Annotated in this window: 48 protein-coding genes; 28 read left to right on the plus strand and 20 right to left on the minus strand. The window is 65.0% G+C overall.

What is annotated here, in order from left to right; translation table 11 throughout:
- The first annotated feature begins 295 nt into the window (after window positions 1-295).
- The 4 genes from OXC99_07430 to OXC99_07445 all read left to right on the plus strand — a co-directional run bounded on the left by OXC99_07430 (window position 296) and on the right by OXC99_07445 (window position 4,437).
- The gene (locus OXC99_07430; protein ID MCY4624815.1) at window positions 296-796 is read left to right on the plus strand and encodes a GNAT family N-acetyltransferase; all 501 of its coding nucleotides are present in this window, start codon (window positions 296-298) and stop codon (window positions 794-796) included.
- A 2-nt stretch (window positions 797-798) separates the two neighbouring features.
- Entirely contained in the window at window positions 799-1,140 is a 342-nt protein-coding gene (locus OXC99_07435) for a hypothetical protein (protein ID MCY4624816.1), read from the plus strand.
- 1,023 nt (window positions 1,141-2,163) lie between these two features.
- The gene (locus tag OXC99_07440) at window positions 2,164-3,081 is read left to right on the plus strand and encodes a hypothetical protein (protein ID MCY4624817.1); all 918 of its coding nucleotides are present in this window, start codon (window positions 2,164-2,166) and stop codon (window positions 3,079-3,081) included.
- Between the two features lie 81 nt (window positions 3,082-3,162).
- On the plus strand, window positions 3,163-4,437 hold the full coding sequence (locus OXC99_07445; protein MCY4624818.1) for a CAP domain-containing protein: 1,275 nt from the start codon (window positions 3,163-3,165) through the stop codon (window positions 4,435-4,437).
- Window positions 4,438-4,446: 9 nt separating this feature from the next.
- Here the strand turns inward: OXC99_07445 and OXC99_07450 are convergent, their stop codons facing one another.
- The 5 genes from OXC99_07450 to OXC99_07470 all read right to left on the minus strand — a co-directional run bounded on the left by OXC99_07450 (window position 4,447) and on the right by OXC99_07470 (window position 8,547).
- Entirely contained in the window at window positions 4,447-5,742 is a 1,296-nt protein-coding gene (locus OXC99_07450; GenBank protein MCY4624819.1) for an MFS transporter, read from the minus strand.
- 342 nt (window positions 5,743-6,084) lie between these two features.
- Window positions 6,085-6,702 carry a GTP cyclohydrolase I FolE gene (folE, locus tag OXC99_07455; GenBank protein MCY4624820.1) on the minus strand — a complete coding sequence of 206 codons (618 nt, stop codon included), beginning with the start codon at window positions 6,700-6,702 and terminating at the stop codon, window positions 6,085-6,087.
- A gap of 7 nt (window positions 6,703-6,709) precedes the next feature.
- Window positions 6,710-7,342 (minus strand): 7-cyano-7-deazaguanine synthase, encoded by a 633-nt coding sequence (locus OXC99_07460; GenBank protein MCY4624821.1) that lies wholly within the window; start codon window positions 7,340-7,342, stop codon window positions 6,710-6,712.
- A gap of 21 nt (window positions 7,343-7,363) precedes the next feature.
- On the minus strand, window positions 7,364-7,774 hold the full coding sequence (locus tag OXC99_07465) for a 6-carboxytetrahydropterin synthase (GenBank protein MCY4624822.1): 411 nt from the start codon (window positions 7,772-7,774) through the stop codon (window positions 7,364-7,366).
- 8 nt (window positions 7,775-7,782) lie between these two features.
- Window positions 7,783-8,547, minus strand: coding sequence for an SDR family oxidoreductase (locus tag OXC99_07470; protein ID MCY4624823.1), 765 nt, complete (start codon window positions 8,545-8,547; stop codon window positions 7,783-7,785).
- 146 nt (window positions 8,548-8,693) lie between these two features.
- On the opposite strand from OXC99_07470, the gene OXC99_07475 reads away from it, so the two are divergent.
- The 6 genes from OXC99_07475 to OXC99_07500 all read left to right on the plus strand — a co-directional run bounded on the left by OXC99_07475 (window position 8,694) and on the right by OXC99_07500 (window position 14,681).
- On the plus strand, window positions 8,694-9,458 hold the full coding sequence (locus OXC99_07475) for a class I SAM-dependent methyltransferase (protein ID MCY4624824.1): 765 nt from the start codon (window positions 8,694-8,696) through the stop codon (window positions 9,456-9,458).
- 113 nt (window positions 9,459-9,571) lie between these two features.
- Window positions 9,572-11,398: an ABC transporter ATP-binding protein gene (locus OXC99_07480; protein MCY4624825.1), complete on the plus strand. Its 1,827-nt coding sequence runs from the start codon at window positions 9,572-9,574 to the stop codon at window positions 11,396-11,398.
- Entirely contained in the window at window positions 11,395-13,269 is a 1,875-nt protein-coding gene (locus OXC99_07485; protein MCY4624826.1) for an ABC transporter ATP-binding protein, read from the plus strand. The genes OXC99_07480 and OXC99_07485 overlap by 4 nt, the downstream gene beginning before the upstream one ends.
- Window positions 13,270-13,367: 98 nt before the next feature.
- On the plus strand, window positions 13,368-13,751 hold the full coding sequence (locus OXC99_07490) for a hypothetical protein (GenBank protein MCY4624827.1): 384 nt from the start codon (window positions 13,368-13,370) through the stop codon (window positions 13,749-13,751).
- 112 nt (window positions 13,752-13,863) lie between these two features.
- Window positions 13,864-14,295 (plus strand): type II 3-dehydroquinate dehydratase, encoded by a 432-nt coding sequence (locus OXC99_07495; protein MCY4624828.1) that lies wholly within the window; start codon window positions 13,864-13,866, stop codon window positions 14,293-14,295.
- Between the two features lie 47 nt (window positions 14,296-14,342).
- Complete coding sequence (locus OXC99_07500; GenBank protein ID MCY4624829.1) at window positions 14,343-14,681, plus strand: hypothetical protein; 339 nt, start codon at window positions 14,343-14,345, stop codon at window positions 14,679-14,681.
- Window positions 14,682-14,763: 82 nt separating this feature from the next.
- On the opposite strand, the gene OXC99_07505 is transcribed toward OXC99_07500, so the two are convergent.
- Window positions 14,764-15,612: a class I SAM-dependent methyltransferase gene (locus OXC99_07505; GenBank protein ID MCY4624830.1), complete on the minus strand. Its 849-nt coding sequence runs from the start codon at window positions 15,610-15,612 to the stop codon at window positions 14,764-14,766.
- Window positions 15,613-15,825: 213 nt separating this feature from the next.
- On the opposite strand from OXC99_07505, the gene OXC99_07510 reads away from it, so the two are divergent.
- Complete coding sequence (locus OXC99_07510; protein ID MCY4624831.1) at window positions 15,826-17,055, plus strand: MFS transporter; 1,230 nt, start codon at window positions 15,826-15,828, stop codon at window positions 17,053-17,055.
- A gap of 17 nt (window positions 17,056-17,072) precedes the next feature.
- Here the strand turns inward: OXC99_07510 and OXC99_07515 are convergent, their stop codons facing one another.
- The gene (locus OXC99_07515) at window positions 17,073-17,843 is read right to left on the minus strand and encodes an MFS transporter (GenBank protein ID MCY4624832.1); all 771 of its coding nucleotides are present in this window, start codon (window positions 17,841-17,843) and stop codon (window positions 17,073-17,075) included.
- Window positions 17,844-18,649: 806 nt separating this feature from the next.
- Here OXC99_07515 and OXC99_07520 point away from each other — a divergent pair.
- The 3 genes from OXC99_07520 to OXC99_07530 all read left to right on the plus strand — a co-directional run bounded on the left by OXC99_07520 (window position 18,650) and on the right by OXC99_07530 (window position 26,225).
- A complete protein-coding gene (locus OXC99_07520; protein MCY4624833.1) occupies window positions 18,650-19,936 on the plus strand; it encodes an ATP-binding protein in 1,287 nt (428 codons plus the stop codon).
- A 228-nt stretch (window positions 19,937-20,164) separates the two neighbouring features.
- On the plus strand, window positions 20,165-24,778 hold the full coding sequence (gene gltB / locus OXC99_07525; GenBank protein MCY4624834.1) for a glutamate synthase large subunit: 4,614 nt from the start codon (window positions 20,165-20,167) through the stop codon (window positions 24,776-24,778).
- The gene (locus OXC99_07530) at window positions 24,771-26,225 is read left to right on the plus strand and encodes a glutamate synthase subunit beta (protein ID MCY4624835.1); all 1,455 of its coding nucleotides are present in this window, start codon (window positions 24,771-24,773) and stop codon (window positions 26,223-26,225) included. The genes gltB and OXC99_07530 overlap by 8 nt, the downstream gene beginning before the upstream one ends.
- A 79-nt stretch (window positions 26,226-26,304) precedes the next feature.
- On the opposite strand, the gene OXC99_07535 is transcribed toward OXC99_07530, so the two are convergent.
- Window positions 26,305-26,727, minus strand: coding sequence for a PIN domain-containing protein (locus tag OXC99_07535; GenBank protein MCY4624836.1), 423 nt, complete (start codon window positions 26,725-26,727; stop codon window positions 26,305-26,307).
- Between the two features lie 4 nt (window positions 26,728-26,731).
- Complete coding sequence (locus tag OXC99_07540) at window positions 26,732-27,010, minus strand: antitoxin family protein (GenBank protein ID MCY4624837.1); 279 nt, start codon at window positions 27,008-27,010, stop codon at window positions 26,732-26,734.
- A gap of 137 nt (window positions 27,011-27,147) precedes the next feature.
- On the opposite strand from OXC99_07540, the gene OXC99_07545 reads away from it, so the two are divergent.
- From OXC99_07545 to OXC99_07560, 4 genes are all read left to right on the plus strand, one after another.
- Complete coding sequence (locus tag OXC99_07545) at window positions 27,148-28,011, plus strand: alpha/beta hydrolase (GenBank protein MCY4624838.1); 864 nt, start codon at window positions 27,148-27,150, stop codon at window positions 28,009-28,011.
- Between the two features lie 70 nt (window positions 28,012-28,081).
- A complete protein-coding gene (locus OXC99_07550; GenBank protein MCY4624839.1) occupies window positions 28,082-28,513 on the plus strand; it encodes a hypothetical protein in 432 nt (143 codons plus the stop codon).
- A 350-nt stretch (window positions 28,514-28,863) separates the two neighbouring features.
- Window positions 28,864-30,645: an ABC transporter substrate-binding protein gene (locus OXC99_07555; GenBank protein ID MCY4624840.1), complete on the plus strand. Its 1,782-nt coding sequence runs from the start codon at window positions 28,864-28,866 to the stop codon at window positions 30,643-30,645.
- A 300-nt stretch (window positions 30,646-30,945) separates the two neighbouring features.
- The gene (locus OXC99_07560) at window positions 30,946-32,802 is read left to right on the plus strand and encodes an ABC transporter substrate-binding protein (GenBank protein MCY4624841.1); all 1,857 of its coding nucleotides are present in this window, start codon (window positions 30,946-30,948) and stop codon (window positions 32,800-32,802) included.
- Window positions 32,803-33,265: 463 nt separating this feature from the next.
- Here the strand turns inward: OXC99_07560 and OXC99_07565 are convergent, their stop codons facing one another.
- Both OXC99_07565 and OXC99_07570 read right to left on the minus strand, forming a co-directional pair.
- A complete protein-coding gene (locus OXC99_07565) occupies window positions 33,266-33,646 on the minus strand; it encodes a hypothetical protein (protein MCY4624842.1) in 381 nt (126 codons plus the stop codon).
- Window positions 33,647-33,717: 71 nt separating this feature from the next.
- A complete protein-coding gene (locus OXC99_07570; GenBank protein ID MCY4624843.1) occupies window positions 33,718-34,173 on the minus strand; it encodes a GNAT family N-acetyltransferase in 456 nt (151 codons plus the stop codon).
- A gap of 126 nt (window positions 34,174-34,299) precedes the next feature.
- Here OXC99_07570 and OXC99_07575 point away from each other — a divergent pair, with 126 nt between their 5' ends.
- On the plus strand, window positions 34,300-35,277 hold the full coding sequence (locus tag OXC99_07575) for an LLM class flavin-dependent oxidoreductase (GenBank protein MCY4624844.1): 978 nt from the start codon (window positions 34,300-34,302) through the stop codon (window positions 35,275-35,277).
- Window positions 35,278-35,284: 7 nt separating this feature from the next.
- Here the strand turns inward: OXC99_07575 and OXC99_07580 are convergent, their stop codons facing one another.
- The 4 genes from OXC99_07580 to OXC99_07595 all read right to left on the minus strand — a co-directional run bounded on the left by OXC99_07580 (window position 35,285) and on the right by OXC99_07595 (window position 40,509).
- Window positions 35,285-35,995, minus strand: coding sequence for an alanyl-tRNA editing protein (locus tag OXC99_07580; GenBank protein ID MCY4624845.1), 711 nt, complete (start codon window positions 35,993-35,995; stop codon window positions 35,285-35,287).
- Window positions 35,996-36,012: 17 nt separating this feature from the next.
- Entirely contained in the window at window positions 36,013-37,464 is a 1,452-nt protein-coding gene (locus OXC99_07585) for a mannose-1-phosphate guanylyltransferase/mannose-6-phosphate isomerase (GenBank protein ID MCY4624846.1), read from the minus strand.
- A 383-nt stretch (window positions 37,465-37,847) separates the two neighbouring features.
- Window positions 37,848-38,828: a YCF48-related protein gene (locus OXC99_07590; protein ID MCY4624847.1), complete on the minus strand. Its 981-nt coding sequence runs from the start codon at window positions 38,826-38,828 to the stop codon at window positions 37,848-37,850.
- Window positions 38,829-38,934: 106 nt separating this feature from the next.
- Window positions 38,935-40,509, minus strand: a complete 1,575-nt coding sequence (locus tag OXC99_07595) for an asparaginase domain-containing protein (protein MCY4624848.1) — start codon at window positions 40,507-40,509, stop codon at window positions 38,935-38,937.
- 112 nt (window positions 40,510-40,621) lie between these two features.
- Here OXC99_07595 and OXC99_07600 point away from each other — a divergent pair, with 112 nt between their 5' ends.
- On the plus strand, window positions 40,622-41,239 hold the full coding sequence (locus tag OXC99_07600) for a class I SAM-dependent methyltransferase (GenBank protein MCY4624849.1): 618 nt from the start codon (window positions 40,622-40,624) through the stop codon (window positions 41,237-41,239).
- On the opposite strand, the gene OXC99_07605 is transcribed toward OXC99_07600, so the two are convergent.
- On the minus strand, window positions 41,236-42,567 hold the full coding sequence (locus OXC99_07605) for an amidohydrolase (protein ID MCY4624850.1): 1,332 nt from the start codon (window positions 42,565-42,567) through the stop codon (window positions 41,236-41,238). The two genes, OXC99_07600 and OXC99_07605, sit on opposite strands and share 4 nt — an antisense overlap.
- Window positions 42,568-42,743: 176 nt before the next feature.
- Here OXC99_07605 and OXC99_07610 point away from each other — a divergent pair, with 176 nt between their 5' ends.
- From OXC99_07610 to OXC99_07640, 7 genes are all read left to right on the plus strand, one after another.
- On the plus strand, window positions 42,744-44,036 hold the full coding sequence (locus OXC99_07610) for a VOC family protein (GenBank protein MCY4624851.1): 1,293 nt from the start codon (window positions 42,744-42,746) through the stop codon (window positions 44,034-44,036).
- 103 nt (window positions 44,037-44,139) lie between these two features.
- Window positions 44,140-44,469 (plus strand): YciI family protein, encoded by a 330-nt coding sequence (locus tag OXC99_07615; protein MCY4624852.1) that lies wholly within the window; start codon window positions 44,140-44,142, stop codon window positions 44,467-44,469.
- A 37-nt stretch (window positions 44,470-44,506) separates the two neighbouring features.
- Entirely contained in the window at window positions 44,507-45,412 is a 906-nt protein-coding gene (locus OXC99_07620; GenBank protein ID MCY4624853.1) for an amidohydrolase family protein, read from the plus strand.
- A gap of 49 nt (window positions 45,413-45,461) precedes the next feature.
- Window positions 45,462-46,076 carry a glycerol-3-phosphate acyltransferase gene (locus OXC99_07625; GenBank protein MCY4624854.1) on the plus strand — a complete coding sequence of 205 codons (615 nt, stop codon included), beginning with the start codon at window positions 45,462-45,464 and terminating at the stop codon, window positions 46,074-46,076.
- Between the two features lie 105 nt (window positions 46,077-46,181).
- Entirely contained in the window at window positions 46,182-47,579 is a 1,398-nt protein-coding gene (locus OXC99_07630) for a Rieske 2Fe-2S domain-containing protein (GenBank protein ID MCY4624855.1), read from the plus strand.
- Window positions 47,580-47,697: 118 nt separating this feature from the next.
- On the plus strand, window positions 47,698-47,979 hold the full coding sequence (locus OXC99_07635; protein MCY4624856.1) for a type II toxin-antitoxin system HicB family antitoxin: 282 nt from the start codon (window positions 47,698-47,700) through the stop codon (window positions 47,977-47,979).
- Window positions 47,976-48,197 carry a type II toxin-antitoxin system HicA family toxin gene (locus OXC99_07640; protein ID MCY4624857.1) on the plus strand — a complete coding sequence of 74 codons (222 nt, stop codon included), beginning with the start codon at window positions 47,976-47,978 and terminating at the stop codon, window positions 48,195-48,197. Before OXC99_07635 ends, OXC99_07640 begins: the two co-directional genes overlap by 4 nt.
- 78 nt (window positions 48,198-48,275) lie before the next feature.
- On the opposite strand, the gene OXC99_07645 is transcribed toward OXC99_07640, so the two are convergent.
- The 4 genes from OXC99_07645 to OXC99_07660 all read right to left on the minus strand — a co-directional run bounded on the left by OXC99_07645 (window position 48,276) and on the right by OXC99_07660 (window position 52,297).
- Complete coding sequence (locus OXC99_07645) at window positions 48,276-49,556, minus strand: Rieske 2Fe-2S domain-containing protein (GenBank protein ID MCY4624858.1); 1,281 nt, start codon at window positions 49,554-49,556, stop codon at window positions 48,276-48,278.
- Between the two features lie 65 nt (window positions 49,557-49,621).
- Window positions 49,622-50,005, minus strand: a complete 384-nt coding sequence (locus OXC99_07650) for a hypothetical protein (protein ID MCY4624859.1) — start codon at window positions 50,003-50,005, stop codon at window positions 49,622-49,624.
- Window positions 50,006-50,069: 64 nt separating this feature from the next.
- A complete protein-coding gene (locus OXC99_07655; GenBank protein MCY4624860.1) occupies window positions 50,070-51,215 on the minus strand; it encodes a DEAD/DEAH box helicase in 1,146 nt (381 codons plus the stop codon).
- 485 nt (window positions 51,216-51,700) lie between these two features.
- Complete coding sequence (locus tag OXC99_07660) at window positions 51,701-52,297, minus strand: hypothetical protein (GenBank protein ID MCY4624861.1); 597 nt, start codon at window positions 52,295-52,297, stop codon at window positions 51,701-51,703.
- A gap of 1,057 nt (window positions 52,298-53,354) precedes the next feature.
- Between OXC99_07660 and OXC99_07665 the strand changes: the two genes are divergently transcribed.
- Entirely contained in the window at window positions 53,355-54,065 is a 711-nt protein-coding gene (locus OXC99_07665; protein ID MCY4624862.1) for an MmgE/PrpD family protein, read from the plus strand.
- Window positions 54,066-54,127: the final 62 nt, after the last annotated feature.

The raw sequence follows: 54,127 nt of genomic DNA on the forward strand, positions 1-54,127 counted from the left end.
CGGCCGGTGGGCGGTGGTGTGCGGCGGCGGCGCGCCGAAGGGCACCGCGGCGTTGCCGCCCGTCGAGGGCGTGACCGTCGAGTACCCGGAGCGCCCGGGGCGGAACGGCGCCGACGACCACATCGTGCGGCTGCTGGCAGGGCTGCCCCGGGGCTCGGACGCCCTGCTGTACACGTCGGACCGGAACCTGCGCGAGCGGGCGGCTGCCACGGGCGTCAGGGTCGAGGGCGCCCGCGCGCTGCTGTCGCGGCTGGAGGAGCTTCCGCTGCAAGGGAGCGATTCACAGGATGCGACGGTGGCCACGCAGCCCAGGCTCTCGGTCCGGCCCGCCACGCCCGGCGACGTGCCGCTGGTTCTCGCGTTCATCCGCGGCCTCGCGGAGTACGAGCGGCTGACGCACCTGGTCGAGGCGACGGAGGAAAGCGTGCGCGCAACGCTGTTCGGCGACGCGCCGAGCGCCGAGGCGCTGCTGGGATTCGTGGACGACACGCCCGCGGGGTTTGCCGTGTACTTCCACACGTACTCGACGTTCCTTGCGCGGCCGGGGCTCTACCTGGAGGACATCTACGTGTCGCCCGAGCATCGCCGGCAAGGGCTTGGATCGCTGCTGATGCGGCGCGTCGCGGCCATCGCCGTCGAGCGCGGCTGCGGCCGGTTCGAGTGGGCGGCGCTCGACTGGAACACGGATGCCCACCGCTTCTACGAGGGACTCGGCGCGGAAATGCTCTCGGAGTGGCGCCTCTTCCGCATGACGGGCGAGGCGCTGCGCAGGCTGGGCGAGAGAAGTGGAGATTAGTGATGGCACGGACCGGCTGGTACAGGGACCACCCGCCGCACTGCACCTGCTACTGGTGCAATGAAGGCCGACGGAAGGCAGGCGACCGCCGGCCGTTCTGGCGTCGATTCGCCCGCATACGCCGCCAACGCCCCACGACGCCGCTGCCGGACTGGGTGCTAGAGGGGCTGGGGGAGCCGACGGCCGAGGAGTCGGGCGGCATCGCGACGGAGGACCGGCCGGCGCGGGGGGCACGGCCGAGCCGCAGCAAGGGCGGCGTTGGGCGGGTTGTCGTGTGGGCCGTGGTCATCGCGGTGGCGGTTGTCGCGGGGTGGGTGGCGGCGATGGGGTTTGGGGCTGTGTAGGGACGTCACGGGAACGCCAGCTTATTATGGCAATTTGCGATGAATCGTTTTGATAATCGTGCCGGAAGTGACCTCGTATGGTGCCGCCAATGCGGACGGCAATATACGAGAACGCAATTCCGGTGCCACGGGCACAACGCCAACCAGGCCAAGTGCGGCGACCGTCAGTGTGATCGTCCGGCTGTGGGCTACCTTCTTGGCGCAGACCTGACTCTCTATGGCAGTGGAGGCTCTGCACTCCTCTGCGGCCCTCACTTGCTTGAGCAGAGACGCCGAGGATGGGAAGTCTATATCGTCGATGGCTCGCGATGCCGCCAGTGTGGAGGCACCGGGCAAGTTCAGACCCAGACAGAGGTCGTCGGTAGCGCCTCCGTTCAATGGCTGCGTTGCCCCCATTGCCAGGGCACGGGGTACGATCCCGACCCGCCTCGTCAGACGCCCCCAAGCCCTCCAACACGTCAAGCGCCCGCAAGTCCTCCACCGCGCCGCGCTCCTCCCAAGGTTGGCCCCAGCATTGAAGACGCTGTCAGGGACGCTGAACGGCTGCTCCGCCGGAGGCCGCCGGAACCCCCGCCCGCGCCGCCGGAACCTGTACCCGCCCCGCCCGCGCCACCGGAACCTGCGCCCGCGCCGCCTGCTCGTCCACCCGCGCTGCGGCCGGAGCCGCCGCGGCAGACGCCTCCGCCCCTTCCGCTGCCTACGCCCGCCAGAGAGGCTCCTCCCGGTGGCGGCTTTGACCGCGTGCTGCTGTGGGCGCTGCTGATCGCGCTTGCTGGGTTTGGCGGGTGGGTTGTCGCAGACGGCAGGTTTTTGGACGGCGGCGGAAGCGCGGAGACGCCCGTCGCGGCGATCGTGCCGCCTGTGCCGACGCCCACGCCGACGCCCGCGCCCACTCCTGTCGCAACGCCCCTGCCTGCGCCGACGCCGTCTCCCTCGGCTACGCCGATGCCTGCCCCGCTCGCCACTGCGCCACCAACGCCCGCGCCGACACCCACGGCGACGGCCCCTGCACCTCCGACGGTCGTGCCGACGATGGCCAGAGACGCCCGGCTGACGCATCTCCGTCAATTGTCTCTGGAACTCATCAATAGCGATCGCGCAAATGAGGGGCTGCAACTCGTCGTGTTGGGCGACAATCCGGCGGCGCAATTGCACGCTGACGAAATGCTCAAGCACAACTATGCCGGCCATTGGTGGGTCAATGGAAGCAAACCATATATGGTGTATTCCCGGACCGGAGGCACAAGCTACGCCTTGGAAAATGCAGTGGCTGAGGGCTACACGGACCAGAAATGGGCTGCAATGGGGTGTGGCGATTCTCAGGCAAATTGCCATACACCTGTGCCGGAAGCGGCAATCGAGGACCTGCATCGCGCCATGACTGACTCCGAAGAAGACTCGGGAGGGGTGCGTCGCGACAGAATCCTGGGGCCGGGTCATCGAACGGTCAACATCGGCATTGCATGGAATGACCGCCGCGTGGTCTTTGTGCAGCACTTTGAAGGAGGTTCGGCGGAGGCGCTCGGCCCCCCAATTCTCATAGACAAGCGCACCTTGATCTTTTCCATGGTGAAACGGGAACCGGGGGTCAAGGTTGCGGGCGTGGTCAGCGTTTTCTACGACCCTCCCCCGCAGTCGTTGTCGCCGTCCGCGATCAATGCGCTCGCGAGCTACTGCACGGGCGGGGGGCCGACTGTGGAGTGCGGAGCGCCGGCGATGCGGGTCCTCCGTAGGCTGGAAGCCGGCCACTTCTATACAGATCTGAGTCCCAATGAAATTGTTGCCACGGACTGGCAGGACTCGGATAACGCCTTCACGTTCTCGGCTGAGGTTGGACACCTCATGCAGAAGCCGGGGGTCTACACCATTGTAGTGTGGCGGGACAGGGGCGACGGGGAGCTTGAGGAGAAGCTGGTGGAGCTTTCAGTGTTTGTGGAGTAGGGCAACACTCCCCGCAAGTTCGGGAGGGAAGGGGCGTTGATGGTGGGCTTGGGCCGGCACAGGGACCGCCAAAGGGCGGACTTGCCGGACGAGATGTGGGATCCGATGCGTAGGCCCAGAGGGGTATTGAACCGTCAGCCGCAAAAGCGCGACGGCCCCGTTCGCATTCCGCTGCTGCTGCTCTGCATGGCGCTGGCTGCGGCAGTTGGCTGGGTGATAGGTGATGATGAACTGCAGGCTCGCATCGGAGACATGCCGGACAACATCGCGGACTGGTGGGAAGAGCAGAGCGCATCCTGGGCGGCAATGCCCACACCCACCCCGACTCCTGCAGGACCACCCCACCTTCGGCATCTAGAATATAAGCAGCAAATGCTGGGCCTGATCAATGCGGAGCGTGAACGTGCAGGTGTTGGTCTCGTCACCCTAGGTGATAACAACGCCGCCCAGTTACACGCAGAGTCTGGCTTGAAGCACTGCATCAGTTCCCATTGGGGCGTAGATGGCCTGAAGCCATACATGAGATACACCTTGGCAGGCGGGTATCAGTCCAATGGAGAGAATGGGAGAGGGCTGGACTACTGCATCTCTGCGAGTGATTGGGTGAGGAGCCTCGATAGCCTTGATGTTGAGGTTGAGGATGCCGTGCGGGGATGGATGGGCAGCCCAGGCCATCGCCGCAACATTCTTGATCCCACGCACCAGAAGGTGAACATCGGGCTGGCATGGGACCGGTACAACATCAACGCCGTCCAGCACTTTGAAGGCGACTATGTTGTCTATGATGCGTTGCCGGCCATAGCGGGCGGGACCCTCAGCCTCCAGGGAACGCTCAAAAACGGCGCGGTCATTCGTGGCGAGGACGACTTGGGCGTCCAAGTCTACTTTGACCCGCCGCCGCACCCGCTGACCGCAGGCCAGCTTTCAAGAACCTACTGCTACACCAACGGGCTGCAAGTCGCCTCATTGCGCCCGCCCTTGACTGGCGGGTGGTTCTACGATACGCACGAGTTCACTCAGGAGTACGGCCAGTGCCCAGACCCCTACGCTGTACCATTGGATGCATCCGCGCCCGGCTCGCCTGATGAAGCCAGCCTGCACTATGACGCCGCCAAGGCCGCAAGCGGGTCGCTCCCTCCGGTACTACATACCGTCCCCTGGATCACCGCGCAGACTTGGCGCCTGGGCGGTGATTCCTTCACTGTAACCGCTGACATTAACAGCATCCTCAACCAATACGGCCCCGGCGTTTACACCATCGTGGTCTGGGCGCGCCTCATGGGTGACGACAACGTAGTCTCAGAGTATTCCATCTTTCACGAGGTCACGCCGCCGGACACGTATTCCTGGCCGTAGTTGATCCCCCTACCCCCGCACCACCCGCCCCGGCGCGCGGCTCAGCCACACCAGCAGCGCCGTGATGAGCCAGAACACCAGCACCATGAGGAACGCCGCGTTGTAGTCGCCGCGCCAGGCGTGCAGTCGCTCCAGCGCGAGCGGCGCGATGCCCGCCGCGAGGTTCATCGGCATCCACATCATCCCTCGGATTGCGCCGATGTGCTGCCGGCCGAAGTAGATGGGTGTCAGGATGGCCTGCAGCTGGAAGAATGAGCCCATGGTCAATCCCTGCGCCACCGCCCACACCAGCAGCATCGCCTCGTTCTTGATGAGCAGGATGATCACGACGCCGACGGCAGACAGGAGCATCTGCACGGCAAAGACCGGTCGCACCTCGAACCTCGACGCGAGGTAGCCCCACACGAAGCGCGAGCTCACGGAGAAGACGCCGAACACGAAGACGCCGAAGGCCGCAGTCGCCGCGTCGAAGCCGATCTCGCGGAAGTAGGGCACCCAGTGCGACTGGTAGCCCGGGAAGCCGAACATGCCAACGAATGCCGCAATGGTCAGGAGCCAGAAGGCTTGCGTCCGCAATGCCTGCTTGGCCGTCAGGCCGGTGTCGTAGTTGGCCGGGCGCTCCGGGCCTCGAGTGGGCGGCGGGGCGGCGTCGCCGTCGGGCAGGAGGCCCATGTCCTCGGGCTGCGAACGGACCAGGAACGTGAGCGGCAGCATGACCACCAGGATGCTCAGGCCGCTCCACAGCCACGCGTCGCGCCAGCCGAGCCACGCGATGAGCGCCGTCAGCACGACAGGAAACGCCAGTACCCCCATGGGCGGGCCGACCTGGAACCACGTCATTGCGGCGGCGCGGCGGCGGACGAACCACTTGACCGCGATGGCCTCCAGGACGACGGGGCTCGCCAGCGCGGTGCCCGCCGCCCCGACGATGCCGTACCAGAGGACAAAGTGGAAGGGGGTCTCCGCCCACTTCACCATGATGAACGAGAGGGCCATGAGCACGGCGCCCACGGGCATGATGGCGCGCGGGGCCCATCGGTGTTCGGCGAGCGGGCCGAGCGTCGCGCCGGCGATGCCGCCCGCCATCATCCGCAGCGACAACGTGCCGAAGATGAGCGACGCGCTCCAGCCCAGCTCGTCCCGCATGGGTATGTAGAAGACGCCCGCGGCGAAAGATGCCCCGCCGACGGCGTAGAAGCCCTGCACGGCGGCCACGACCACCTGCCACCAGCCGAAGAAGAATCGCGGGGCGGTTGTGGTCGCGGGAGCGGTCATGGTCCTCCAGAGGAGTATCGGGTTGCCCAAAGCACGAGTGTAGCAGATATGCCCGCGATGGCCCTGACACGGGCCCGTTGCGCGAGAGCGGCATGCGCCGATACCGTGGTCTCACGCCGTCGTGCCGACCGCGGGTCGCAGAGGGGAGGGGGTGCAAATTCTTGGAACTATTCAAATCGTAGCTGGGAGTCCGATGGTCAGCTACGCATTGATTCGGAAACAATCCCGGTCGCAGCTAGGGATTGTTTCCGATTGTTTCCCGATCCAAGGTACAGATTGTTCCAAAACAATGCCGAAAAACCAGCTACGGGGTGACGATTGACCCGGCAAACAATGCGCTGGCCGTCGATGGCCGGAGCCGCGAGCGCCGCGCTAGTTGATGGGCTCGGTCATCCGCAGCCGCAGGTACTCCTGGAACTTGCTCTCCAGCCCGGGGTTGGACTGGAAGGCGCCCCGGCGCGCGGTGGTGATGGTGGTGCTGGAGCGCTGCTGCACCCCCCGCGAGATCATGCAGTAGTGGATGGCCTCCACCACGACGATCACCCCCAGCGGGTCGAGGCTGTCGTCGATGGCGCGGGCGATCTGCTGCGTCATGCGCTCCTGCACCTGCAGCCGCCGCGCAAAGACCTCGACCACGCGGGACAGCTTGGAGAGGCCGGTGATGACACGGCTCCGCCCGTTGGGGATGTAGGCCAGGTGCACCACCCCGCGAAAGGGCGCGATGTGGTGCTCGCAGGTGGACGTGAACTGGATGTTGTCCTGGATGATCATGTCGTCGGAGCCCTGCGGGAAGTCGTCCTCGTCGAGCTGGAAGATCACCTTCAGGTGGTCGTGGGCCAACTCCTCGGAGCCCTGCGTGTAGGTGAGGAGGGCGTCGGCCCAGCGCTCCGGCGTCCGGCGCAGCCCCTCGCGATCGGGGTCCTCGCCCAGGATCTCCAGCACCTGCCGGAGCAGCGGCATCAGGCATTCGATACGTTCCTGTCGGTCCATGCGGGTGTCATTCCTTTGCGTAGGCTGTCTTGTCCGGCACGCCGGCCTCGACGAAGGCCTCCCGGCGCTCGCGGCACTTGTTGCAGTCGCCGCAGTGCCGCCCCTCGGACGGCGCGATGCAGGTGAGGCTGAGCTCCAGCGGCAGGTGGCTGTGGGTGCGGATGAGCTGCGACTTGCTGCCGCCCCGGTACGGCGTCTCGACGATGACCCGGTGCCCAAGCCCCTGCGACAGCACCGAGGCGTAGCTCTCGAAGAATGAGGGCGTGGCGTCGGGGAAGGGGTTGCCGCCCAGCGTGCCGATGGCGATGCGCGAGACACCGTGGGTGCTGCACCAGACTGCGGCCAGTCCGAGCAGGAGGATGTTGCGTCCCGGCAGGAACACGGCCTCGTCCGGCGCCTGGTAGCCGGGGACGTCCTTGCCCGTCACGCTCCAGTGGCGGCCGTAGACGTTGCGAACGGGGATGCTGAGCGTCGTCACGGGGCGCACGTTCGGGTTGCCGAGGGCCTTGACGAAGGCGACCAGCGCCGCGTGTTCGGCGTCCTCCCATGCGAGGCCCTTGCGCACGTAGATGGGCGTGACGATGGCGTCCTCGGCCATGTCCGCAACGAGGATACAGCTATCGAGGCCGCCGCTGGCCAGGGCTGCTACGTCGTCCAGTGTCTAATCCTCCCGGTAGACTGCATAGCTCGACGGGGTCTCCCACAGGCGGACCTCCGTCAGGGGCAGGCCGTTCTCCCGCGCCTGCTCGAAGATGTGCCTGGCGATGTTCTCGGCCGTCGGGTTCACGTCGAGGAGGTACAGGGGCTCGCCCAGCTCCGACAGCGCGGGAATGACCGGGTCGTCGCGGCGGAGGAGCATCTTGTGGTCCAGGTGCTCGTCGACCCAGCCCTTGACGATGTCGCGGACCTCCGTGAAGTCGCGCACCATGCCGAGGCGGTCGAGGGTGCCGGACTCAAGGTCGACCTCGATCAGGCCGTTGTGGCCGTGGAGCTGCTTGCACTTGCCGTCGTACTCCAGCAGGCGGTGGCCGTAGCAGAAGTCGATGGTCTTGGTGATCCTGTGCCGCGCCATGGCGCCTCCTATGCCAGGGGACCCGGGCCCGCCAGGTGCCGCCCTGCGTCAACGCGGATGGTTTCGCCGGTGATGGTCTCGCTCTTGAGCAGCGTGATGAGCAGGTCCGCAATCTCGTCGGCCGACGACTCGCGGCGCAGGGGAGCCTGCGCAATGATGTCGTCGCGCCACTCCGCCTCGGTGATGTCCTCCGGGCGCATCGTCGGTCCGGGCGCCACGGCGTTGACGAGGATGCCGTGCGACGCCAGCTCAGTGGCAAAGGCCTTGGTCATGAACTGTACCGCGGACTTGGCCGTCAGGTAGGGGAGGCACTCACGGTAGGGCGTCTCGCCGGCGGCCCAGTCGCCGAAGAGGACGATGTGGCCGCGCGTGGGCCCGGCGTTGAGCGCCATGGCGCGGGCGGCGTGCACGGCCAGCAGATAGCTCCCCTTCGCCGTGCTCATCGCGTGGTCCCAGGCGACGGAGTCCAGCAAGGGCAGCGGCACGCGGGGGAAGTCGGAGGCCAGGTTGACAACGAAATTGAGGTTTCCAAGGGTGGCGACGGACTGTTCCACCATCGCCTGCACATCGGCCTCGTGGCTCAGGTCGCCCTGCACGGTGAAGGCCATCGATCCCGTTCCTGCCAGGGAATCACGCAGGGCCTCAGCCTCCGATGCGGAACTCCGGTAGCCGATGGCGAGGTTGATGCCTTCCTGCGCCATGCGGCGCGCGACCACGGCGCCGACGCGCCGCGCGCCCACGATGAGCGCGCCTTTGCCCTGCAGGGTTATCAACGGGCATGCTCCAAGGGGGGAGGAGAGAGTAGTGGTATGACGGCTGCATTGTAGCATAGGGGGGAACTTGGGGTATGCCCAACCCCGTTTTATGGAGTGCGGGGGCGACGGCGCGCCCCGTCGCTCCCGAGCAACATGGAGGCGCAATGGAACAGCTCCCCGTCCCGTCCTACATGGAGTTCTTTCGCGATGACTACCTTGGCGCGTACCGGGAGACGATCTCCCCGGAGAACGCCGTGGTGGAGTCGGCGTTTGTGCACCGCGTGCTGCAGCTGTCGCGCGACGCGGAGGTGCTCGACCTGTGCTGCGGGCATGGGCGGCACGCCGTCATCCTCGCGCTGACGGGACTGCGCGTGACGGGCCTCGACCTGAGCGACGCGTACCTGGAGCGCGCGGCGGCCATTGCGGCGGGGGCGGGCGTCGACCTGCCTCTGGTGCGCAACGACATGCGGAAAATCCCGTTCGAGGGCCGGTTTGACGCGGTCATCAACCTGTTCACGTCCTTCGGCTACCTGAACTCGGACGCTGAGGACATGAAGGTGCTCCACCAGGTGGCCAAGGCGCTCAAGCCGGGCGGCCAGTTCCTCATCGACCTCATCAACCGCGAGTGGGTGGTGTCCAACTATGTGCGCGACGAGCGCAAGGTGGCGCCCAACGGCACGGTCTACCAGGAGCGCAGGGAGATAGACCTGCTGCACAGCCGCATCAACAACAGCTTCCATGTGACCTCGCCCGACGGCGAGACGCACCACACGGACGGGCTCACCATTCGCCTGTACTCGCTGACGGAGCTGGTGCGGATGCTGGACACGGCGGGCCTGGTCTACCGCACCGTATACGGCGGCTACGAATTGGAACGTTACGGCGTCGAATCTCGTCGTATGATTGTGGTGGCTGACAAACCACAGTGACCGCGGCCGTTACAGCCGGGCGCCCAGGCTCCGCCGGCTGCGAAAAACGCGACTTCGCGGTGGTCTCCACGTTTGACACATAGTACAAACAGGTATTAAATTTACATATTGTCATGCCTACAATCATTCGCATCGTTGGCCTGGTTCTCAAGAAATACAAGCGCCGTCTCGCTATGGGCTACCTCTCTGTGTTCGGCGCAGCCGCGGTCGCCCTGGCGGTGCCGCGCATCCTTGGCCAAAGCGTCGACAGCGTTCTCAGGTCCGGTGACCGCGATGTTGAGGCGCTGTGGCTGCTGGCGTTTGCGCTGCTGCTCGCCGGTGCAGCGAGGGGCATCTTTGCCTTTGGGCAGACCTATTTCGCGGAGTCAACGTCGCAGAAGGTGGCGTACGACATCCGCAACAACTTCTACAACAAGCTACAGCACCTGAGCTTCGCCTTCCACGACAAGCAGAACACGGGAGATCTGATGTCGCGGGCCACGGCCGACGTCGAGGGCGTGCGCATGTTCGTGAACATGGGCGCCGTCCGGTTCGGTTTCGTCGTCGCCATGATGGTCGGCATCGCCATCGCAATGTTCCTGACGGACGTGACGCTGGCGCTGGTGAGCCTGGCCTTCGTGCCGCCTCTGGGCTGGCGCGCCATCGACACGAGCAGGGGCCTGCGCCGCAAGTGGATGCAGGTGCAACGGCTCACAGGCGACATGGTCACCACAATGCAGGAGAACCTCTCCGGCATGCGCGTGGTCAAGGCCTTCTCCGCAGAGAAATACGAGCAGGAGAAGTTCGAACGCCGCGCCGAACTTGTGCGTGAGGCTACGTACGAGGCTCAGCGCGTCTGGGCGAGGAACTTCAGCGTGATGAATTTCTTCTTCCTGGGCGCGCTGGCGGCAATCCTCTACGTCGGCGGCAACCAGGTCATCGACGGCCGGGTCGTCGACCCGTTCACCAACCAGGTGCAGTACAACGGCCTGACACCCGGCGAGCTGACGGCCTTCATCTTCTACATGGGACTGCTGACCATGCCTGTCCGCATGATGGGATGGATGGTCAACAGCTTCTCCCGCGCCATCTCCTCCGGCCAGCGGCTCTTCCAGATACTCGACTGGGAGTCGCCGGTGTCCGAGAGGACGGACGCGACGGAGTGGGGGCGCGTCAAGGGCGCTATCGAGTTCAAGAACGTGTCGCTGTCCTACGACGGCGATGCACACGCCCTGCAGGACATCAATGTCTCGATCTCCCCGGGCGAGGTAGTTGCGCTCGTGGGCCGGCCGGGAAGCGGCAAGACCACCTTTGCGCACCTGCTTCCCCGGTTCTACGACCCCACCTCGGGCGAAATCACCGTTGATGGGAGGGACATCCGGGATGCGACGCTGGAGTCGTTGCGGCGCAACATAGGCGTCGTGCAGCAGGACGTATTCATCCACACGGCGACCATCGCGGAGAACATCGCCTACGGCAAGGGCGACGCCTCCGACGAGGACATCCGCGAGGTGGCCTCCATCGCGCAGTTGCACGAGTTCATTTCCGGCCTGCCCGACCAGTATGAGACCATTGTGGGCGAGCGGGGCGGAGGCCTCTCCGGAGGGCAGAAGCAGCGGCTCTCCATCGCCCGCACTATTCTGATGAACCCGCCTGTGCTCGTCCTTGACGACTCCACATCCAGCGTCGACGCGCACACGGAACACCTGGTGCAGGAGGGGTTGGAAGAGGTCATGAGCGGCCGCACCACCATCGTGGTGACGAACCGCCTAAGCGCCATTCGCAACGCCGACTTCATCCTCGTCTTCCGCGACGGCGGCATCGTGCAGCGAGGCACGCATGAGGAGCTCCTCGCCAAGGGCGGCGAGTACCTCAGCTTGTACGAGTCGCAGCTCAAGCCCATGGAAGAGGCGGCGCTGCAAGAGGTCCAACTGGCAGGCGAATTGGAGGGCTCGGATTGACGACCCGCGTTAGCGGTTACGGGCACCTGGGGCGTTCGGCGCTTGACGACGTGCTCATGGGCAACCTGTATGACCACGGCGTGGTCATGCGCCTTGCCAAGTACGCGCTGCCCTACAAGTTCTGGGTAGCGACGTCCTTCATCGGCATGGCCGGCCACATCGTCACGATGGTGATGCAGCCCCTCATCATCGGCTGGGCCATCAACAACTTCGTCGATGGAGTCACCGGGGCGGACGCCGCCTGGGGCAACCTCGAGATTGCCGCTATCCTCTTCATCATCAACGTGCTGTTCAACATGTTGTTCAACTTCATGCAGTTGGTGTCCCTGGCCCGCGTGACGGTGAACGTGCTGCATGACCTGCGGACCTCGATGTTCGAGCACCTGCAGAACCAGGCCACATCGTTCTACGACCGCAACGAGGTCGGCCGCATCATGTCGCGCATCCAGAATGACGTCTTCCAGCTTCAGGAGTTCATGGACGTCGGCATCACCACCATCGGCGACATCATGATGCTGGTGTTCATCGCGGGCACAATGATCTACCTGGACCCGCTGCTGGGCATCGTGACGCTCTCGGTCATCCCGTTCCTCGGGGTCATTCTCATCTTCTGGCAGAAGAAGTCGCGGCCCACGTTCCTTGGCGTGCGAGTGGCCATCTCGGCGGTGAACGGGAACCTGCAGGAGAACGTCTCCGGCGTGCGGGTGACGCAGAGCACCAACCGGCAGGACAAGAACCTCACCAACTTCAACACCCTGAACCAGACGCACCTTAACCGGACCATTCGTGCGTCCTTCCTCTCCGCCTCGCTCATGCCGGTGGTGGAGACGCTGACGGTCGTGTCGATGGGCCTCGTGGTGGTGGTCGGCGGCATCCGGGTCTTCGACGGCGCGCTTGAGATCGGATTCCTCGTCGCCTTCCTCATCTACGTGCAGCGGTTCTTCGAACCCATCCGGACGCTGACCCTGCAGTACACGATGTTCCAGCGGGCCATGGCTTCCGGCGCACGCATCTTCGAGATGCTGGACATCTCGCCGGAGATGCAGGACAAGAAGGACGCCCATACGCTGCCGCCGATCAGGGGCGAGGTCGTCTTTGACGACGTTTGCTTTGGATACACGTCCGAGGAGCAGGTGCTCCACAACATCAACCTGACCATCGAGCCCGGGCAGAACGTGGCCCTCGTGGGGCTGACGGGCGCGGGCAAGACGAGTCTCGTGGCGCTGATGCACCGCTTCTACGACGTTACCGGCGGCTCCATCCGCGTCGACGGCTACGACGTGCGTGACGTCACACGGGAGAGCCTGGCCGGGCAGATGAGCATGGTGCTGCAGGAGCCGTACCTCTACTCGATGAACATCCGCGACAACATCCGCTACGCCCACACGGAGGCCACCCACGAGCAGGTGGAGGCCGCCGCCCGGGCTGTCGGCGCGCACGAGTTCATCATGGAGCTCGACCACGGCTACGACACGATGCTCCAGCAGCGCGGCAACAACCTGAGCATGGGCCAGCGGCAGCTCATCAGCTTCGCCAGGGCCGTCGTGGCTGACCCGCGCATCATCGTGCTGGACGAGGCGACCGCCAACATCGACTCGCGGACGGAGAAGATCATCCAGGAGAGCCTGAAGGCGGTGCTGCGCGGCCGCACGTCGGTTGTCATCGCGCACCGGCTGTCGACTATCACCAGCGCCGACGTCATCGTCGTGCTGGACCACGGGCGCATCATCGAGACCGGCAACCACCGGGAGCTGCTGGCCAAGGGCGGCCTGTACGCGGCCCTCTACGCGATGAACTTCGGCGAGCCGATCACGACGCACTCCAACGGCTCCGACGATGTCCTGTCCCTGCTAGGGCGTGTGGACATCTAGCGCTTGCCGCCTCGCCGACGGATAATCGGGTCACCCGCAGGGGCAGCGACGGCAGGGCGGCTTCCCGCCTCCGGGAAGCCGCGGGCAAAGGAGGCGTCATGAGCACTGAACAGTACACCGATCCGCGTCCGCCCGTCTGGATTGGGCACGTCAGGATGAACACCAACGCCCTCGCGGAGTCCATCGCCGCCATGCTGGACATCGGCATGCGTCCCATCGTGCAAGGCGATGCCATGGCCGTGCTGGAAATGCGGGGCGGCACGCACATCGTGCTTCGGCAGGACGAAGCCGCCGGGCCCGCGGACGCCGAGTTTGACCTGATGGTGGAGGACGTCGACGCCACCCACGCCGAGTACAGCGCCAAGGGGTTGAATGTGTCGGAGATCCGCCGCGGCCGCATCCACGACTCCTTCACGCTGACCGAGCCCGGCGGCAACCGCATCACGGTCAACTCCACGCACGTTTCGGACCAGCCGGTCTAAAGCGAAGGGGTTGTCCGTATCGCTCTTCGACATGCAAGGCATGTCTGCCAGGGCCCCTTCCCCAATGGAGGGGGGCTTTGTATGCTCAGAGTAAATCATAGAGGGGGAAGGTATGGCCAAGCTTCTGGTTATCCACGGCGCCGGCATGAACATGAGGGGCAAGGTGGACGTCGAGACGTTCGGGCCCATGACGCTGCCGGAGTACGACGAGAAGATTGCGGAATTCGGGAGAGAGCTCGAGGTGGAGGTGCGGTGCTACCACTCGAACATCGAGGGCGAGGTGGCCAACGCCATCTACGAGGCCCACGGCGACGGCACCAACGCCATCCTCATCAACCCCGCGGGTTGGACGCGTGACGCCAACATCCTCGTTTCGGCCATGCGGCAGGTGCGCCTGCCCGCCGTCGAAGTGCACATGACGAACCCGACGGCGCGGGGCGGCAACTCCGTCGTGCTGCCGGTGTGCAAGAGCTCGGTCTACGGCTTCGGCATCTACGGGTACTACATGGCGATGAAGGGCGTGCTGGAGACGTACGGCTTGTAGACCTGCTCAGGCAGTCCGGCGCCCTCACTTTGCAGCAAGGACGGGCCATGTACATCAAGTTCAGCGATACTCAGACCGACACGCAGGGCGAGCGGCCCCTGGTCCTCAAGCGCATCATCAACCAGAGCGTCACGCCGAGCATCAGCCTGACGTGGGTCTCGCTCTACGGTCGCCACGAGAAGGTGGTCAACGACATCAGCGACCGCGTCTACTACATCATCGACGGCGAGGCGGACTTCGACGTTGGAGGCGAGCTCGGCAGCGTGACCGGCGGCGACGTCGTCTACATCCCCAAGGGTGTCCCCTACGTTTTCACGGGACACATGACGTACGTCGTCATGAACAGCCCCGGCTACGTGCCGGACTCGGACCGAGTGGTGGACTAGGGGGCGGGGAAGGGAGTTATACCGAAGTTAGCGAGTTTATCGGATATTACTAAACTTGGCATAAACGACGCGGCGATCAGTCTCATACCCGCTTCACCAGCTCCCAGACGACGACGATGGGCAGGCCTCTGACTGCGGCGTCAAGGAGGCCTGGCACGTGTCGGCCTATGTCAGCGAACGCGGTTAACTCCTCGTCACTCCACAACGGTTCCACACATTGGACGACGTCGAGCCCAGCGGTCTGGAATGCGGCAAGGTAGTCGGAGTGAAGGTGGATGTAGTTGCGCGTGAATCCGCTGGTGTCGTCTTCCATGTCCACGGCCTGCGAACCCAGCATTACCATGAACGGGTGAACATCCGAGAGGACTACACGGCCGCCGGGCCGCACTACTCGTGCTAGTTCCGCAAGAGGCTGTCCCAAGTGGGTGAAATGGGTCAGCGCCAGCGTGCAGACCGCTAGGTCTACAGCGTTGTCCGGTAGGGGAAGCGCCAAGAGGTCGGCAGTCTCAAAGCGGGCTGCTGGCGTCTTGGCCTTCGCAACGTCAAGCATTTCGGGTGTGCAGTCGATGCCGATGACTTCGTGACCGAGAGACGACAAGTAGGCAACGTGTCTTCCCGTTCCACACGCCGCATCGAGTACCATGCCCACTGGATAGGAAGCGAGAAGGCTATGGACGATCGGCTCCTCGGCCATCACCATGGGATTCCCCGGCGCATCGTATCCGGCGGCCCACGCTGCATACTGGGCTCGCACCGTGCGCTCTTCCGCGTGCCACGGTTCCGACCATGGTTCTTCGTCAATCCTGGTGGCGACCTCCGCGATGCTGCGTGTCCAAGCCCTCACTGCTGCGGGGTCAATCCAATGATTGCGGAGAATGGCAACCCCCTGTAGTCCAAGTATGAAGTCGCCCAATCTGCTGTAATTAGACATGCTACCTAACTCCCGTATTCAGTGGCCGCGAATTCGACTCATGCGCCATGCCTACATAAATTGTACCGCGACCGTTAGGCGTATGCGGGTCAACTCTGGTACAGTCACGGACACGGCTGATGGCTGACATTTATACCGAACGGCAGCGGTCCTCTTTCGACTTCAAGGAGCAATCCACTGAAACGCCCGAGAATCTTCTACGGCTGGATCATCGTGCTGATTGCCGCCACCGGCGGCGTGTTCACCCTTGGCACCGGCCTGTGGAGCATGGGCGCCTTCGTCGTCCCGATGGAGGAGGAGCTCGGGTGGAACCGGACCACCCTCTTCGCCGGCCTGACGATTCGCGCCCTCGCCGCCGGCGCTATAGCGCCCTTCATCGGCCCGGTTTTCGACACCAGGAATGGCCCAAGGTACCTCACCATCAGCTCGGCGATAATTCTTGGGGTATCGCTCATTGGGCTTCGATGGGTGGACGAGGTCTGGCAGTACTTCATCCTCTTTGGGGGTGTCGGGGCGCTCGCAAACGTGACCAGCGGCATCGTGCTCATTGAAGCCGTTGTCCCTAAATGGTTCATTCGACAGCGGGGCAGGGCTGTCGCGGCGGCCAGCATGGGAGGAGTGCTCGGCCCGGTCTTTCCGCTGGCCATCCAGTGGGCAATCTCGGCCTACGGCTGGCGCGATGCCTGGGTGGCGATGGGGGTGGTCTCCGTGGTGATCCTGCTTCCGCTGGCATTCCTCGTCCGTACCCAGCCCGAAGACATGGGGCTCAGTCCGGACGGCGACACGGGGGCCTCGCCCCAACCGTCGGCGCGGCGAGCCCGCAACGTCTCCCCGGAGGCGGACCACACCCGAGGTCAGGCCATTCGGACCAGCACATTCTGGATACTCATTGCCACGTTCAGCCTGACGTCGCTGGGCGTGCAAGGTTTCATTTCCAACTGGCTGCCGTATTTCCAGGACATTGGATTCTCCGCGAACACGGGGGCCCTGGCGCTCACAGTCTTTGGGATTGCCGTACTGCCGGCAAGGTTCTTCTGGGGGGCCCTGGCGGACTCTTTCTCCGTGCGGCATCTGCTGATGGTCCAGCACATCCTGACGGGACTGCTGGTGGTGCTGCTCCTGTACATCGGCAACTATACGCTGCTCATGGTCTTCGCAGTGCTCATGGGATTCGCCTATGGCGGGTACGTCCCTCTCCAGCGGCTCATCTACCCCATCTACTACGGCCGCTCGCACCTGGGAGCCATCCGGGGCGCCATGCGTCCGGCCATCACCACGGCCTCCGCTGCGGGGCCGCTGATCATTGCGGGGATCTATGACCTCAATGGCTCGTACGAGATAGCCTTTGTGTTTGTCATGATGATGTGGTTCGCGGCCGGTATGATGTTCCTGCTGGCTCGGCCTCCAAGGCCGCTGTCGCTGGGTGACCGGCCGACGGCGTAGGGCGTCGCGTTCTCGACCTAGGAGCCGCGCAGCCGGGGCGGCTTGGCGAGCATGATGACGGCGCCCGTCACCGCGAAGCCGATCATCACCATGACGAAGCTCCAGTAGTACGAGCCGTGCAGGTCGTAGACGGCGGCGACGAAGACGGGGCCAATGGCGCCGGTGAAGCCGTTGAACGGGCGCATCAGGCCCGTGATGGCACCGAGGTGGTTCCTGCCGAAGTAGTTGGCGACGATCAACGGCCGCAGGATGAATGAGCCGCCCATCGTCACGCCAAAGAGAATCATAAAGGCGAACAGCATCGGCAGGCCGACGACGTAGATGAGGAGCAGGACGCTGGACGCCGTCAGGAATGATTGAACGACGATGAGTAGCCTGACGTTGAAGCGTTCGCCAAGCAAGCCCCACAGGGGTCGGACGCTGACGGAGAAGATGCCGTAAACCATTATGGCGAAGGCGCCCACGCCCGTCCTGAAGCCCACGTCCTGCAGGTACGGAATCCAGTTGACCTGGAAGCCGCGCATACCGAGGCCGCCGAGGGCGTAGGCAAGGATGATGAGCCAGAACGCCGGGCTGCGGATGGCCTCGCTGCGGGAGAGGCTGCGCTCGTCCGGGGCCCGCGCCGGCGCTGCGGGCTGCGACGGCTCCTCGACGGGGGTGAGCTCGCCGTCCGGCAACAGGCCCATGTCCTCCGGGCGCGTTCGCACCAGGAAGGACAGCGGCACAAGAACGGCGATGACGAAGATGCCCATGATGAGCCACGTGTCGCGCCAACCCACGACGCTCATGATGGTGTGCAGCGTCAACGGGGCGAAGAGCGGCCCCAAGCCGCCCGCCCATGACCGCAAAGCCCAGGGCCCTGCCCCGTTTGCGCACGAACCACTTGGGGAGGATGGCCTGCGTCAGGGCCTCGCCGATGCCGAGGCTGCCGATGGCGGCCAGCACTCCATAAAAGAAGTAGTATTCCCAGAGACTGTCCACCCACTTGAGGGTGATCAGCGAGACGCCGATGAGGATGGCGCCGCCGAACATGAGCGCCCGCGGCCCGTTCTTGGTGTCACGCCAGGGACCGACGATGGGCGAAAGGAAGCTGGCGACTGCGGTGTAGACGGTCAGGGCGCCGAAGAAGGCAGTGCGTGACCACTCGAGTTCTTCGGTCATGGGCTTGGCGAAGACGGTGAGCGCCCAGGTGCCTACGCCGGTATTGAACCCTCCCGTGATGACGGCAACGCCCACCAGGACCCAGCCGTAGTAGATCCCCTTCTTGGCTTGCTGCCCGCGCTCTCCACTCTCCGGCATAGCCCGTGCATGGTACAGCATTTGGGGATGCCGGGGACTGTACAAGAGGCCCGGCTGGGGGTGGCGGTGCGGCGTTCTCTGCCTTCCTGTGCGCCGCCGCCCATCGTCCCTTCCGCGCCGGGCCAGTGGCAATCATGCCCCGACGGCGCCCGCGCACATGTGAAATTTTGCGGTCAGAGGGGGGTGAACCTTATGATTGGACGGGGTCCAATCTTGCGATTGGACGGAGTTGAACCTTGCGATTGGACGGCATCTAATCTTGCAATTGGACGATGGTAAAGGTTACACTTGGACGATGACGCAGAACGCGCTGCATCCACGCTTCATCACGCCCCGGCTTGCCGAGGCCCTGGAGGACTCGCCCGTCGTCCTGATCCAGGGGCCCCGGCAGAGCGGGAAGACGACGCTGGCCCAAATGATGTGCGCGCCCGCCAACCTTCAGGGGTTGGACGCGGCTGCCGGGCCGGCATACGGCTACCTGAGCTTTGACGACGATGTAGTCCGCGCGGGCGCCGAGGCGGACCCCATGGCCTTTGTGGACCGTCTGCCGGACCGCGTTGTGCTGGATGAGGTACAGCGGGCGCCCGGCCTCTTCACCGCCCTGAAGCTGGAGGTCGACCGGCGGCGGACGCCCGGCCGCTTTCTCCTGACCGGCTCCACAAACGTGCTGGCCGTGCCCACCGTGCAGGAGTCCTTGGCCGGACGCTTGGAGACCATCCATCTCCATCCCCTTTCCCAGAGTGAACTCCACACCGGCGCGCCCGCCGCCCCAAGCTTCCTCGATGCTCTGTTCACGGATGGCCCCAGAGCGCGGAGGACGGCGCGGTTGGGGCCAAAGCTGGCCGACCTCATCGTTTCCGGGGGATACCCTCCTGCCCTCGCCAGGCCCCCCGGACGGCGGCGGGCCAACTGGTACCGCAACTATATCTCGGCCCAGATGCAGCGCGACGTCGCCGACGTCTCGCGCATCCGCGGCCTGGATGTCCTGCCGCGCCTCCTGGCCTTGGCGGCGACCCAGACGGCGCAGCTGTTCAACGTCAGCAGCCTGGCCGCGCCCTTTCAGCTCAGCCGGCCGACCATCGGAGACTACGTCACCCTGTTGGAGCGGGCGTATCTGTTGGAACGGCTGCCGCCCTGGTACAGCAATCGGGGCAAACGCCTGGTCAAGACCCCCAAGCTGCACGTGGGCGACACGGGAGTGGTCTGCAGCTTGTTGGGCGTCTCCGCGCAAGCGCTGCTGGACGACCGTACGCTGTTGGGGCAAGTGGCGGAGACCTTTGTTTTCCAGGAGTTGCGGCGGCAGGCCGGTTGGCACGCAGACCCCGTGGAGTTCTACCATTACCGGGACAAGGACCAGTATGAGGTGGACGTTGTCATGGAGTGCGCCGGTCGTGTTGCCGGCGTGGAGGTCAAGGCGGGCGCCACAGTGACCCAGTCCGATTTTCGCGGGTTGCGGCGGCTCAAGGAAGCCTGCGCCGAGCGCTTTGCCGCGGGAGCCGTCCTGTACGATGGTGAAGCGGTTGTCGGCTTCGGGGAAAGCTTGTTTGCCGTGCCCATGCAAACCTTGTGGGAAGGGGAATAGTCCCTGTCTCTTGCATTCGCGCCTTTTTTCACGAATAATAGGCCTTCAAGCGCCCGGCGCGCTCGCGGGGGCGTTGACCGCGCATTCCTGCGCGTGTAGAATCTCAGTTTCTACGGATAGGCACAGGTTTTTCGGGGTCTGGGACGGATGCAGCGTCGGTTTTCTTCACTGCTGGACGATTTACCCAAGAGTTAAGCATCGGTCGCGCCATTTTCTGAAAGGGGCCTCATGGTAAGGGAACAGGACATCACCAGCCGCCGGCGCCGCTACCTGCAGCAGTTGGAAGCTGCGCAGCGAGCCGCCGCCGAGCGCGGGCTGTACTCCCCTGCCCATGAGCACGACAGCTGCGGCGTTGGCATGGTCGCCAACATCCGCGGCAACCGCACGCACACCATCATCGAGCAGGGCATCGAGGTGCTGATCAACCTGGAGCACCGCGGCGCCGAGTGCTGCGACCCGGACACCGGCGACGGCTCAGGCATCCTGTTCCAGGTGCCCGACGCCTTCTTCCAGCGCCACGCCCACTCGCTGGGCATCGCGCTTCCGAAGGAGGGCGAGTACGGCGTCGGCATGGTCTTCCTGCCGCAGGACGCGCGCCAGCGGGCTGAGTGCGAGACCGTCATCCGCGAGACCGTTGAGGCCGAGGGCCAGCGCTTCCTCGGCTGGCGTGACGTGCCCGTAGACGACACGCAGATCGGCTGGTTGGCGCGGACGCGGCAACCCGTCATCCGGCAGTTCTTCGTGGGCAGCGCCGCCGGCATCCCGGACTCCGCCGCCTTCGAGCGCAAGCTGTATGTGGTGCGCCGCGTCATCGAACAGGCCTGCTTCGAACGCAAGCTCGGCGACGGCGAGAACTTCTACATCTGCAGCCTCTCCTGCAACCGCATCATCTACAAGGGGTTGATGAAGGCCTCGCAGATGGCGCAGTTCTACCAGGACATGCAGGAGCCGGAGGTGGCAAGCGCCTTCGCGATGGTCCACTCGCGCTTCAGCACCAACACGCTGGGCGCATGGCCTCTGGCGCACCCCTACCGCATGATCTGCCACAACGGCGAGATCAATACGCTGCGCGGCAACATCAACTTCATGCACGCCCGCTCGGCGTACTTCGATTCGCCGCTGTTCGGCGATGACATGGAGAAGCTCAAGCCCATCATCGGCGACAACCAGAGCGACACTGCAAGCCTCGACAACGCGCTGGAGCTGCTATGCAGCACCGGCCGCTGGCTGCCCCACGCCATGCTCATGCTCATCCCCGAGGCCTGGAGCGACCACATCCCCATGGCCCAGGAAAAGCGGGACTTCTACGAGTACCACTCCTGCCTGATGGAGCCATGGGACGGGCCTGCCATGGTCGCCTTTACCGACGGCCACAGCATCGGCGCGATTCTCGACCGGAACGGCCTGCGCCCGATGCGGTACCTCGTCACCAGCGACGACCTGCTGGTCATGGCGTCGGAGACGGGTGTGCTGGACGTGCCGCCGGACTCGGTCCGCTTCAAGTCCCGGCTGCAGCCCGGCAACATGTTCTACATCGACTTTGACCAGGGCCGCATCATCGAGGACGCGGAGATCAAGCACACGCTGGCAACCCGGCAACCCTACGGCGAGTGGCTGCACGAGAACGTCGTGGACCTCGAAAGCCTGCCAACGCCGCGCCACATCAACGGCAACGACTTCGATACGCTGGTGGAGCGGCAGCGCGCCTTCGGCTACACGACGGAGGAGCTTGGCATCCTGATGCAGCCCATGGGTGAGACGGGGCAGGAGCCCGTTGGCTCCATGGGGAACGACGCCGCGCTGGCCATCCTCTCAGACCGACCGCAGCCCCTGTTCAACTACTTCAAGCAGCTCTTTGCCCAGGTCACAACCCCGCCGCTCGACGCCATACGCGAGGAGTTGGTGACCTCCGTGGTGACGTTCATCGGCTCGGAGCAGAACCTCTTCGAGGAGACGCCGCTTCACTGCCGGCAGCTCCGCATCCAGGAACCAATTCTGACGAACGAGGAACTGGAGAAGATCCGCGCGGCCGACCAGCCGGGCGTGAAGTCCGCGACCATCTCCACCATCTTCCGCGCCGACGGCAGCGACGGCGGTCTCCATGAGGCGATCGAGCGGGTGCGCCGGCAGGCGACGCGGGACATCGAGGACGGGGCCACGGTCCTCATCCTGAGCGACCGCGGCGTCAACCGGGACTACGCGCCCATCCCGAGCCTTCTCGCCGTTTCGGCAGTGCACCACCACCTCATCCGCGAGGGCACCCGCGTCAAGGTGGGTCTCGTTCTCGAGACGGGAGAGCCGCGGGAGACGCATCACTACGCGTCGCTCATCGGCTACGGTGCTGGCGCCATAAACCCGTACCTTGCATTGGAGAGCATCGCCGGTCTGGTGGAGGAGGGCCGCATTGGGGGCCTCTCCGCGGAGAAGGCGCGGGACAACTACATCAAGGCGGTGCATAAAGGCGTCATCAAGGTGATGTCCAAGATGGGCATCTCCACCGTGCAGAGCTACCGCGGCGCGCAGGTCTTTGAGGCCATCGGCCTGAGCAAGGAGCTGGTGGACGAGTACTTCACATGGACGTCCTCCCGCATTGGCGGCCTTACGCTGGAGTCGCTGGAGGAAGAGGTCGTGCGGCGGCACCGGCGCGCCTACCCGGAGCGCCGGCCTGTCGGCTTGCTCGACCTTGACAACCCCGGCGTCTACTACTGGCGGCGCAACGGCGAAGAGCACATGTGGAACCCGGACTCCATCTCCAAGCTGCAGCACGCGTCGAGCCTGAACTCGCGCCGGATGTATGACGAGTTCGCGGTGATGTCCAACGAGGAAGAGGAGCACCGCAAGACGCTGCGCGGGCTGCTCAAGCTCAAGCCCGCCGAGGGTGGCCCCATCCCCATTGATGAGGTGGAGCCGGTACAGGAGATCCTGAAACGGTTTGCGACGGGCGGAATCTCCCTCGGCTCCATCAGCCGCGAGGCGCACGAGGCGCTGGCCATCGCCATGAACCGCATGGGCGGGCGCAGCAACACCGGCGAGGGCGGCGAGGACCCGTCACGCTACGATCTGGACCCCAACGGCGATTCCCGCAACAGCGCCATCAAGCAGGTGGCATCGGGGCGCTTCGGCGTTACGACGGAGTACCTGGTCAACGCCAAGGACCTGCAGATCAAGATCGCGCAGGGGGCCAAGCCCGGCGAGGGCGGGCAGTTGCCCGGCCACAAGGTCAGCGAGTACATCGGGTGGATTCGGCACACCACGCCCGGCGTGGAGCTGATCTCGCCGCCTCCGCACCACGACATCTACTCCATAGAGGACATTGCGCAGCTCATCCATGACCTGAAGACGGCCAACCAGGACGCGCGCATCCATGTGAAGCTCGTCGCCGAGGTGGGCGTGGGCACGGTGGCGGCGGGCGTCGCCAAGGCCAAGGCCGACGTCGTGCTTATCAGCGGCGACAGCGGCGGCACAGGCGCATCGCCCGAGTCGTCCATCAAGCACGCGGGCGTAGCGTGGGAGCTGGGGCTGGCTGAGACGCAGCAGGTGCTCGTCGCCAATGACCTGCGCAGCCGCATCGTCGTGCAGACGGACGGCCAGATCAAGACGGGCCGCGATGTCGCCATCGCCGCGATTCTGGGCGCGGACGAGTATGGCGTCGCGACGGCCGCGCTCATCGTGCTTGGCTGCATATACCTGCGGAAGTGCCACCTGAACCTCTGCTCGGTCGGCATCGCCACGCAGGACGAGGAACTGCGCAAGCGCTTCGCGGGCGACCCGCAGCACGTCGTCAACTACTTCACCTTCATGGCGGAGGACATGCGCCAGGTCATGGCGGAGATGGGCTTCCGCACCGTCAATGAAATGATAGGGCGCACCGACAGGCTGGACTGGAGCGGAGCGGAGGCGCACTGGAAGGCGAAGGGCCTGGACTTGAGCTCCATCCTGCATCGTGCGGAGACCATTCCGAGCATGGGCCCCGGCACTGGAACGTACCAGTGCGAAATGCAGGACCATAAGCTGGAGCTGTCCATCGACCACGAGTTCATCCGGCTGGCGCAGCCTGCGATTCTGCGCAAGGAGCCGGTGGAGATCGTCCTGCCCGTCAGCAACAGCGACCGCGCCGTCGGCGCCATGCTCGCGGGCGAAATCACGAAGAAATACCGCGGCGACGGGCTGCCGCAGGACACCGTCTCCATCCGCCTCACGGGCTCCGCGGGGCAGAGCTTCGGCGCATTCCTCTCGCGGGGTATCACCCTCTACCTGGAGGGCGACTCAAACGACTACCTGGGCAAGGGGCTCTGCGGCGGGCGCATCGTAGCGGTGCCGCCCGCGCAGTCGACGTTCACGCCGGAGGAGAACGTCATCGTCGGGAACGTGCTCTTGTACGGCGCGACGGGAGGCGACATCTACGTCCGCGGCGTCGCGGGCGAACGCTTCGCGGTGCGCAACAGCGGCGCCAACGCCGTCGTCGAGGGCGTCGGCGACCACGGCTGCGAGTACATGACAGGCGGGCGCGTGGTCGTGCTCGGTCCCACCGGACGAAACTTCGGCGCGGGCATGAGCGGCGGCATCGCCTATGTGCTCGACGAGCAGGGCGACTTCGCCGACCGCTGCAACATGGACATGGTCGAGCTTGGCCCTGTGCAGGAGGAGTCAGACCTCGCGACGGTGCGGCTGCTCGTCGAAAACCAGGCGCAACTGACCGGCAGCAGCCGCGCGCGCATGGTGCTCGACACATGGGACACGGTTATCGAGCGCTTCGTGCGGGTCATGCCGCTGGCATACAAGGAGGTCCTGGAGCGGGAACGGCAGCAAAGTGCGCACTCCGACGTGGTGGCGCATGGGTAAGCCAACGGGGTTTACGGAGTTCAATAGGGCGGGGCCCCCGCGCGAGCCAACCACGGAACGGGTCAAGCACTACCGCGAGATCTACCTGCCGTGGGCCGAGGAGCAGAGCCGCACCCAGGGCGCCAGGTGCATGAACTGCGCCATCCCCTTCTGCCACAACGGTTGTCCCCTCGGCAACCTGATCCCTGACTGGAACGACCTGGTGTACCGGGGCCGTTGGCGTGAGGCGCTGGAAGCGCTGCACGCCACCAACAACTTCCCGGAGTTCACTGGCCGTATCTGTCCCGCGCCGTGTGAGGCCGCCTGCACGCTCGCAATCAATGCCGACCCCGTCACCATCGAGTACATCGAGAAGGCGATCGCGGACAAGGCGTGGGAGGAAGGCTGGGTCACGCCAAAGCCGCCTGTGAGGCGCACCGGCAAGCGCGTGGCCGTCGTCGGCTCCGGTCCCGCGGGCATGGCGGCCGCGGCGCAGCTCAACCATGCCGGCCACCTGGTCACCGTCTACGAACGCAGCGAGGTCATCGGCGGGCTGCTGCGCCTGGGCATCCCGGACTTCAAGCTGGAGAAGCACGTTGTACAGCGGCGCGTTGACCAGATGGCGGAGGAGGGCGTCACCTTCGTCACCAACGCCAACGTCGGCGTGAACATTCTCGCGACAGACCTGCTGAACGAATTCGACGCCATCGTCCTGACGGGCGGCTCGACGGTCGCCCGGGACCTGCCGGTGCCCGGCCGCGAGCTCGACGGCGTCCACTTCGCGATGGACTACCTCAGCATGCAGAACCGCGCCAACGCAGGCGTGGAGTACTCCGAGGAAGAGTTCATCACCGCCAACGGCAAGCGCGTGGTCATCCTCGGCGGCGGCGACACTGGCGCGGACTGCCTCGGCACGGCGCACCGTCAGGGCGCGCTGTCGGTCCACCAGTTCGAGTTGCTGCCGGAGCCGCCGGAAGAGCGCGCCGCCAACAACCCGTGGCCCCAGTGGCCGCTTATCATGCGCTCGTCGGCCGCGCACGAGGAAGGCGGCATCCGCGATTACAGCATTCAGACCAAGTCATTCTCCGGCAGCAACGGGGTGGTCGAGCGTCTGCACGCCGTGCGGCTCGAGTGGGGCCCGCCGGACGCCTCCGGCCGCCCCGCCATGACGGAGGTCCTCGGTTCCGAGTTCGAGGTGGAGACGGAGTTGGTGCTGTTCGCGCTGGGCTTCCTCTACCCGGAGCGGGAGACCATGCTGACACAGCTTGGGGTGGAGCTGGACGGGCGCGGCAACGTCGCCACCAACCGCGACCGGATGACCAACGTCCCCGGCGTATTCGCGGCGGGCGACATGCACCGGGGACAATCGCTGGTGGTGTGGGCGTTGGCCGAGGGCCGGCAGGCGGCCCACGGCGTCGACAAGTACCTCATGGGCGCCACGGAGCTACCTGCGCCGCTGGCGCTGTAGGGGCCTGCCCGTTCGCCCTGAACCTGTTGAAGGGCCGCTAACCCGAAATCTCTGTTTATACCCGTTCAGGCATGCGGCATCATCCCTGAGCTTCCCTCAGCAGGGCGGTAAAACCCGCCTGCTCGAAGTCGCGATCATAGGCCAGCGCCTCAGTAATGCCGCGTTCCTCCATGACAAGGAAGCTCGCGCAATCCGTAAGGCTCCATCGCTGATCGCCCCGGGATGCGTACCGTTCTACAGCGCTCCCGAACTGCGCATCCGTCTGCGGGACAATCTCGACGTTGGGGTTGCTTTCAAGGTCTTCGAGCAGACCCGCAGCAGAGAGCCTTGTACGGGGACCCATTCTCGAAACATGGTTGAGCACTTCGGTCAATACCATCTGTGTTGTGACTACTTCTGCTGCGTCGTATGTTGTTGCCATAGCTGCGACCCGACTATATAGATGATCCCCGGGAAGCAGTACCGCTATCCAGTAGCCCGTATCTGCAAAGACGGCACTCACCGGCTCAGTCCTCTTCCTTGGGGTGGCCGTACAAGTAATGCTTGTGGTTCTTGGCCAGGTCGGGAGGGACATCCTTCCACTCTTCCGGAGGGATGTCCCTCTGTCGTTCTTTCGCTCGCTCCACGATACCCGCTAGCCCCTGCCTGGGCGCCGGGGTCTCCCGCAGCGCCTGCGGAGGCGCCTCTTCCACCGACACAGTCACCTCAACCCCCTCTTCCAAGTCCAGGGGTTCCAGGGGTGTGAGGACACCGTTCTCGTACCTTGCTTTCACGTGCGCAATCATCCCGGCCCCCTCTGTGGAGGTGTTGGTGGCTTGCCAGTATACCAGTGTACACGATGGGGTGATGCCTCCGAGAGTGGCATCGGCGAACTTCCCTTCGCACTCTTCACCCACCCCTTGCGCTGCGGTATGATTCCCCCATGAACACGGACACCCGGTACGCCGACGTCAACGGCATCCGCATAGCCTACGAGCGCGACGGGAACGGCTTCCCGCTCCTGCTGCTCCACGGCTATCCCGAGACCCGCCGCATGTGGCGTGTTGTGGCGGGCGCTCTCACCGAACGCTTCGACGTCGTGAACATGGACCTGCGCGGCTACGGCGAGTCCGATCGCCCCGACGATCCCGAAGGCTACGACAAGCGCAAGATGGGCGAGGATGCCCTCGCCGTGGCGCGGAGCCTTGGTTGGGAGCGCTTCCTCATTGCCGGCCATGATCGCGGCGGGCGCGCGTCGCGGCGTCTGGCGGCGGACCACCCGGAGGCCCTCGTTGGCGCATCCCTGCTGGACATCCTCCCGATGGAGTACGTATTCGACCAGGGCAGGGACGGGTACGCTCGACGCTACTGGCACTGGTATTTCTTCCTGCAGCGCGGCCTCCCCGAGCGGCTCATCAAGCAGGACCCGACTGGTTTCCTCACGCAGCTCTTCCACCGCCGAGGCGAAGTGCTGGACCCGGAGAACGTCGCCCACTACATCGAGTCCTTTGCGACGCCCGGCAGCGTCGAGGCCATCCTGTCCGACTACCGCACCGCCTTTGAGGTGGACCGGCCGCGATGGACCGAGGAGGTTGCCGCGGGCCACAGGATCAAGGTGCCGCTGCAGATCCTCTGGGGCGAACTCGGCAACATCAACGACGAGCCGGCGCTGGACTTGTGGCGAAACGTCGCCGAGGATGTTCGCGGCACGGTGGTCCCCGGTTCCGGGCACTACATACCGGAGGAGCAACCGGAGCATGTCGTCCGCCTCCTGAACGAGTTTGCTGACGAGCTTGGGCTGCCGTGATTCCGTAGTGGAAGCGAGTCTTGCCGCGCGGCGCGGGTGAAGAAATCTGTCGCGGCGGGAGGGAGGGTGTATGGACCACCCGGATTTTGATCGAGTAGAGCTGCCGGAGCTTGCCAATTACGTGGCAATGTGGCTCCTCGGCATGCGTGATTGGTGTTCCGCCTGCCACGGCCGCGGCAACGTCGCCGACGTCATGGCCCCCGCCGACTCCACGAAGACCGTCCGGTGCGACAAGTGCCTGGGCCGCCGATGGCAGGGCGCCATCGATCTGGAGCGGCTGCTGGTGGCCCTGACCCACCACCGCAGGAAGATGTCGTTGAGCGTCACGTACAGCCCGCACGGCTACGTTGTTTGGTCGGCGGAGGACACCGATGGCGGCGAATTCGTGCAGGAAAGCGACCCGCTGCACGCGGCCTATCGGCTCGGCGCAAAGGTCATCGCGAAGCTGGAGGCTGCGGGCACGCTGACGCGCGCGCACCCCTCGGACTACATCGACCACTAGGCGATACCCGTCATCACCCGGACTAGGCGCCCTCGCCGAGGAAACAACGAGTTGAGCGCCCATTCGGCCTGCATTTTGGGTCGCTTTGCGCGCATTCCCTTTGAAGACCCCTCCGAAACTCCCGAATCCGTATTGAGTTGCCGGCTACAGTAAACCCCTCCGGTTGGTTTTTCATAAAGTGACGAAAATCACACACTCGTTCACAGGATGAGGGTGAATTATTGTGATAATCGTAACAATATTGACGAGTTCTTGACAGCTGTGGTGTTGATGTGTAGGGTATCGTGAAAATGAGTTGCGCCGGGAGCGGTTCCCTATGCGCATGGGTTCACGGATTGAGGGAGGATGCCATGAATAGGCGATACCACCCCACCCTTCTGACCCTTTTCGTCTGCATGCTGGCCGCTGCGTTGGTCTTTTCCGCGTGCGGCGGCGACGATGAAGGCGCCGCAGCCCCCGACGGTGACGGTGGCGTTACGCAACCTGACACCGGCGCCGTTTCGCCCACCGCCGAGCCCGGCGCCACCACCACGGATCCCGCTCCGGTCGAAGCCACGGGTGACCCCGTGGCGAAACGACTCATCATCTCCACGGCTGCCCCGACGACGGAGTCAAGCAACCCATGGCGCTATGAAAGCCCTCGCGGCCCGTGGTTCTTCGCGGCCACGCACGAATCGCTCATCGGCGCCGACGCTGACACGGGCGAGCACGTGCCGCAGCTCGCCGAGTCATGGACTATTGAGCCGGACGGCAGGTCCGTGCGCTGGAAGCTGCGTGAGAACATCCGGTTCCACGGCGACAACGGCGTGTTCACTTCCGCCGACCTGGTGGCGATGCTTGAAAACGCCACCGCGGACGACTCCACGCACAGCCACCGGACGCAGTACCGCGCAGTCACCCCTGATGTGATCAGCGACTACGAAATTGTCTACCGCATTGAGAGGACCAACCCGGAGATTCTGAACAACACATCGTCCTGGAACGTCATCTCCGGTGAGCCGTACAGCTCCAAGGACATGGCGTCGCTCGGCGGCAATCCTGACCTGACCATGCGCCCGCCGGCGGGCACGGGCGCGTACCAGTTCGTGGAGCGCGCCCAGGGTGTCAACTTCATTGTCGAGCGAGTGCCGTACGAGCATTGGCGCTACCAACCCGATTGGGAGGAAATAGAGTTCCGTTTCAGCAATGAGGCGTCAACCCGGTTGGCCTCTCTGCTGACGGACGAGATTCACGTGACCGTGCTTCCGCTGGACCTGCAGCAGCAGGCGGAGGAAGCCGGCATGGGCGTCGCCACCGGGCAGGTGCTCACGCGGGAACGGTCAGGAATGTTCCAGGGGCCGATCCTCGACAAGAACTACGCAGACTACGAAGCGCAGGGAACTCCTTGCGGCTACGCCAACTGTGACGATGCTCTTCTGGACGTCCGCGTACGAAAAGCCCTCGCCAAGGCCGTCGATCGCGGCGCCATGAATGAGGCCTTCTTCGGCGGCAGGGGCGTCGAGGTCCACAACCCGCACTTCGTGCCCACCAGGTCCTACTGGAACCCTGAGTGGGACGCCAGATTCGATGAGGAATACGGGTACAACCCGGAGGCCGCCATGGCGTTGTTGGCCGAGGCCGGCTACGGCCCCAACAATCCCCTGCAATTGCAGGTTGACGTGACGGGTTCCAGCGGACTTCCTGAGAAGCAGGACGTCATGGAAGCGATGGCCGGGTACTTCAACGACATCGGCATCAAGACCGAGCTTGACGTCCGGGACCCCACCATCACCAGGGCCGCGTCCCGGCGTTTCGACTTCGGCAACCGGATCATCTACATGACCAGCAACATCGTCGACCTCCAGGCCTTCCGCGTCCACCACTGTTCATGTGAATCGCCGCGCAGCGGCTTCGAGTTGAAGGAGCTGGACGAAACGATTGCCTACCACCGGTCGGTAATCGAGACCGAAGAGGTGTTCCGCCGCTTGAGGGAAACCGGAGACATCACCTTCGACCTCCACATCGCAATCCCGATTGTGTGGAGGCCCGAGCAACTGCTCTACAACCCCAATGTTGTCGCTTCCTACGAATGGTCAGGGGTGCCTCTGGGGACGGTCAGCCACTTTGAGCGCTTCATAGCGGTCAGGAAGTAGATTCCCAAACACAACTGCACAGGAAAGAAGGGGGCTTCCCGCTGATGGGAGGCCCCCCTTTCCTGTGGACTCCACCTGTGCGCCGCCAACCGTTCGCAAGGAATCGGGGCGATGACGCTGCACGCCGGGAACCTATTGTTTGAAGATTGCGTTAAAAAATGAAAGTCTTGAGAAAGGAGGCACAAGTATTGACAAGCATATAGCTGTAGTGTAGCGTTTTTTGGGTTAAGGGCGGCAGACCCCTGTAGTGTGCCGTCAATACTGTCCACACGGACAAGACATTGTGAGGGGGGTATCCACATGAGGCGTTTCTATCGTGGCGGGTTCGCCACACTTGTGTTGTTGCTGAGCATGTTGCTTGTCTTTGCAGCGTGCGGCGGCGACGATGAAGATACCGGCAGTGGGGCGAGCACGCCGGCTGACCCGGTAGTTGTACCAACGGTCGCTGACACCGGCAGCATCAGTTCGTTGCCAACTGCGGTGCCGTCCGACACCTCGTCGTCCTCAGGTTCTTCGGACACGAGCGCGCCCGCGCCGGAACCCACGGCCGCGATGATGGAGGACAAGGAGCCGGTGGTGGAACGGCTGGTTCTTGCAGACGGTCCGCCCTCAGAAGAGACCAACAATCCTTGGGGCTTTGAGAGCCCGCGTGGCCCGTACTTCATGAACGCCATCTACGACTCCCTGATCGCGGTCGACCCGCTGGACGGCTCCTTCCTCCCCGGCTTGGCCGAGGAGTTCAGCGTGGAGCCTGACGGCACGTCCATCCGGTTGAAGCTGCGCCAGGGCGTCCAGTTCCACGGAGGCAACGGCGAGTTCACAGCCGCAGACGTTGTTGCGACCCACATTCAGCAAACGCGTGATGATGCCGACCACACCCACCGGTCCCAGTACCGTGCGGTCGAACCTATCGTGATAAATGACTACGAGGTAGTGCTTAAGACAGACCAGCCCAACCCGGAGTTGGTGCCAAACCTGTCAGAGCGGAACGTGATCTCCTTTGAGATCTTAAGCGGCAAGGACATGGAGGCCCTGGGTGGCCTAATCATTCCGGGCGACACACCCACCCTGGCCGACCGGCTCCCGGCCGGCACGGGCCCCTATGAGTTCGTGGAGCGCGAGCAGAGCGTCAGATTCGTGATGCAGGCAAGCGGCATCGAGCACTGGCGCTACCAGCCGCAGTTCCCGGAGATTGAGTACCGGTTCATCGGTGAGGCTTCTACGAAGTTGGCGGGCGTTGTCACCGGTGAGATCCACATGGCCCAGTTCCCGCAGGACCTCAAGGAACAGGCGGTTGGCCAGGGCATGGCCATCGCTCGCTCCCTGACCCTTGCACGGGAGCGCGCGCTCTTTGTGAACCATCACGTATTCGACAAGTCGTATTCCAACTACGAGACTCAGAACACTGCTTGTGGCTTCGTCCACTGCGACCAAGCCTTCCGTGACGTCCGGGTGCGCCGAGCAATGAGCAAGGCCATCAACAGGGACGAGATCAATGACGTATACTACGGCGGTCAGGGCACAGAAGTGCACAACCCGCACTTGGTGCCGACCGCCAGCTACTGGAACCCCGAGTGGGACCGGGACTTCGAGTCTGAGTACGGCTACGACCCGGTTGCTGCCCGCCAGCTGCTGGCTGACGCCGGCTACGGCCCGAACAACCCGCTGGAAGTGCTGATTGACGGCACGCCCAGCAGCGGTGTCGCTGAGAAGGCTGACCAGGCGGAGACGATCCTGGGCTACTTCCAGGACATCGGCATTAAGGCCGCTCTCGACCAGCGCGACGCCGCCACCACCCGGGCAATCGCAAGGTCATTTGGTGAGACCAATCGCATCACTTTCATGACCTCGAACATCTACGAGACCCAGGCCTTCCGGGTGCACCACCACTCCGGCACCACGCCGCGCGGCGGCCCGGAGTTTGAGGGGTTGGAAGAGGCAATTACTGCCCAACGGTCCACGGTGAACCCGGTGCTGGCGCTCGACGGCCTCCGCAACGTGGGTGACGTCTCGTTCCCGCTGCACATCGCTGTCCCCATGTTCTGGGCGCCTGACGACATCGTATACAACCCGACTGTCGTGGCGTCCTACGAGCGGTCTGGAGTCCCATTGGGCGTGTTCCACAGCATTCAGCAGATCATCCCGGTCTACAAGTAGACGCGTTCTCCAAGGAGAGCGTTGGGATAGCTGACAGAGGCTAAAGGAAGCCCCCGGCCCGTCTGGGCCGGGGGCTTCTCTTTCAATGCGCCGCCCTGCATCGTCATGCCGGCGAACCGCCTGCTCTGTGCCTTGATACGGGGCAGGTATCCGGCAGCGCCAAGGCAACACCCTAATGCCGCGCCGCGAGACCCCCTGCCATTTCCCTCTTGCGCTACTGCAGCATACCTCCTTACCTTACCCCCATGGGTTCTTCATGCTGCGACAACGTGAATTGTTCCTCCGTACCCACGGTGACGGAAAGCTCCGCAAATATCCGTGAATTGTTACGAAAAACAATTCATATGCAAAGACGGCAATTTTGGATAGGAATTGATTTCCATATAGAGGGTTGTTCGTCCTGAGGGACACCGAGGGGCAAGCCCTCGCCCATGTAGGTGCAGGCGTGCGCAATATGGCCGGGCTAGGACTCCTTGGCCGTGAGGGGCTTGAAGAAGCTGTGCAGGAATGAGTGCGTGTGCGCCCATGCATGGGCGCGCTTGAGGCCCGCGCTGGGGATGATTTCGCCGGCATTGGTGATCTTGACGGCCTGGTGCCGCGGCCCCGGTGACAGCGGCGCGATGGCAGGAAACTCGACCTCGCAGCCGAGGCCGTTCAGGAAGCTCTTCAGCCCGTCATAGCCCTTGGTCGACATGTTCGGCGCGACGTAGATGAAGAACTCGCTGGAGCCGTCCACCTCGTCGAAGTGCTCGCTGCCGTTGCCGCCCATGCGCTGGCGGCGCGCCTTCCTGTCGTACCCGGGGCCCCTGGCGTCGAGGGTCACGTTGCCTCCTTGCTGTGGCAATGCCTGGATTCTACCGTCGCGTCGATGGCCGTTCAACAGTCTGGATGCTGCCGTTCGTCCTTCGATTTCCCTCAGGGCGAACGGGCGGGCGGTGCGAGACGCTTCCGCATCATGATGTGCTCGATGCCGGCTTCCTCGAAGGGCTCACCCTCCTCCGCGTAGCCGTGCGTGAGGTAGAAGGCCGTCACGTAGCGCTGCGCGTGGAGGGTGACTTCGACGGCCCCCACGGCGGCGGCAGCATCCTCCAGGAAGTGCAGCACCCGCCCGCCGATGCCCTGCCGGCGGACGTCGGCGCGGACGGCCATGCGGCCTACACGGGCCTCGCCGCCGTCGAGCATCGCGAACCGCCCCGTGCCGACGGCCGCGCCTTCCGCCCACGCCAGCGCCAGGCAGGCCGTCTCGTCGAGCTCGTCGCTCTCCAGCTTCGGCGGCACGCCCTGCTCCTCCACGAACACCTGCCAGCGCAGGGCATGCAGGGCGTCGAGGTCCTCGGGGGTGGCGGCACGCCGCACGTCGACTTCCGGCACCGTTGGCCTCCATGAATTAGTACAGCCATCGTAGCGGAGGGGGCGGCTGTGGGCAACGCTTCGCGCTGGCCCGCGCACCGCCCGTCGACTATCATGGCGCCACGACAGGTGCGGAAGGGAGCAGACATGGCGGACGTGAAGATACGGCTCGGGTTCGGCATTGGCGCGTGGCCCTTCGGGGAACGCACCGCCGGACGCTTCTTCCACTTCGTCGACCGGTGCGAGGAGTGGGGCGTGGACTCGCTCTGGTTCAGCGACCGCATCGTCGGGTCGGGCGGCACGCTGGAGCCGGTGGTCACCATGGCGGCGCTGAGCGGCCGCAAGGGGATGATGAAGTTCGGCACCAACGCGCTGATCATGTCCGTCCGCCATCCCGTGCTCATGGCCAAGGAACTCGCGACCCTCGACTTCCTCTCCGAGGGCCGTCTTCTGCTCGTGGCAGGCCTCGGAGGCGAGGACCCGCTGGAGTACGAGGCGCTCGGCGCGAGCAAGCCGCAGCGCGCCCGCCGCACCGACGAGGCGCTGGAGGCGCTGCGGCTGCTGTGGTCGCAGGACAAGGCTTCCTTCGAGGGGCGCTACTACAGCTTTACGGATTTGACCGTGACGCCGAGGCCCGTGCAGCAGCCCGGCCCGCCCATCTGGATCGGCGGGCGGAGCGACGCCGCGATGCGCCGCACCGGCCGCCTCGGCGACGGCTGGCTGCCCTCCGCCATCACGCCGGGGGAGTGCGCGGTCGGCATCGCGGCCATCAACGGCTACGCCGCCGAGGCGGGCCGCGAGATCCCCGGCGACCACTTCGGCGTGTCCATTACGTGCGCCGTCGCGGAATCGCCGGAGGAGGCGCGGGAGCTGACGGCCTCGGCGCTGCCACGCCGCCGCGACGACGTGGCGCTCGAGGACTACTCGGCGATGGGCACGCCGGAGCAGATCATCGCCAAGCTGCGAGAGTATGTGGACGCGGGCATCACCAAGTTCGTGCTGCGGCCGCCGGGACCGCCGAACGTATGGATGCGGCAGGCGGATCTGCTCGCCCGCGAGGTCATCGCGCCGATGCAGACGCCGTTCAGCGAGTCCGAGGTGCGGGAGCGGATGGGCGCGCGGTAGTCGGGCGTCAGTCCTCTATCTGGATACGCAGGCGCTTGTTGATGCGGCCTTTGCTCTCATGGCCGACGATGCGGATGCGGCCGACATCACGGGTGTTGGCGAGGTGGGTGCCGCCGTCGGCCTGCAGGTCGAGGCCTTCGATCTCCACGACGCGCACTTCCTCGATGCCCGCCGGCAGCAGGTTGATCTTGGTGCGGATGAGGTCGGGGATGGACATCGCCTCGTCGCGCGGGAGGATACGTTGCGTGATGGGCCGGCCCTCGGCGACCTCTTTGTTGACGAGCTCCTCAACCTCTTCGGCGAACGTTGCCGTCATGTGCTCGAACTCGAAGTCCATGCGCGCGGCGAGGGGCTGCATGTCGCCGCCGGTGACCTGCGCGCCGTAGTCCCGCCAGATGACGCCGCACAACACGTGCAGCGCCGTGTGCGTCCGCATGAGGTTGTGCCGCCGCTCCCAGTCGATGACGCCCGTTACAGCGTCGCCGACGGCAGGTGTGCCGCCTTCGAGCTGGTGCACGACTGCGCCGTCCTTACGCTCAACCTTCGTGACCCGCCACGTGTGCCCGCCGGCCGACAGCGTTCCGACGTCGTTGGGTTGGCCGCCGCCGCCGGGGTAGAAGGCGGTGCGGTCCAGCACCACGCCGTCGTCACGCACCTCGGTGACCGTGGCCTCAAAGGTCTGGATGTAGCTGTCCTGGTGGTAGAGCGCTTCCGTCACGCGTCCCTCCGTCGCGATTAGCCGTCCACGTGGCGGCCGTACTTGTCGTCGATCCGCACGATATCGTCCTCGCCGAGGTAGTCGCCCTGCTGCACCTCGATGATGTCGAGCGGACCGCTGCCCTGGTTCTCGATGCGGTGCACGGTTCGCACGGGGATGTCGACCGAACCGCCCTCGCCGAGGGTGAACACGTCGTCGCCGCGAGTGACCGTCGCCTCTCCGCGCACGACCACCCACCGCTCGGCGCGATGGTGGTGCCACTGGAGCGACATTGCCGCGCCGGGGTGCACGGTGAGCCGCTTCACCTGGAAGCCGGGGCCGCTGTCCACAACGCTGAACGTGCCCCACGGCCGGTGCACGTGCGGGTATGACTCCGGCTCCGTACGGCCGGCTTCTCCGAGCGATTCCACCACCTGTTTGACCTCCTGTACGCGGTCTTTGTGTGCGACGAGCACGGCGTCCGCCGTCTCCACGACAACGATGTCCTCCAGTCCCACGCCCGCCAACAGGCGCCGCCGTGAGACCAGCAACGAGTTCTTGGTGTCCCGCAGGAAGACGTCCCCCTGCGTCCGGTTGCCCTGCGCGTCCCGGCTGCCCATCTCCCACACGGCCGTCCACGCGCCCACGTCCGACCATCCGACGTCCAGCGGCACCACCGCGTAGCGCGACTGCTTCGCCGCCGCCTCTCTGCCCGCGCGCTCCATGACGGCGTAGTCGATGGACTCGCTGGGGCACGATGACCATGCTTCGCTTTCGGGACGCACGAAGGGCTCGGCCCGCTGCGCGCCCGCCATGGCGCCGGCGCACGCGGCGGCGATGTCCGGGCGGCTGCGCTCCAACTCCTCGATCCATAGGGCCGCGGGCATGAGGAACATGCCGCTGTTCCAGAGATACTCGCCGGAGTCGAGGAAGGTCTGCGCAGTCTTGGCGTCCGGCTTCTCCACGAACTGTACGAGCTCGAGCGCCGCGCCCTCGACGGCCGCGCCGGTGCGAATGTAGCCGTAGCCTGTCTCGGGCGAGTTTGGCGTCACGCCGAATGTGACGAGGCTGCCTCTTGACGCAACCTCTGCCCCGGCGAGGACCGCGGCGCGGAAGGCCTCGACATCGCCGATGGCGTGATCGGCGGGCATGGCCAGCAGCAGCGTCGGGCCGTCCGGCGACGCTTGTGCCGCCTCGTGAGCCGCCAGCGCCAGCGCGGGCGCGGTGTTGCGGCCCTGCGGCTCGAGAACCACGGCCAGCGGCTCGATCCCGGCTTCGCGGAGCTGGTCAAGCACGAGGAAGCGGTGGGACTCGTTGCAGACGACGATGGGGGGCTCGCAGCCGTCGAGGCCGACGAGCCGGAGCGCGGTCTCCTGCAAGAGGGAACGCTCGCCCATGAGGGGGAGGAACTGCTTGGGCATGTCCTGGCGAGACAGGGGCCAGAGCCGGCTGCCCGAACCGCCGGCAAGGATTACCGGCTGTAGGCGCATCCGCCCCTCCTGGAGCTTTCCGCAGCGGGTGTCATTGCCGTACCAGTATACAGAATCGGCGCAGACGGCGGGGATGGAAAGGCATCAAAACAAACGGCATCCTTGTAGGTGGCCCTCAGCCATTGTTCCTGGAACAATTCATAGCTGTTCCCCATGGATTGTTCCTGAAACAATCCCTAGCTGAGGTAGGCTTGTTTGGGAAACAATGTGTAGCTGTATGGCGGGGACTCAGATACACATTGAATTGTTGCACTTTTTCATGCCTCCCGCTCTAACTCCTCTCAACCTTCCGGTACACTCCACTTTCGTTGCAAATGCCAGCGTAGCTTTCAGCGCCAAGGAGGGGCAAGGAGGATGTGGCAGGGTGACCGGCAGGGTTGCGCCTATTCCAGCGTCGTCACCGCCATGGAGCCGACGGCCACGGTCGGCAGAGCGTCGCAGATGACGCTCCACGTAGCGCCCCGGTCAGCGCTCGAGTAGATGACGCCTTGGTCCGTGCCCGCGAAGACACGGTTGGCGTCCGAGGGGTCCCACGCAAGAGCGACGACCATGTTCTCGTCGGCGCCGAGGTTTTCCAAACGTGTCCACGACTGCCCGCCGTCGGTGGAACGCACGGCCTGCGCCTCCTTGCGGCGGGCGCTGCTCGCGACGCCCGCGATGACCAGGTTGTGGTCATCGGGCGACGGCACGATGGGGATGTTGTGACGGCGCTCGAGGCCCTCGCCGATGTCCAGCCAGGTGTCGCCGCCGTCATCGCTGCGGTATGGGCCGTGGGCAGTCGCGGCGTAGACCGTTCTCGGCAGCGACGGGCTTGCGATGAGCTTGTGGACGTCCGGGTGGGCGCCCTGCAGGTGCTCCCACGTGTCACCGCCGTCGCAAGAGCGAAGGATGCCGCCGACCTCGATTCCCGCGTACAGGACGTCGGGGTCTTCAGGCGAGAGGCAGAGCGAACGGACGTGGGCGTGGCGGCCCTCCCAGTGGAAGGTCCACTCGTCGGAGCCTGGCACCTCGCGGAAGGCCGAGCACTCCTCCCAGGTCTCTCCGCCGTCGGACGTGCGGTAGACGGTCGCGGGCTCGCTGCCGACGTAGACGCGGTCCGGGTCGCCGGGGTGGACGGTGACGCTGTGGGCGTGGTCGGTCGGGTAGGCCGAGAGCTGTCGCCACGTCAGCCCGCCGTCGTCGCTGCGGTGGACGCCGGCCTCGTAGGCGACGAGGTACGCTCGCTGCGGGTCAGACGGCGCGACTGCCACCTTGGCCGCCGCGTGGTCGAGGGGCGAGACTGGCCCCTGTGTCCAAGAGCCGCCGTCGCTCGAGAGGGTGGTCACGCCGTCATGCATGCCTACAAGTAGTCGCGTTGTCGCCATTTCACTTGCTCCTTTTCCGTTGGCTGCGCCCATTATACGGAAGGGCGTCCGGCACTGCGAGCCGCCGTTTGTCCTTCGATTTCCCTCAGGACGAACGAGCGCTCGCTTAGTGCGTCTCGAAGATATCCTGGTACTCGGCCACCTTGGTGACTAGCGCGTCACGCTCTGCCGCCGTCGGGTTGCGCGGGTCGGCGGCGCGCGGCATCCGGCCGAGCTTCATCATCGCGGCGATCAGGAGCAGCCGCGCCTTGTTGGCGTCGAGGTTGCTGCCCTCGATGAAGGCGTCGTTTGGGTTGCTGGGTACGCGGCCGCCGGGGTCGGCGCGGCCGACCTTGACGACGGGCAAGCCGCTGTACGCCGCGAGGGTGAGGGCGGCGACCTGCCCCTCGGTGCCGAACCCGTACGGCGACGCGCCCTCGAGCACGAAGCCGTGCAGCTTGCACGAGGCTACGTCGGCGCTGTTGCGCTCGGCGAGGCCCTGTTCGATGCGGGCGAGGACGTCGACCTCCGTGTCCGCGGAGCCCTCCACGTCCGCCTGCATGTACGCGCCGTACTTAACGATGTGCACCTTGGGAATCACGTGGCCGAGGAGCGCGCCGTCCCCGTCCTTGATGTCGATGCCCGTCGTCGAGGCGTCCCCGGCGGCGTCGAGGAACTCCAGCCGCGAGGGCAGCGCCGTCAGCTTGACGGAGGACGAGGATGTGTGGCGGTAGTTGGGGCGGTACCAGACCGTCACCGGCGGGCCCACGCTGCCGAGGATGCCGCCGTGGCCGCCCGTCGCCTTGTAGTTGCCGGGGCGGTCGTCCGCCTTTTTGAACTCGCGGCTGGCGAAAAGCTGCTCGTCGAGCACGCCCACGGCGCCGACGCCATTCCCCTGCCCGGAGAGGATGTAGTCGACGGCGTCGACGAGGTTGCGGTCGCCGTCGTTGGCGAGCTGCCCGTGGGGCCGCTGCGACGCCGCGCCCGCGATGGGCAGGTCCGTGTCGACGAGCAGGTTGAGCCAGTAGAGCGTCTCCTCGACGGTCGGGCTGCCCTCCAGCCAGAGGCCGCCCGCATACTCGCCGGTGGCGAGGGTGGCGTTGACCATGTTCGCGGCCCGCGCGAGGCCCGCGCTGGTGGGGAACTTGCTGTACGGCGGGCCGCCACTGGCGAAGAAGTCGACGCCGGGGACCTCGCCCTTCTGCGTGTAGCCGGAGGGCGGGAGCACGCGGATAAAGTCGTAGTCCGCGCGGGTGTCGAGGGCGTTGCCCGTGCCGCCGTCGTGGCGGCCGCTGATGGTGCGGTCGATGTCGGCGAAGACGCGCGACGCGTCGGGGTAGTGGTGCTGCCGGCCGTCCTCGCCGGGGCCGCTGCCGAAGGGAGCGCCGTTCGGCGAGCCGTCGTTGCGGCGGGCCATGTACGGCAGCAGGTAGGGACCGTCCTCGGGCCGCAGCTCGACCTCGTAGTAGTCGAGGCCGTTGTCGTGGTAGAGGCGCTGGGCGTCCTCCTCGAGCGGGTGCGCGGTCCACTTCCGGATGCGCACCGTGACGGGTTCGTGCAGGAGCTGGCCGACGAGATGATCGAAGCGGCCGGAGAGCAGGGGCTCGCCGGGCAGCCGCGCCTTGTTGCTCGTCACCAGCGGCGGCGAGTTGGTGACGGTGGCGCGCGGGCCGGAGAAGACGGCAATCTTCGGCTTTGGCATGACATCCTCCGGGCGGGAATGGCGCTATGGTACTCGCGAAGCCGAGGCGCCGAAAGGCCTGTCGCCTGAACGGTGTATCATGGCCGAGACTCGAACTGACGGAGGGATTCCCATGACCACGCAGGAAAACCGCCACCCGACCGGCGGCCACCACGACTGGCACTCGCAGGAGTACGTGGACCACTGGATCAACTACGACCTGACGCGCGACGGCGAGCGGCGGCCCATCCTGAGCGACATGATGCAGCACGCGCCCTTTCCGGCAGACGCGGCAGTCGAGGTGATCGACATTGGCGCGGGCTACGGAGTGGTGGCGGAGGAGGCGCTGAAGGCGTTCCCCAACGCGCGGGTCACGCTGCTCGACTACTCGGCGCCGATGCTGGAACACGCGCGGCAGCGGCTCGCCGCCTACGCGGACCGGACGGAGTTCGTGACGGCGGACCTGTCGACGCCCACGTGGACGGAGGGGTTGGTGCACCGTTTCGACCTGGCGGTCTCCGGGCTGGCGCTCCACAACCTCGCGAACGAGAGGCACTTCCAGGACATGTACAAGGAGACGTTCAGCGTGCTGCGGGCCGGCGGAGCGTTCCTCGATTACGACCTCGTGAGCTTCACAGGCGGCCTCGACGCGCACTTGCAGTGGCTGCTCGACGCGGGATTCGGCACGGCGACGAGCCCGTGGAACGGCGGCACGCCCGCGGTGCTCGTTGCGACGATGCTGCGGAACTAGCCGCTGTAGGTCTCCTGGCGCAGCGTGTTGCCCTGCACCTGCAGGTACTCCGAAATGGTCATGTTCGGTTTGTGGTTGGCCTTGATTGCATTCGCGCCCGTCGCGCCGTCGGCGAGCAGGTCCACGACCGTGAGAGCCATCGCCTTGGCCGCGTTCAGGACGGCGTTGTCCCAGTCCTCGATGAGGTAGTCGACGCCGTGCCCTGAACCGACGGCGCCGCTGACGTACGGGTGGATGGTCGGCATGACCTGCCCGACGTCGCCCATGTCCGTCGAGCCAGTGCGGTGTCCGGCGCGGCCGACGTGCTCCTCTCCCACGACCGACGCGGCGTTTGCGCTGTAGACGGACATCATGCCGTCGTCGTTGCGCATGGGCATGTAGCCGGGCAGCGTCGTGATCTCCACCTCCGCGCCGACGGCCATCGCGGCGGCCCGCAACGCCCGGTCAACCTTCATGTCGGCGTCGGCGATGGCTGCGAGGTTGTTGCCGCGCACGAAGGTTTCCATGCGCACGTCGGCGGGCACGGAGTTCACGGACGCGCCGCCTCGTGTGATGATCGGGTGTACGCGCACGGTGTCCTTGTCCTGGAACGTCTCCCGCTGGGCGTGGATGGCGGAGAGGGCGAGCATCGCGGCGTTGAGCGCGTTCACGCCCATGTGCGGCGCGCCGCCGGCGTGGGCGGCTCGGCCCTGGTACTGGATGAACTTGGCGATCATGCCGTTGTTGGTCGACGAGAGCGCCAGCTTGCCCTCGTTCGGCGTACTGGAGGTGTGCGTCATCATCGCGAGGTCGATGTCGTCGAACTCGCCGAGACGCAGGAACTCCGCCTTGCCGGCCAGGAACTCCAGCTTGCCCTGCTGCCGGAGCTCATTGCGGTACTCGATCTCGATGTACTCCTCGGCCGGGACGGCGATGAGGGCGACGCGACCGGTGAGGGAGTCGAGGACGCCGGGCGCCTGCAGGCCCATGCCGACGCCGAGCATCATGGCGATCTGCGCGTGGTGCCCGCAGGCGTGCGCCGCGCCCGTCGACGGGTCGGCGTGGGGGTGCCCCGGCACCAGCAGCGAGTCGAGCTCGCCCATGACGCCGACGGTGGGGCCGGGGCCCGCGCCGCCCTCGAGGTGGCCCTTCACGCCGGTGATGGCGATGCCCGTGCGGCGCTGCACGCCCATCTCGCCCATGACGCGGTCGACGACGGCGGCGGTCTTATGCTCGCGGAAGCCGGCCTCCGGGTGCTCCAGGATGGTCTTCGCGACGTGCACCAGCTCCTCGCCGCGGCGGTCGATCTCCTCGGCAACGCTGCGCTTCAGGTCCTCACGGGTCGGCATGGCGACACCCCTGTCTCGGTTTCGGGTGATGCTATGGCGGGCGCGGCGGGCGGTCAAGCTTTTGCAGTAGCGGAGTGGCTCAAGGTGCGTGATATACTGGGCGCACCATATACTGGGCACAGAATACTGGGCACAGAACCCGCATTACCCTGGTGTTGACTGACGGGAGGCACACGATGGCAACGGATACCGGTCGCAAGTTGTACAACGTTGGCGGGGTTATGCTGAGGCAGCCCTTCAAGATCCGGCGGCTGGGCCACTTCGGATTCAACGTGCACAACATGGACGAGTGCGTCGTCTTCTACCGGGACCTGCTCGGCTTCAAGGTCTCGGACGAGAATGACTTCAAGAACAACCCGAGCCCGCAGGTGCAGGAGTGGCTCAAGGACATCGACAACGGGAAGGGTTACTTCATGCGCTACGGCGCCGACCACCACGCCTTTGTGCTGTTCAACGCGAAGGTGATGGACGCGATGGCCGCAGGCCGCGCCGCAGCCTCGGGCAAGTCGACGGAGGGCATGACCGGCGCGCACGGCATCAACATCAACCAGATCACGTGGCAGACCGGCGCGCTCTCCGAGGTCATCGGCGCGTACCACTACTTCAACGAGCGCGAGGTCCCCATCATGCGCGTGGGCCGCGACATGCCCGGCAGCAACTGGCACGTCTACTGCTACGACCCCGACGGGCACGTCAACGAGCTCTACTACGGCATAGAGCAGGAGGGCTGGAACGGGCGCAGCAAACCCCGAGACATGTACTACCGCGGGTTCCGCGAGGAGCCCGGCCTACCGCAGATGTCCGAGGAGGACGAGGTCGACGAGGCTCTCGAGAAGGGCATCGACATCCACTCCGGCTACCGCAGCAAGGAGATGCTGGCGCAGACGTTCGAGGTCGGCGGCGTGATGATTGCGCGGCCGTTCAAGATCACGAAGATCGGGCCGGTCAACCTCTTCGTAAAGAACGTGGGCGCGTCCATAGAGATGTACACAGAGGACCTGGGCTTCACGGTCACCGAGGAGGTCGGGTACAAGGGCCGCCGCGTCGCATTCCTGCGCAACGGCGCCGAGCATCACACGCTTGGGTTGTTCCCGGAGGAGCTGCGAGGCGAGCTCGGCTGGCCGGATGTCTCCACCTGCATGTCCTTCGGCATCGAAGTGGGCAGCTACCAGCAACTCCGGGACGCGGTCGCCTTCCTGAAGGAGCACGGCGTGCGGTTCCTCGACCTGCCCGCCGAGCTGCACCCCGGCATCGACTACGCCGCCTACGCGCTCGACCCTGAGGGCAACGGCATCATGCTGTACTACTACATGGAGCAGCTTGGCTGGGAAGGTAAGCCTCGTCCGGCGGAGCTGCGCCGCGCCCTCGGACCGGCGGCGTCGACGCACCGGGTTGAGGACTGGCCGGAGGCGCTGGAGCCGTTGTCCGACACGTACGTGGACCAGGTCTTCCAGGGGCCGATAGGGTAACGGAGGGCGCACCCCCATCCCAGCCTTCCCCCATCAAGGGGGAAGGGGCTGTTGACGGTAGCATTTGGGAGGCTTGTGCCCTCGGCCCTGAAGGAGCATCGCAATGTGGTACCTGACGTTCTCGCGCCCTGCTGCGCCACGCGAGCAGATCACGCCGCACCTGCAGGAGCATCTGGACTGGCAGCGCAGGATGCACGACAACGGCCGGGTGCTCTTCTCCGGCCCGTCCGGCGACCGCACGATGGGCATCATCCTCATTCGCGCCGGGTCGCTGGACGAGGCGAAGGAAGTGCTCGACTCGGAGCCGTTCCACGCTCTCGGACTCCGCACATACGAGGTCATCGAGTGGGACGTCCACCAGGGTCTCGGCCTCGGCGGGTTCTCGGGCGAAAGTCTGGCGCTGCTGGCCAAGGAGAAGGAAGCGTCGGCATAACCAGCAGGGGTCAATCACAAACACGAAGGAGCAACACATGCGGACCATCGACACCCACGCCCACATCGTCCCTGAAGAGGTAATCGACCTGCTGCCGGAGCCGTTTGGGACGTTCAATATGGTGGGCAACATCACGGACATTGGGGCGCGGCTGGCGTACATGGACTCCCACGGCGTGCAGGTGCAAGCGCTCTCGGCGTGGCTGGGGCTGCTGAGCAAGGGAACCGAGGCGGCGCAGCGCTTCAACGACGCCCTTGCCCGTGTGGTGGAAGCGAACCCTGATCGCTTCGTTGGGCTTTGCATCGCGCCTATGAGCGAGCCGGAGAAGGCTCCGGCGGAAGTCGAGCGCGCCGTCAGGGAGTTGGGCATGGTCGGCGTCGGCATCGCGTCAAACGTCAACGGCACGAACCTCGACGCCAAGGAATTCGGGCCGTTCTGGGCGAAGGTGCAGGAGCTGGACGTGCCCGTCTTCATCCACCCGGCCAACGTCCTGGGGCCGGACCGGCTGGAGAGCTGGTTCCTCAACAACATCATCGGCAACGTCACGGACACGGCCGTCGCGGCGGGGAGCATCATCTTCGGCGGCGTCTTCCATGAGTTCCCCAACCTCAAGATCTATCTGGCCCACGGCGGTGGAAGCTGCCCGTACATCCGCGGGCGGTGGGACCACGCTTTTCGCTCGGGCCTGACGGGGTCGTCGGTTACCAAGCTGCCGAGCGAGTACATGAAGATGTTCTACTTCGATGCGCTGACGCACTCCCACCAGACGCTGCACTACCTGATCGACTCGTTCGGCCACGACAGGGTGATGCTGGGCACGGACTACCCCTTTGGGATGGGGGACTACGACCAAGTGGCGTTCATCAACCAACCGGAGTACCTGTCCGACGAGCAGAAGGCAGACATGCTCGGCGAGACGGCGGCCAAGCTGTTCAAGATGTAAGGCAGTTCGGGCGCCCAACGGTGTTTGCGGAGCTCAGAGGAAAGGGCAAATGACTGAAGACCTCTGGGTTGTGGCTGTCACGGCGGTTGCCGCTTACCTGGCGGGCAGCATCTCACCGTCCTACATCCTTGCCCGCTACGTGAAGGGCGTCGATATCCGCAAGACGGGGACGCTGAACGCGGGCACCCTCAATGCCTTCAACGCCCTCGGGAAGAAGGGCGGCGCTTCCGTCTTCCTGTTCGATCTGGGCAAGGGCTTCCTTGCAACTCTCGTCCCCGGCTGGCTTGGTCTGCCCGATGAAGCAACCTATGCGGCGGCGATTGCGGTGGTCGCCGGGCACAACTGGCCTGTGTGGCTGAAGTTCGTCGGCGGCAAGGGCGTCGCGACGACCGCCGGCGTCGCGCTGGGGCTGATCCCGCTGCTGGCGGTGGCCGCCCTGGTTCCCGCGATCATTCTGCTTGTTACACTCAAGAAGTTCGCCATCGTCGGGATGGGCGCCGGCTTCGTGCTGCTGGTGGCGCTGACCTACTTCACGGGGGAGCCGGCCGGCGTCTTCATCGTCATCTTCGCAGTCGCCGCGCTCGTGGCCATCGCCCAGTTCACACGCCCGACGTGGGTGCGCGATGCGGGAGACTCGTCAACCGACACTGCGGAGGCGTCGTAGGCCCTTGCCGGTAGCTGCTGCGCTTGACTTTGGATACGCCTGCCCATACCCTCAGCTACAGTCGCACACGGGCAACCATAAATCTACATTCACTCGGGAGGAGTCATGCTCACCAGGGAAGAGAACGAGCTGCTAACCAGGGTTGGGCCGGGTACGCCCATGGGGAACCTGATCCGCGAGTTCTGGATTCCAGCGCTCCCGTCCAATGAGTTTCCCACGCCGGACTCGCCCGCCAAGCGCATGCGGCTGCTCAGCGAGAACCTCGTCATGTTCCGCGACAGCGACGGCAACGTCGGGTGCTTCCCGGAGTCCTGCCCCCATCGCGGTGCGAGCCTCTACTTCGGCCGCTCCGAGGAGGGTGGGCTTCGCTGCATCTACCACGGCTGGAAGTTCAAGGTCGACGGCCAGTGCCTTGAGATGCCCTCGGAGCCGGAGACCAGCAACTACAAGGACAAGGTGCGCATCCGCGCCTACCCCTGCCGCGACGTCAACCACATGATCTGGATCTACATGGGCCCGCGCGAGACGCCGCCGCCCTTCCCGGCCTTCGACGTCAACCTCATTCCCGAGGAGAACGCCTTCCCACCCATCATCATGATGGAGGAGGCCAACTGGTTCCAGAACCTGGAGGGCGACACGGACTCCGTGCACCTCGACTGGCTGCACGCCCGGTTGCGCGCCGACGTGCCGGTGATCGGACGCGGTCACATCCGGGGAACCTTCAGCCCGATGAAGAACCCCTTCGTGCAGGCCAAGCCCGCGGAATACGGCGCTTTCTACACTGCCAGGCGGAAGGTTGGCGACACAGACCGGTACTGGCACCGCATCAACCAGTTCATCTTCCCCATCTTCACCATGGTGGGCGGCGACTCCGAACAGGCGCACCTTCGCGCGCACGTGCCCGTCGACGACACGCACTCGATGCTCATCTCCCTCGGCGGCTACCGGAATCGCGCCATGACGGAGGAGGAGCGCAACAGCCGCATTTTCCAGGACCCCTTCCACCCAACCGGCGGCTACGTCGAGCGCACCAGCAACCCGCTCACCTACTTCCACACCGTCGCGAACAAGGACTCGGACTACTGGCGCGACATGGAAGTCGAGAAGACGGAGATGATGAGCGGCGTACCATTCGTCATGAACCTGCAGGACAGGGCGATGACTGAGCTCATGGCCAATGCCGCGGGTGAGCCGATCTACGACCGGACCCGTGAGCACCTGGGCACCACCGACGGCATGTGCATCATCGTCCGGCGGCAACTCATCCGGGCCGCCAGCGCCCACCTGGAGGACGGCACCGTGCCGCCCAACGTGGACGACGCCGAGCTCAACCACGTGCGCCACGCCTGTGTCGGCCTCGACATCGACGGCGACTGGGTGGCGGCCAGCGAGGCACAGCGGTACTCGCAGGAAGAGCACAAGTGCCTGTGCAACCACGTCCTCAGCATGGGCGAGGACACGGACCCCGCCAATATGCCGGCCGAGGTGCTTGGGCTGGCGTAGGGGCACATGGCTAAAGCCGAAATAATATACGGAGGGGCAAGTGCGGAAGGCAGGGCGCTTGCCCTTCTTCACGATTAGGGCATAAGGTAAAAGCGAGCGCTTGGAAAGGAGATTGGCTATGGCCGTGCAAGGTCGCGTCATTCCGGCGGTACGGTTGCCGTTATTGTTGGAGCCGCAGCCTGAGGGCGGATTCACCGTCACATCTCCGCTGGTGCCGGAGTTGATAACGGAGGGGGACAACCTGGACGAGGTCATCGAGCATGTTCAGGACGCTTGGGCTACTGTGCTGGAGTTCTACGAAGACGATGGTCGACCCTTGCCTCCCGAGTTGTTCGTCACCGATAGAGAAGGCCCTATATCTGTTGTTGCCCTGATACCCGCCGTGCAGATGGAGGAGTGAGGTATCGTGAATTAACCCGGCAGCTGACCGATCTGGGTTGCAGGGAATTGCCTTCACGGCACAGAGGTTCACATCGCAGGTGGGTGAACGACGCCACGGGTGGAAGGGCTTCCATTCCTGATTGGGGCAGCAAAGACTTGCGGCTCGGAACCATCCGCTCAGCGCTACGACAGCTAGGGATTGACTGGAGGGTCGTCCTCCGAGACCGCAACGACTAGACGGCGCAGACAAGAGAGCAGCCCAATCTTCTCACCCTACAGAAATGAGGAGATCGGGCTGCTCTGATTTACGGCTCCTCACCACAAATTCGCGGTGATCTCCGCCTGCACCTCCGGGTCCTCGTCGAAGAGGACGTCACGTGGGAGAACCGCGCTGCTGGAGCGCTGGCGGTAGTACTCCGGGTGGTGCGCCTGCGCCGGCTCGATGCCCTCCTGCAGCTCCTGCGCGCCCTTGATGAGGCGGCGGCGCATCGCGATGATCGCCAGGTCGCTGGTTCCGAGGTGCTCGACGCGGCGGTCCACCACCTTGCCCATCGTCTCGATCATCGCCGCGTCCTCGACTCGCCCGGTACCCCGCGGCAAGCCCGCGTACGTCTTCGTCTTCTGCATCTCGCGGTCGATGAGGTAGTCGTTCTCGATGTTCGCCTTGGCCCGCCATGTGCCCGGGATGAGGTTGCGGCACGAGGCGATCTCGCGGCGGTCCTGCTCGTACATGGGGCGCCTGGGGTGCCAGTGGCTCAGGTAGACCCACGTGGTCTCGTCGTCGCGGGGCACCCACATGCGGCAGCGCACGTAGGAGTTCTCGCCGGTGCCGGGCTCGCGCGGCGTCATGGTGTAGAAGGGGTGCAGCCACTGCGAGATGCGCCAGTAGTAGCTGTCGTTCTCGGCAGGCCGGCGCGCGCCGATGAGCAGCCCGTAGTCCTTGTTGCGGACGAAGAAGTTGGCCCACCGCTCGTTGTACATATAGCGGCTGCCGCTGGTGGTGGCGGTAGGGGCCACGGCCTGAGCGTCCAGGTTGCTGTGCAGGAAGCTGGCGTGGACGGTGTCGATCTCGCCCTCCACGGACTGCACGAAGTTGCACTCATAGATGAACTTGGCGAAGCCGCGGTTCTCCTCCGGCACGTGCATCCACTCGAAGTCCGGCATCTGCGGCGTCTTGTCCGCCGGGCCCATGTACGTCCACACGAAGCCGGAGCGTTCCCGGCACGGATATGCGGCAATCTTGACCTTGTCCTTGAAGTTGGACTCGGCGGGTTCAGAGGGCATGTCGACGCAGTCGCCGTTCACGTCGAACTTCCAGCCGTGGTAGACGCAGCGGATGCCCGACTCCTCATTGCGGCCGAAGAAGAGGCTGGCCCGCCGGTGAGGGCAGTAGTTGTCGACGAGGCCGACGTTGCCGTCGGTGTCGCGGAATGCGACGAGGTCCTCGTCCATTAGGCGCACGCGCACGGGCGGACAGTCAGGCTCCGGCAGCTCCTCGGACATCATCGCGGGGACCCAGAAGCGCCGCAGGTACTCGCCCATGGGCGTGCCGGGACCGACACGGCACATGAACTCATTTTCCTCGTGGGTAAGCATCACAACCTCCCTCGTTCAACTGGCATGAGGCTAGACCGGAGAGAGGTGAACGTCAAGGGACTCGACTAGGCGTCGGCGAGCTGCTCCGCTTCTTTGATGAAGTCGTCGGATTCTCGGATGAGCTGGATGATGTAGTCAATTGGCTGGCATATGCCGTAGTAGAAGCAGTCCCCGTGAAGCGTGCCGAGTCGTTCCCTGTATGTTTGACGCAACGCTTGTACGTCTGCGTCTGTGTTTGCGAGGTCGCGCAGCTTCATGCTGGTGCCGGCCGATGTCGGAGGTTCCTCACCTGTGCGGGCGGTGATCATCCCGTCGGCTGCGCGCTTGGTTGCGCACCATGCCTTTTCTGCGGCGTCACGGATGTCGCCCGTGTTCATGAGAGTCAAGGCGGCATTGTGCATCAGCCGGGCGTCTTCAAAGATGCGGGCCACGTTTGCGGTCATTGTCATTCGGGCGCGCTCCCTTGGGTGGTGCTTTGAGCCTAGTCTCCCTGACGCTGAGCGTCAAGCCACGCTAGGCGTACATGGGGAGTGTGCCGCGTTCCAGGCCATCTCCCACGCTGTCCAGGAGGGCGTCCAGCATGTCGATGTCCCACTCGGTGACGAAGGTGATGGCGGTGCCGTCAGCCTCCATGCGGGCCGTCCGGCCGATGCGGTGGACGTACTCCTCCATATTCTGCGGCATGTCGTAGTTGATGACATGCGAGACCTCGGGGATGTCCAGCCCGCGCGCCGCCACGTTCGTCGCCGCCAGCACCTTCAACCTGCCCTCCTTGAAGGAGCGCATGACGCCGCTGCGCTGCGGCTGCGTCATGCCGCCGTGGATGCCGGCCACCGTGACGTTGTGCCGCTGCAGCGAGCGCACCAGGTGGTCGACGCCCGCCTGCGTGCGCAGAAAGAGCAGCGCCTTGCCGCCGTTGAGGTCCTGGTGAAGGAGGCCTGCGAGGCCGCGGACCTTGTCCTTTTCCCATACCTCGTAGTAGACCTGCTGCACCTTGGGAGCAGTCTGTAGCTGCTCGCCGATGCTCACCCACGATGGCGACCGCAGGTGCCGGTGCACGATGCCCCGCACGGCGGCGTGCATGGTCGCCGAGAAGAGGGCCGTCTGCCGCTCGCGCGGCGTCTGGCGCAGGATGCGCTCGATGTCCGGCAGGAAGCCGATGTCAAGCATCTCGTCGGCCTCGTCCAGCACGACGGCGCGGACCTCGGCGATCGACAGCGTGCGGCGTCGGAGGTGGTCGAGCACCCGTCCCGGCGTGCCGACGACGATGTGGACACCCGCGTTGAGCGCGTTAATCTGCGTGCTGAGGGCCTGTCCGCCGTAGCAGGCGACCACTCGGACGCCCTTGAACTTCCCCAGCCGGTGCAGCTCGTCACTCACCTGGACGGCCAACTCCCGCGTCGGCGCGAGCACGATGGCCTGCACCGACTTGCGCTCAGTGTCCACCTTCTCCACGAGGGGTATGCCGAACGCGGCCGTCTTCCCAGTGCCGGTCATCGCCTGCGCGACGACGTCCTTGCCGTCGTTCATCAGGGGAATGCATTGCTCCTGCACGGGTGTGGGGCTCTGGTAGCCAATGACGTGAAGGGCTTGGGCAACTTCCCTGCTGACGGAGACGGGGCCGAAGGTGGCGGGAACGTCCGGAGGTGGGGCTTGGATGGATTCGATGGGCTTGGCGGCCTTGCGGCGACGGCGGCGCTTGGGCTTGGTCTCGTCCGGTGAAGCGGGGAAGGTCGCGTCGAGGACGGGAGAGTCGGTGACAGCGGCGGCTGTGGCGCCGGAGGGCGGTGAGTCTTGTAACGGCTCGGCCTGGTCCGGCTTGCGGCGCCACCGTTTGAAGAATCGAAGGAACGTGTGCTCAACCTGGTCGGGAGCCTGAGTGGGGTTCGGAGTCTTGGAAGCTATGACATCATCCTCATTTTGTAACTATGTCTATTGTGGGGGATAAGAAGATGTTTGGCAAGGCGATGACATTATCCGCACTGATTGAAGGGTTGGAGGTGGGCAAGGCTAGTCGTCTTTTTTCGGTAATCCTTGCCCTGCCCTGCCTTGCCATGCCGTGCGGTACCGGGCCACACCATGCCCTACCACGCCGTGCGGCACCCTGCCCCAACTTGCCCTACCGGGCCGAGCCGTGCCTTGCATCAGGATTCTGCCGTCAGGTTCTCAACCTCAAACCGACCATACTCGCCTGACTTTTCCGGTCGCCAGTCACCCAAGCCAATACGACGGCCAGCAATGTCCAGCCATTGCCGGAGTTGCGCTTCATCCACAAGATCGTCTTCCGTATCCACTTGGAATGTCACTGCCCACGGTAGTCCAAACATGGGCCGTGTTCGCATCATGCGACTGCGTTGTACCACGACCACTGCGCGAAACTGAGTGCTGGCCTGGAGCGTCTCCAAGTCCGTCCCGTATCTCTCTTCATCGTACTCAAGGCGGGTGTTGATCACCGTCAACCCTTCCCGTACTTGGCCACCCTGCTTCAGCTTTTTTGCGGCGGTCTCAAGGCATGAGCGGATCGCCGCAGCCGGGACCGTCGGGCGGTTACCGGAGTCGAGCCAGAATCCGAGGAGGGTGTCGAGTTCGGCGATTCTGGCGTCGTCGGACGCAGTTCGGTTGCTCCCCTTCTTCCGCGTGATCTCTGCCTTCTCAATGTTGGCTGGGTGCTTGGAGTCGACTCCAAGGGATGAGTGTTGGATAAGCGGAGAGAGGCCTTTGATCCTGACGTCGTATAGCATTCCTGAACCGTCCTCTCAATAATGCTGATGACTTCCCAGATGTTCCCGTGAAACCGCCTTACCGTCGTTGCCATCTTGTGGCAGATGCCGCAAAGGGCGGTCAGGTCCTCGGCTGTCGTCTCGGCGGCGGGCAGGTAGCGTTCACGCCAATGATGCGCCTCCGTCGCTTCCCGCTGGCCACAGAACTGGCATTTGCCGTCCGAGCGACGAAACGCATCCGCTTTGGCGGAGAGGTATGCCGGATGCGAGTAGTCAAAGGAGTTGCTCACACTTGCCGCCTCGTTTTCCTTGCCATGCCGGGCCACGCCTAGCCATGCCTTGCCGTACCATGCACTGCCACGCCTCGGCGGGCCTGGCCGCGCACTGCCATGCCGCGGGTGCTCAGGATACGATCTTCAGTGCGGACCAAGTCAAGGGGTTTTAGAATATTTTTTCTCTAAAACACAAGACGGGGCTGGCCGGAGATATCCGGCCAGCCCCGTCGTAGTACGTCGTAGTACGATGTTCCCGTCCGCGTGCACGCCCTTACGACAAGCTCAGGGGGACGGGTTTCGCGCGGAGGCCATATGAAGAATCCTCCTGATCCTTTATCGCACCCTGGATTTTCCGGCCTCGCCGTGAGGAGTTAACCAAGCCATGCCGTGCCACGCCCAACCTTGCCTGACCGGGCCATGCCGTGCACTACCATGCCGCGCCTCACCATGCCATGCCATGCCGCAGGGTTAAAGGATATAGCTGCCTTGCATAGATTTTCAAGGCAGAAAGCACCTGATTTACGAACATTCGTACAAAAAGAGAAGAGGCCAGCTACAAATAGCAACTGGCCTCAACCTTAGGGATACTGAGTGGTCGACGAGAAAACCCACAGGCCATTTCAGCAGCCCTGCCGACTAGTCCTATTGTAGTGTAGTATAGCGTCCCCGGTGAAGCACCCCCCGTAGTACAATGGCACTCCGTCCCTGCGGGTATCTGGATACCGGCCTGCGCCGGTATGACGGGCGTTTGATGTGTGTGTATGCGCCCGTGGGGGCGAATCCGTTGTTGCGAGGCTGTTGATATGGGCGCGACTGAAACCCTTGCCCGCTTCATCCTGAACACGCCGGCAGAGGCCATTCCGGCCCCCATCCTGCATGAGGGCAAGCGGTGCATCATCAACTACATGGCCGTGGCGCTGTACGCCTCGGCGGACCCGTCCGCAGAAATACTCACGGGGTTGTTCGAGGAGGAGGGCGGCGCCGCGAGCGCCTCGCTCATCGGCGTCGGCGGCCGCACCAACCTGCAGAACGCCGCGCTGGCCAACGGCTACCTGGCCCACCTCGAGGACTACGACGACACGCACTTCCCGACCGTGATCCATCCCTCGGCGCCGACGATCCCGGCGGCCTTCGCCGTTGCCGAGCGCGAGGGCGCGACGGGACTCGACGTCCTGGCCGCGACCGTGCTCGGGGTCGAGGCGTGCTGCCGTGTCGGGCTCTCCGTCTACCCCAACCACTACGACGCGGGGTGGCACATCACGGGCACCTGCGGGGTCTTTCGGGGGGGGGGGGGGGGGGGGGGGGGGGGCGGGGGGGGCGGCGCGGCGCGGGCGCCGCGCGGGGGGCGGGGGGGGCGGCCCCCCGCGCCGCCCCCCCCCCCCCCCCCCCGCAGCATCGACCCCCAGAGCCGGTCCCCCTCGGAGATCTCCGCGCCCCGGACGAGATTGCGCGCGACCGAGAGAACAGCCAACACGTCTACTCACCAGAGTACACCAAGGGAACGCCCCGGGTGAACGCCAGGGGAACCGCCCCGGGGGCCGTTTCTTCGCTCAACCACGGCGTGCCGGTGCCCACG

It is taken from the genome of Chloroflexota bacterium (genome assembly GCA_026713825.1).
In the GTDB taxonomy this organism is placed as follows: Bacteria; Chloroflexota; Dehalococcoidia; order Lucifugimonadales; family UBA1127; genus UBA1127.

Bases quoted from the DNA above. Each gene is read 5' to 3' on its own strand.
- OXC99_07495 (MCY4624828.1), top strand. From the start codon at position 13,864: ATGGCCAAGCTTCTGGTTATCCACGGCGCCGGCATGAACATGAGGGGC.
- OXC99_07645 (MCY4624858.1), bottom strand. From the start codon at position 49,556: ATGCTTACCCACGAGGAAAATGAGTTCATGTGCCGTGTCGGTCCCGGC.
- OXC99_07650 (MCY4624859.1), bottom strand. From the start codon at position 50,005: ATGACAATGACCGCAAACGTGGCCCGCATCTTTGAAGACGCCCGGCTG.
- OXC99_07555 (MCY4624840.1), top strand. From the start codon at position 28,864: ATGAATAGGCGATACCACCCCACCCTTCTGACCCTTTTCGTCTGCATG.
- OXC99_07490 (MCY4624827.1), top strand. From the start codon at position 13,368: ATGAGCACTGAACAGTACACCGATCCGCGTCCGCCCGTCTGGATTGGG.
- gltB (MCY4624834.1), top strand. From the start codon at position 20,165: ATGGTAAGGGAACAGGACATCACCAGCCGCCGGCGCCGCTACCTGCAG.
- OXC99_07530 (MCY4624835.1), top strand. From the start codon at position 24,771: ATGGGTAAGCCAACGGGGTTTACGGAGTTCAATAGGGCGGGGCCCCCG.
- OXC99_07585 (MCY4624846.1), bottom strand. From the start codon at position 37,464: ATGCGCCTACAGCCGGTAATCCTTGCCGGCGGTTCGGGCAGCCGGCTC.
- OXC99_07575 (MCY4624844.1), top strand. From the start codon at position 34,300: ATGGCGGACGTGAAGATACGGCTCGGGTTCGGCATTGGCGCGTGGCCC.
- OXC99_07560 (MCY4624841.1), top strand. From the start codon at position 30,946: ATGAGGCGTTTCTATCGTGGCGGGTTCGCCACACTTGTGTTGTTGCTG.
- OXC99_07590 (MCY4624847.1), bottom strand. From the start codon at position 38,828: ATGGCGACAACGCGACTACTTGTAGGCATGCATGACGGCGTGACCACC.
- OXC99_07600 (MCY4624849.1), top strand. From the start codon at position 40,622: ATGACCACGCAGGAAAACCGCCACCCGACCGGCGGCCACCACGACTGG.
- OXC99_07475 (MCY4624824.1), top strand. From the start codon at position 8,694: ATGGAACAGCTCCCCGTCCCGTCCTACATGGAGTTCTTTCGCGATGAC.
- OXC99_07595 (MCY4624848.1), bottom strand. From the start codon at position 40,509: ATGCCAAAGCCGAAGATTGCCGTCTTCTCCGGCCCGCGCGCCACCGTC.
- OXC99_07630 (MCY4624855.1), top strand. From the start codon at position 46,182: ATGCTCACCAGGGAAGAGAACGAGCTGCTAACCAGGGTTGGGCCGGGT.
- OXC99_07615 (MCY4624852.1), top strand. From the start codon at position 44,140: ATGTGGTACCTGACGTTCTCGCGCCCTGCTGCGCCACGCGAGCAGATC.
- OXC99_07540 (MCY4624837.1), bottom strand. From the start codon at position 27,010: ATGATTGCGCACGTGAAAGCAAGGTACGAGAACGGTGTCCTCACACCC.
- OXC99_07550 (MCY4624839.1), top strand. From the start codon at position 28,082: ATGGACCACCCGGATTTTGATCGAGTAGAGCTGCCGGAGCTTGCCAAT.
- folE (MCY4624820.1), bottom strand. From the start codon at position 6,702: ATGGACCGACAGGAACGTATCGAATGCCTGATGCCGCTGCTCCGGCAG.
- OXC99_07620 (MCY4624853.1), top strand. From the start codon at position 44,507: ATGCGGACCATCGACACCCACGCCCACATCGTCCCTGAAGAGGTAATC.
- OXC99_07505 (MCY4624830.1), bottom strand. From the start codon at position 15,612: ATGTCTAATTACAGCAGATTGGGCGACTTCATACTTGGACTACAGGGG.
- OXC99_07545 (MCY4624838.1), top strand. From the start codon at position 27,148: ATGAACACGGACACCCGGTACGCCGACGTCAACGGCATCCGCATAGCC.
- OXC99_07625 (MCY4624854.1), top strand. From the start codon at position 45,462: ATGACTGAAGACCTCTGGGTTGTGGCTGTCACGGCGGTTGCCGCTTAC.
- OXC99_07435 (MCY4624816.1), top strand. From the start codon at position 799: ATGGCACGGACCGGCTGGTACAGGGACCACCCGCCGCACTGCACCTGC.
- OXC99_07520 (MCY4624833.1), top strand. From the start codon at position 18,650: ATGACGCAGAACGCGCTGCATCCACGCTTCATCACGCCCCGGCTTGCC.
- OXC99_07465 (MCY4624822.1), bottom strand. From the start codon at position 7,774: ATGGCGCGGCACAGGATCACCAAGACCATCGACTTCTGCTACGGCCAC.
- OXC99_07660 (MCY4624861.1), bottom strand. From the start codon at position 52,297: ATGCTATACGACGTCAGGATCAAAGGCCTCTCTCCGCTTATCCAACAC.
- OXC99_07665 (MCY4624862.1), top strand. From the start codon at position 53,355: ATGGGCGCGACTGAAACCCTTGCCCGCTTCATCCTGAACACGCCGGCA.
- OXC99_07500 (MCY4624829.1), top strand. From the start codon at position 14,343: ATGTACATCAAGTTCAGCGATACTCAGACCGACACGCAGGGCGAGCGG.
- OXC99_07515 (MCY4624832.1), bottom strand. From the start codon at position 17,843: ATGAGCGTCGTGGGTTGGCGCGACACGTGGCTCATCATGGGCATCTTC.
- OXC99_07605 (MCY4624850.1), bottom strand. From the start codon at position 42,567: ATGCCGACCCGTGAGGACCTGAAGCGCAGCGTTGCCGAGGAGATCGAC.
- OXC99_07635 (MCY4624856.1), top strand. From the start codon at position 47,698: ATGGCCGTGCAAGGTCGCGTCATTCCGGCGGTACGGTTGCCGTTATTG.
- OXC99_07610 (MCY4624851.1), top strand. From the start codon at position 42,744: ATGGCAACGGATACCGGTCGCAAGTTGTACAACGTTGGCGGGGTTATG.
- OXC99_07480 (MCY4624825.1), top strand. From the start codon at position 9,572: ATGCCTACAATCATTCGCATCGTTGGCCTGGTTCTCAAGAAATACAAG.